46 protein-coding genes (2 of these 46 only partly in view) are annotated in these 57,671 nt (G+C 42.6%); 29 read left to right on the plus strand and 17 right to left on the minus strand.

Annotated features, from left to right (window positions below):
- The 12 genes from JFC08_RS02945 to JFC08_RS13730 form a co-directional block, all read left to right on the plus strand.
- Nucleotides 1–1,058 carry the 3' portion of a KpsE/RkpR family capsule polysaccharide export protein gene (locus JFC08_RS02945; RefSeq protein ID WP_227697616.1) on the plus strand. It extends 49 nt beyond the left edge of the window, so the window shows 1,058 of its 1,107 coding nt (coding positions 50–1,107); the start codon falls outside the window, past its left edge; it ends in the stop codon at nt 1,056–1,058.
- A 55-nt stretch (nt 1,059–1,113) separates the two neighbouring features.
- Nucleotides 1,114–2,895 (plus strand): polysaccharide biosynthesis/export family protein, encoded by a 1,782-nt coding sequence (locus JFC08_RS02950; protein WP_198329647.1) that lies wholly within the window; start codon nt 1,114–1,116, stop codon nt 2,893–2,895.
- An 80-nt stretch (nt 2,896–2,975) separates the two neighbouring features.
- Nucleotides 2,976–5,558 (plus strand): capsular polysaccharide biosynthesis protein, encoded by a 2,583-nt coding sequence (locus JFC08_RS02955; RefSeq protein WP_198329648.1) that lies wholly within the window; start codon nt 2,976–2,978, stop codon nt 5,556–5,558.
- Nucleotides 5,559–5,718: 160 nt separating this feature from the next.
- On the plus strand, nt 5,719–6,963 hold the full coding sequence (locus tag JFC08_RS02960; RefSeq protein WP_198329649.1) for a capsule biosynthesis protein: 1,245 nt from the start codon (nt 5,719–5,721) through the stop codon (nt 6,961–6,963).
- A gap of 362 nt (nt 6,964–7,325) precedes the next feature.
- A complete protein-coding gene (gene lepA / locus JFC08_RS02965; RefSeq protein ID WP_198329650.1) occupies nt 7,326–9,122 on the plus strand; it encodes a translation elongation factor 4 in 1,797 nt (598 codons plus the stop codon).
- Nucleotides 9,123–9,225: 103 nt separating this feature from the next.
- Entirely contained in the window at nt 9,226–10,128 is a 903-nt protein-coding gene (lepB, locus tag JFC08_RS02970; RefSeq protein ID WP_198329651.1) for a signal peptidase I, read from the plus strand.
- 145 nt (nt 10,129–10,273) lie between these two features.
- Nucleotides 10,274–10,666 carry a DUF4845 domain-containing protein gene (locus JFC08_RS02975; RefSeq protein WP_238034824.1) on the plus strand — a complete coding sequence of 131 codons (393 nt, stop codon included), beginning with the start codon at nt 10,274–10,276 and terminating at the stop codon, nt 10,664–10,666.
- Nucleotides 10,667–10,786: 120 nt separating this feature from the next.
- Complete coding sequence (gene rnc / locus JFC08_RS02980) at nt 10,787–11,584, plus strand: ribonuclease III (protein ID WP_109590990.1); 798 nt, start codon at nt 10,787–10,789, stop codon at nt 11,582–11,584.
- Between the two features lie 361 nt (nt 11,585–11,945).
- The gene (era, locus tag JFC08_RS02985) at nt 11,946–12,911 is read left to right on the plus strand and encodes a GTPase Era (protein WP_045443844.1); all 966 of its coding nucleotides are present in this window, start codon (nt 11,946–11,948) and stop codon (nt 12,909–12,911) included.
- A gap of 56 nt (nt 12,912–12,967) precedes the next feature.
- A complete protein-coding gene (recO, locus tag JFC08_RS02990; RefSeq protein ID WP_198329652.1) occupies nt 12,968–13,744 on the plus strand; it encodes a DNA repair protein RecO in 777 nt (258 codons plus the stop codon).
- 212 nt (nt 13,745–13,956) lie between these two features.
- Entirely contained in the window at nt 13,957–14,121 is a 165-nt protein-coding gene (locus tag JFC08_RS13725; RefSeq protein WP_227697617.1) for a hypothetical protein, read from the plus strand.
- A 21-nt stretch (nt 14,122–14,142) separates the two neighbouring features.
- Nucleotides 14,143–14,307: a pyridoxine 5'-phosphate synthase gene (locus JFC08_RS13730; protein ID WP_420825205.1), complete on the plus strand. Its 165-nt coding sequence runs from the start codon at nt 14,143–14,145 to the stop codon at nt 14,305–14,307.
- Nucleotides 14,308–14,351: 44 nt separating this feature from the next.
- Here the strand turns inward: JFC08_RS13730 and JFC08_RS03000 are convergent, their stop codons facing one another.
- Nucleotides 14,352–15,077, minus strand: coding sequence for a GspH/FimT family pseudopilin (locus JFC08_RS03000; RefSeq protein WP_227697618.1), 726 nt, complete (start codon nt 15,075–15,077; stop codon nt 14,352–14,354).
- Nucleotides 15,078–15,637: 560 nt separating this feature from the next.
- Between JFC08_RS03000 and JFC08_RS03005 the strand changes: the two genes are divergently transcribed.
- The 3 genes from JFC08_RS03005 (at nt 15,638) to mscL (ending at nt 19,884) form a co-directional block, all read left to right on the plus strand.
- Nucleotides 15,638–16,948, plus strand: coding sequence for an OmpA family protein (locus JFC08_RS03005; RefSeq protein ID WP_060490426.1), 1,311 nt, complete (start codon nt 15,638–15,640; stop codon nt 16,946–16,948).
- 356 nt (nt 16,949–17,304) lie between these two features.
- Nucleotides 17,305–19,155: a translational GTPase TypA gene (gene typA / locus JFC08_RS03010; protein WP_055125731.1), complete on the plus strand. Its 1,851-nt coding sequence runs from the start codon at nt 17,305–17,307 to the stop codon at nt 19,153–19,155.
- Nucleotides 19,156–19,440: 285 nt separating this feature from the next.
- Nucleotides 19,441–19,884: a large conductance mechanosensitive channel protein MscL gene (gene mscL / locus JFC08_RS03015; protein ID WP_193007711.1), complete on the plus strand. Its 444-nt coding sequence runs from the start codon at nt 19,441–19,443 to the stop codon at nt 19,882–19,884.
- A gap of 123 nt (nt 19,885–20,007) precedes the next feature.
- Here the strand turns inward: mscL and JFC08_RS03020 are convergent, their stop codons facing one another.
- The 6 genes from JFC08_RS03020 to cysM form a co-directional block, all read right to left on the minus strand.
- Nucleotides 20,008–20,448: a hypothetical protein gene (locus JFC08_RS03020; protein WP_198329653.1), complete on the minus strand. Its 441-nt coding sequence runs from the start codon at nt 20,446–20,448 to the stop codon at nt 20,008–20,010.
- Nucleotides 20,449–20,776: 328 nt separating this feature from the next.
- On the minus strand, nt 20,777–21,715 hold the full coding sequence (gene mutM / locus JFC08_RS03025; protein ID WP_198329654.1) for a bifunctional DNA-formamidopyrimidine glycosylase/DNA-(apurinic or apyrimidinic site) lyase: 939 nt from the start codon (nt 21,713–21,715) through the stop codon (nt 20,777–20,779).
- 53 nt (nt 21,716–21,768) lie between these two features.
- Nucleotides 21,769–24,321: a RelA/SpoT family protein gene (locus JFC08_RS03030; RefSeq protein ID WP_198329655.1), complete on the minus strand. Its 2,553-nt coding sequence runs from the start codon at nt 24,319–24,321 to the stop codon at nt 21,769–21,771.
- A gap of 383 nt (nt 24,322–24,704) precedes the next feature.
- The gene (rlmD, locus tag JFC08_RS03035) at nt 24,705–26,246 is read right to left on the minus strand and encodes a 23S rRNA (uracil(1939)-C(5))-methyltransferase RlmD (protein ID WP_198329656.1); all 1,542 of its coding nucleotides are present in this window, start codon (nt 26,244–26,246) and stop codon (nt 24,705–24,707) included.
- A gap of 88 nt (nt 26,247–26,334) precedes the next feature.
- Nucleotides 26,335–27,159 (minus strand): 3'-5' exonuclease, encoded by an 825-nt coding sequence (locus tag JFC08_RS03040; RefSeq protein ID WP_198329657.1) that lies wholly within the window; start codon nt 27,157–27,159, stop codon nt 26,335–26,337.
- Nucleotides 27,160–27,206: 47 nt separating this feature from the next.
- A complete protein-coding gene (cysM, locus tag JFC08_RS03045) occupies nt 27,207–28,190 on the minus strand; it encodes a cysteine synthase CysM (protein ID WP_198329658.1) in 984 nt (327 codons plus the stop codon).
- Between the two features lie 513 nt (nt 28,191–28,703).
- Between cysM and JFC08_RS03050 the strand changes: the two genes are divergently transcribed.
- From JFC08_RS03050 to tsf, 10 genes are all read left to right on the plus strand, one after another.
- A complete protein-coding gene (locus tag JFC08_RS03050; protein WP_198329659.1) occupies nt 28,704–32,252 on the plus strand; it encodes an ATP-binding protein in 3,549 nt (1,182 codons plus the stop codon).
- 161 nt (nt 32,253–32,413) lie between these two features.
- Nucleotides 32,414–33,226: a crotonase/enoyl-CoA hydratase family protein gene (locus JFC08_RS03055; RefSeq protein WP_198329660.1), complete on the plus strand. Its 813-nt coding sequence runs from the start codon at nt 32,414–32,416 to the stop codon at nt 33,224–33,226.
- Nucleotides 33,227–33,543: 317 nt separating this feature from the next.
- A complete protein-coding gene (locus JFC08_RS03060; RefSeq protein WP_055125721.1) occupies nt 33,544–34,803 on the plus strand; it encodes a multidrug effflux MFS transporter in 1,260 nt (419 codons plus the stop codon).
- 355 nt (nt 34,804–35,158) lie between these two features.
- Complete coding sequence (locus JFC08_RS03065) at nt 35,159–36,043, plus strand: transporter substrate-binding domain-containing protein (RefSeq protein WP_198329661.1); 885 nt, start codon at nt 35,159–35,161, stop codon at nt 36,041–36,043.
- Between the two features lie 12 nt (nt 36,044–36,055).
- The gene (locus JFC08_RS03070) at nt 36,056–38,251 is read left to right on the plus strand and encodes an ATP-binding protein (RefSeq protein ID WP_198329662.1); all 2,196 of its coding nucleotides are present in this window, start codon (nt 36,056–36,058) and stop codon (nt 38,249–38,251) included.
- A 62-nt stretch (nt 38,252–38,313) separates the two neighbouring features.
- Nucleotides 38,314–38,676 carry a response regulator gene (locus tag JFC08_RS03075; RefSeq protein ID WP_045443633.1) on the plus strand — a complete coding sequence of 121 codons (363 nt, stop codon included), beginning with the start codon at nt 38,314–38,316 and terminating at the stop codon, nt 38,674–38,676.
- Nucleotides 38,677–38,705: 29 nt separating this feature from the next.
- The gene (locus JFC08_RS03080; protein WP_045443636.1) at nt 38,706–39,155 is read left to right on the plus strand and encodes a chemotaxis protein CheX; all 450 of its coding nucleotides are present in this window, start codon (nt 38,706–38,708) and stop codon (nt 39,153–39,155) included.
- Nucleotides 39,156–39,196: 41 nt separating this feature from the next.
- Nucleotides 39,197–39,646, plus strand: a complete 450-nt coding sequence (locus tag JFC08_RS03085; RefSeq protein ID WP_055125718.1) for a chemotaxis protein CheX — start codon at nt 39,197–39,199, stop codon at nt 39,644–39,646.
- 362 nt (nt 39,647–40,008) lie between these two features.
- Nucleotides 40,009–40,806, plus strand: a complete 798-nt coding sequence (gene rpsB, locus JFC08_RS03090) for a 30S ribosomal protein S2 (RefSeq protein WP_045443642.1) — start codon at nt 40,009–40,011, stop codon at nt 40,804–40,806.
- A 332-nt stretch (nt 40,807–41,138) separates the two neighbouring features.
- The gene (tsf, locus tag JFC08_RS03095) at nt 41,139–42,023 is read left to right on the plus strand and encodes a translation elongation factor Ts (protein WP_198329663.1); all 885 of its coding nucleotides are present in this window, start codon (nt 41,139–41,141) and stop codon (nt 42,021–42,023) included.
- 211 nt (nt 42,024–42,234) lie between these two features.
- On the opposite strand, the gene JFC08_RS03100 is transcribed toward tsf, so the two are convergent.
- The 4 genes from JFC08_RS03100 to hflX form a co-directional block, all read right to left on the minus strand.
- Nucleotides 42,235–43,053, minus strand: a complete 819-nt coding sequence (locus JFC08_RS03100) for a lytic transglycosylase domain-containing protein (protein WP_198329664.1) — start codon at nt 43,051–43,053, stop codon at nt 42,235–42,237.
- Between the two features lie 406 nt (nt 43,054–43,459).
- Entirely contained in the window at nt 43,460–44,149 is a 690-nt protein-coding gene (locus JFC08_RS03105) for an LrgB family protein (protein ID WP_198329665.1), read from the minus strand.
- A gap of 22 nt (nt 44,150–44,171) precedes the next feature.
- Nucleotides 44,172–44,606 carry a CidA/LrgA family protein gene (locus JFC08_RS03110; RefSeq protein ID WP_198329666.1) on the minus strand — a complete coding sequence of 145 codons (435 nt, stop codon included), beginning with the start codon at nt 44,604–44,606 and terminating at the stop codon, nt 44,172–44,174.
- 385 nt (nt 44,607–44,991) lie between these two features.
- Entirely contained in the window at nt 44,992–46,455 is a 1,464-nt protein-coding gene (gene hflX / locus JFC08_RS03115; protein WP_198329667.1) for a ribosome rescue GTPase HflX, read from the minus strand.
- 304 nt (nt 46,456–46,759) lie between these two features.
- Here hflX and JFC08_RS03120 point away from each other — a divergent pair, with 304 nt between their 5' ends.
- Entirely contained in the window at nt 46,760–47,560 is an 801-nt protein-coding gene (locus JFC08_RS03120; protein WP_198329668.1) for a lysophospholipid acyltransferase family protein, read from the plus strand.
- 168 nt (nt 47,561–47,728) lie between these two features.
- Here the strand turns inward: JFC08_RS03120 and JFC08_RS03125 are convergent, their stop codons facing one another.
- A complete protein-coding gene (locus JFC08_RS03125) occupies nt 47,729–48,769 on the minus strand; it encodes an aldo/keto reductase (RefSeq protein ID WP_198329669.1) in 1,041 nt (346 codons plus the stop codon).
- A gap of 49 nt (nt 48,770–48,818) precedes the next feature.
- On the minus strand, nt 48,819–49,316 hold the full coding sequence (locus JFC08_RS03130) for an FKBP-type peptidyl-prolyl cis-trans isomerase (RefSeq protein ID WP_109591020.1): 498 nt from the start codon (nt 49,314–49,316) through the stop codon (nt 48,819–48,821).
- 335 nt (nt 49,317–49,651) lie between these two features.
- On the opposite strand from JFC08_RS03130, the gene JFC08_RS03135 reads away from it, so the two are divergent.
- The 3 genes from JFC08_RS03135 (at nt 49,652) to JFC08_RS03145 (ending at nt 51,621) form a co-directional block, all read left to right on the plus strand.
- Complete coding sequence (locus JFC08_RS03135) at nt 49,652–49,969, plus strand: hypothetical protein (RefSeq protein WP_198329670.1); 318 nt, start codon at nt 49,652–49,654, stop codon at nt 49,967–49,969.
- A gap of 132 nt (nt 49,970–50,101) precedes the next feature.
- Complete coding sequence (locus JFC08_RS03140; protein WP_198329671.1) at nt 50,102–50,794, plus strand: DUF1294 domain-containing protein; 693 nt, start codon at nt 50,102–50,104, stop codon at nt 50,792–50,794.
- A gap of 20 nt (nt 50,795–50,814) precedes the next feature.
- Nucleotides 50,815–51,621: a Hint domain-containing protein gene (locus JFC08_RS03145; RefSeq protein WP_227697619.1), complete on the plus strand. Its 807-nt coding sequence runs from the start codon at nt 50,815–50,817 to the stop codon at nt 51,619–51,621.
- 126 nt (nt 51,622–51,747) lie between these two features.
- On the opposite strand, the gene lspA is transcribed toward JFC08_RS03145, so the two are convergent.
- From lspA to JFC08_RS03165, 4 genes are all read right to left on the minus strand, one after another.
- Nucleotides 51,748–52,395 (minus strand): signal peptidase II, encoded by a 648-nt coding sequence (lspA, locus tag JFC08_RS03150; RefSeq protein WP_198329672.1) that lies wholly within the window; start codon nt 52,393–52,395, stop codon nt 51,748–51,750.
- Nucleotides 52,388–55,234, minus strand: coding sequence for an isoleucine--tRNA ligase (gene ileS, locus JFC08_RS03155; RefSeq protein ID WP_198329673.1), 2,847 nt, complete (start codon nt 55,232–55,234; stop codon nt 52,388–52,390). Before ileS ends, lspA begins: the two co-directional genes overlap by 8 nt.
- A 425-nt stretch (nt 55,235–55,659) precedes the next feature.
- Nucleotides 55,660–56,247: a protein disulfide oxidoreductase gene (locus JFC08_RS03160; RefSeq protein WP_198329674.1), complete on the minus strand. Its 588-nt coding sequence runs from the start codon at nt 56,245–56,247 to the stop codon at nt 55,660–55,662.
- Between the two features lie 145 nt (nt 56,248–56,392).
- Nucleotides 56,393–57,671 carry the 3' portion of a carbon-nitrogen hydrolase family protein gene (locus tag JFC08_RS03165; protein WP_045453728.1) on the minus strand. 359 nt of this gene lie beyond the right edge of the window, so 1,279 of the gene's 1,638 nt are visible here — the last part of the coding sequence; its start codon lies beyond the right edge, outside the window; it ends in the stop codon at nt 56,393–56,395.

Raw genomic sequence — 57,671 nt, forward strand, 5'->3', positions numbered from 1 at the left:
GCTTGGTGATCCTCCCTTGGGTGCTGGTGATCTTTTATGTCATGACGCTTGCCCATCCGCGGTTTATTTCGACGGCTGATGTGGTGGTCAAACAAGTCAGTGATACCAGTGTGCCTTCTGGCGGTGGACTGTCGGCCTTGTTGGGTGTGAACAGTACCAGTAAAGAAGATGCGACTTATCTGACCGAGTATATTCTATCCAATGATATGGTGAAGCGCCTTGATAATAAGTTCAAGTTCCGCGAAGCGTATCATGTCGATGGCTCAGATCCGCTCAATGAAATTAAGCCTGATGCGACACAAGAAGAATTACTTGAGTACTTCAAAAAGCGTGTACACATCAATCTGGACGAGCAAAGCTATGTGCTGTCAGTATCGACGGAAGCCTTTGATCCAAAGTATGCTTTTGAGCTGAATAAAACAATCCTCAATGAGTCTGAGCAGTTCGTCAACCGTATTTCACAAGAGGTGGCTCGTGATCAGCTGGTATTTGCTGAGACACAGTTAGATGAATCACAAGATCGCCTAAATGATGCCAAAGAGCAGCTATTAAAATATCAAAACGAAAATGAGATTTACGATCCACAATCCAATGCTCAAATTGTGAATCAGCTGATTGGTAGTTTGCAAGCGCAATTAAGTTCATTACGTACCGAAGAGCGTCAATTACTCAGCTATCTAAATCCAGATGCACCGCAAGTAGTGTCATTAAGAAGCCAGATTAAAGCAGTCGAAGAGCAAATCAACCAAGAGCAAACCAAGCTGACATCACCGAATACCACCAAGTTAAACCGTCAAGCGGTACAGTTTGAGACTATCAAGGCAGATGTTGATTTCGCTACTGAGCTCTATAAATTGTCGTTATCTTCACTTGAGAAGGCACGTTTAGAAGCTTTTAAAAAGATGAAGAATTTGATTGTTATCTCAACACCATATCAGGCTGAAGAAGCAACTTATCCACGCCGTGCTTATATTATTTGGACGTCGCTAGCATTACTTATGATGCTTTATGGATTTGTGCGCCTAGTGATGGCAGTTGTTCGTGATCATCGTAGCTAGTTTTAACACACCAGATATCAGTAATGATCGATAGATCAGCAAAGGAATACCACTCATGAATATGAAACCACGTCCTATTGTGACCGTGATAAAAGTGTTAAGTTTGGCCATGGCCGCCAGCAGTGTATCAGCACTAGCAGCAGGCAGTTATGCTGATCAAATTTCAGGATCTAGCTTTGGCACCAGCAATAACAGCATGAGTCAAGACCAAAACAGCAATAACATCAATGTCTCAACACAGGCATTTGCAGGTGGTGTATCAGGACAGGCGACCGCGCAAGAAGCGGTTAATGCCTCAAGCTTGCCAAGTCAGTCAGTCATCAATACCACGCGCCCCTATCAAGACATCAACACGCAAGACATGATGTTTGGTGAGCAGCTGTTTCGTGGAGCATTTTCGACCACCTCTGGCTCTACCTTTAATGACAGTTATGTGATTAATCCAGGTGATAACGTCCAAGTACGGATGTGGGGCGCTTATCAATATGCGGCTACCATGACCGTCGACCCACAAGGCAATATTTTCTTGCCAAATATCGGTCCAGTACGTGTCTCAGGTGTGCAAAATGGCAGTCTGCAAAATGTGGTAAAAAGTGCTGTCAGTCGTATTTATCGCTCGAACGTTGGCGTTTATGCTTCATTAGAGCAAGCACAGCCAGTGAAGGTATTTGTAACAGGTTTCGTCAAGCAACCAGGCTATTACGGCGGTTTAGCAGCAGACTCGGTATTGTCTTATTTGGATAGAGCAGGTGGCGTTGACCCAACACGTGGTAGTTATATTGATATTCAAATCAAACGTAATGGGCAAATGCTACAGCAAGTCAACCTGTATGATTTTTTACTAGCGGGTAAATTACAAGCATTCTCTTTTCGTGATGGCGATGTGATTACGGTCGCGCCGCAGAAAAAAACCTTTGAAGTAGGCGGTCAAGTCCAAAACGAATATACCTTTGAATTTGATGTGAACGATCTGACCATTGGTGATGTATTGCAAGTGGCCAATCCAGCAGCGAATGCCACCAACGTTAGTATCACTCGCAGTGCAGGACGTGCACAGACGGCGGAATATTACTCGTTGGCAGAAGCTCAAAACGTGCCTGTTTATAATGGTGATCAGATGGTAGTTACCTCCGATCGTTATGCGGGCACAATCGCGGTGCAAGTAAAAGGTGCGCATACAGGTAATGGTGCCATGGTTGTGCCATATGGTGCTCGCTTAAAGGACATCGTGCCACAGCTACAGCCAAGCCCACTCGCTAAACTGACTCATCTGACCATTTATCGTGAGTCTGTTGCTGAGCAACAAAAACGCATGATTAATGAGTCACTCGATCGTCTAGAAGAGCTGACGCTTGCCACGCAGTCGACCACTCGTGAAGAAGCAGCACTGCGTCAAGACGATGCAGCATTGGTTAAGCAGTTTGTTGCCAAAGCGCGTAATGTTAAAACGACGGGTCAAATTGTTGTCGTCCCGAATTCGTGGCAGGATATTATTCTGCAGCAAGGTGATATCATTGAGATACCTGCGCAAACGTCTGTCATTACCGTTAATGGTCAAGTACGAGCACAAGGCGCGCTGACCTTTAATCCAGATTATACCGTTGGTGATTATGTTGCCAATTCAGGCGGTTTCTCTGACAATGCTGATGTTAAAGAAATCTTGATTATCCATCAAAATGGCGCCAGTGAGGTGGTCAATACCGCTTACCGTATCCAGCAAGGCGATGAGATTATGGTATTACCAAAAGTCAAAACCAAGCGCGTAGAAATTGCTCGCGGCTTATCGCAAATTGTTTATCAGTTGGCCATTGCTGCTAAAGTAGTTCTCGATTTATAACCATTATTGAAAAGTTGTATAACAAGAGAACAAGTCATCTGCATAGATAGATGCAAAAGTAATGAATAAGGGTGTTAAAAATGGCAAAAAGTGCGGCAGATGATGTCAATGTGGCAGTGACCTCTCACTCTGATAATGCGCTGTTTTTGCCATCATACCCATACCCATTGCCACAGCACTTGGCGGTCATTGGTAAGGGTATGCGTCAAAACAATGTACTTTTGTCTCAGGTATTGCAAGCAGATATTCAGCGCTGGTATCCGTGGTCAGGTCTACCGCAACGTGTTAATGCAGGTAAAACGCTTTTACTGTCTGCATTGCCATTACCTAATGTTGTAAAAAATCAGATAACTCATTTGTCCAGTTCCTCTCTCTCTTTTCAGCAACCCGATGCCTTTATCGGTTGGGGTCGTAAAAAAAGCTATCAACGAGCTAATAAAGTGGCTAAGCGGCAAAAGCTTGAGACATTAAGTGTCGAAGATGGCTTTTTGCGCTCATTAGATTCTGGTATTAGTAGCCGTCATGGCCTGAGTGTCGTCGTTGATGACCTTGGTATTTATTTTGATACGACGCATGACTCACGCCTTGAGCGGCTGATTATTGAGCGTACTAAAAATACTGCTACGCCTAATAATTACGAAATAGATGACGCGCGTGCGCGGCAATTGATGGCACGTATTTGTAATGAGCAGCTCAGTAAATATAACGCAGTGATCGATTGTCCGTCCTTGAATGAATTGATAAGTGAAGACGGCGCTAATACAACGGCAGATTCCTTGAAATCGCATGTTTTATTGATTGACCAAGTGGTTGGTGATGCTTCTATCACCGGTGCGGGCGCGGATAAACGTCAGTTTAAGAAGATGTTAAAATCTGCGTGTCGTAATCATCCTCATGCCCATATTTGGATAAAGGCACATCCTGCGTCAAAATCAGGATACCTGACCCGTTTAAAACTACCTAAACAGGTTCGGCTATTAACGCAATCACTCAATCCTATACAGCTATTAGAGCAAGTTGACCATGTTTATACGGTCAGCTCACATATGGGCTTTGAAGGGTTGATGTTAGGTAAAGCAGTACATTGCTTCGGGGTCAACTGGTATAGTGGCTGGGGTCTAACTGATGACAGCGGCGCACCCAAAAATCTGCTTAAAGCGGTCGAAAAACGTCGTCAAAAACTTGTCAGCAAACAGCTAGAGGATCGGGAACATTCAAATCCTGCGTTGTTTCCTAAATCATTTGCTAAAAAAACATCTGCGACGTTAGAAACGTTATTTTATAGCGCCTATATAGATTATAGTCGTTATGTAGATCCGGCCACCAAGCAAGCCTGTGATATTGATACAGCGATAGAATGGCTAGTGACTAATCGATATTGGCAAGCGCGCCTTGAAGGGGATCTCACGATATATGAATTTAGTCGCTGGAAATTACCATTTGTAAAAGCTTTTACGAATCTACCGCGTACGACATTATTTATCAAACCCAAGCCACGTCTCAAGAATCTACTGCATCCTGATCATTTTCGTGTTGATTATCAGCAGCCTCTATTAGTGTGGGGTTTGGCTAAGCGGCAACAAGTAAAAAATAAATTACAGCGTAAGCTTGAGAAACAGCCGCATTTGTCCATACCGTCTATATACTGTATGGAAGATGGATTTATCCGCTCAAATGGTTTGGGCGCGACGTTGTTAGCACCGTTGTCGGTCGTCATAGACAAGCAAGGCATTTATTATGATGCGACCCAGCCCTCAGATTTAGAGACGTTGCTACGTCATTGTCAAGCACTGAACCCACAGCAAAGTGTCCGTGTAAAACAGCTGCAAGATAAATTGCTGAATCAGCGGGTGAGTAAATACAATGTTGGGGCTGAGGTCGACAGTGCTAATAACCAGCATACTTCTTGGATGGATGAGGCTAGGGTATCTGGCAAGCGTCGTCTTCTAATCATCGGTCAAGTCGAAGATGATTTATCGGTGCAGTACTGTGGCTCGACGATCAAAACCAACAGCGGCTTGATTGAGCGTGTATGCCAAGACAACCCTAATGCTTATCTTATTTATAAGCCGCATCCTGATGTTGAAGCAGGACTAAGGGCTGGTAAGGTTAGCGCAGAGTTTTTACAACAGGTCAGTGCCGTCGCCTATGATACCGCGATGCCTGATTGCTTAGAGTGTGTTGATGAAGTACATACGATTAGCTCATTGACTGGCTTTGAGGCGTTGCTGCGCGGTTTAGACGTTACTTGCTACGGCTTACCGTTTTATGCTGGTTGGGGGTTAACGGCAGATATTGATGCCCAGTTTTCACCGAAAGCTGACTATTTAGAGAGACGAAAACGCGACACTGCATTAACGCTTGAGCAATTGTTATATTGTGCGCTTATTCGCTATCCCTTATATCGTTTACCTAATGGGTACGGGCTTGCACAAGTAGAGCAAGTGATTGACTATTTATACCCTCCTAAAAGCGCTCCTTTGCTTAAAGATATTCATAATACAGAATCTCAAGCGCAAATATCTAACCCTATAAATAGCTCGATTAACCATGCGACTTCAGTTTTACCCACGCTATCTGAAAATTTTAAACGCCAAGCGACTACTCGTTTTATGCAGCAGCGTCATCAATGGCAGCAGCGCCTGCGTAAACTATCTCGTTAGTTTATTCTAAACTTGTGACGCAAATCCATTGCGACAAGTAGGGGCTTTTTCGGTATAATCAGTGATGATTGATGTGTATTCACACGGCTTAATATTCAAGTTGTTTAATAAATACTCCCGCTTTTATCCTTCATCTTCTCATTAATGGTAATTCAATACTATGGCAGCTTCGATGTCTCACTTGCTTACTCATCGACACGTCTTGCTGTTACAGGGAAAGATGGGCGGATTCTTCAACCGTTTTTCGACATTTCTGCAAACTCAAAATATTAAGGTTAGTAAGATCAACTTTAATGCAGGTGATGCATTTTTTTATCATCATGATAATACCTATGAATATACCGATACGTTAGCGCAGTTCTCTTCTTGGTTGCAGGCTTTCATTGCAGAAAATAGCATTGATGCGATTGTCTGTTTTGGTGATTGTCGTCCGCATCACACCCAAGCTGCTTGTATCAGTGAGCAGTTGGGCACCTCTTTTTTTGTATTTGAAGAAGGCTACTTGCGTCCCGATTACATTACATTGCAAGAATATGGCATTAATGGCTATTCGCGCTTAAATACGGCAGATATTAAAGCGCTCAAAAAAGCCAATGATAAACCACTGTATACTCACAATCGTTTTTATCGTTTGAGTATCGCTGCGATTGTCTACTATATTATCGTTTGGGTGTACAAAAGTCGCTATCCGCACTATTCGCATTATCGTGGTATGACGGCGTGGCAAGAAGCAATCGCTTGGCTCAAAGCACCATGGCGTAAATTGCGAGGGTATTTACCTGATAAGCGATTGCAAAATAAGCTGACAAAAGAACAAAGTAATAATTATTTTTTGATTAGTTTACAAGTGCATAATGACTCGCAGATTACCCATCATAGTGACTATCGTGATGTGGTGCAGTTTATTGATGAGTCTATTGCAAGCTTTGCAGAGTATGCTGATAAGCAGCAATTACTGGTATTCAAGCATCATCCGCTAGATCGTGGTCATCGAGATTATCGCGAGCTGGTATCTAGCTTGGCCAGACGCTATCAAGTGGCGGATCGTGTATTCTATGGTTGCGACATGCACCTGCCAACCTTGATGAAACACAGTATTGGGATGGTGACCATCAATAGCACGACAGGTTTGCAATCGGTATATCACAAAAAACCTACCAAGATCATGGGTCGCGCGATTTATGATACGCCGAAACTGATAGATCAAAAACCACTTAATGAGTTTTGGCAACAACCTCACCACCCAGATAATGAGTTTTATCTTAGATTTCGTGAATACTTGATAGAGCAAACTCAGATCAACGGGGCTTTTTACGGTAAGTCACCATGGATGTATAAATATCTGCATAGCGCAGGATGTGAACCCATAGAGAGTGATCTGTCCAAAACCAATACCCCTCAGTAGATTATTGATTGTTCATATCCAGTTAGCATGAGTCTTGTCGAAGTGAATAAGGTGCTATCAAGCCGCTCGCTTTCTATCTGTACAGTTATCCGCTCGTAACTTCACTTGTAAATCATCCCTCTGCTAATAAAATCGCCTTACTTTATGGTAGAAAACTGCTAGAATGCTCTTTCATGCCTGCGCGTAAGAGTTGACGTCCTGAGCGGTTGATTGGAGATGATAATATTGGCAAATAAGCTGATTCTAATTATTTTCTCTTGTTATTGCTCCCTTAACGATGGACAGCTATTTTAGCGGTTGCGCCTGACAGCATTTATTTCTTGATTTTATTATTCTATCACCCTTAATTTAGTAGGCGCTTTGTGACTGCATTAGCAAATATTCGTAACTTTTCAATCATTGCCCACATTGATCATGGCAAGTCGACGCTTGCTGATCGTTTTATTCAAATGTGCGGTGCCTTGCAAGATCGCGAGATGCAGGCGCAAGTACTTGACTCCATGGATATTGAGCGTGAGCGCGGTATCACCATTAAAGCGCAGTCGGTAACCTTATTCTACGATCATCCTAATGGTGAGCGCTATCAGCTCAACTTTATCGATACCCCAGGACACGTTGATTTTTCTTATGAAGTATCGCGTTCACTAGCCGCTTGTGAAGGTGCGCTATTGGTCGTTGATGCCGCGCAAGGGGTGGAAGCTCAGTCCGTGGCTAACTGCTATACTGCCGTTGATCAGGGTCTAGAAGTCATGGCGGTATTAAATAAAATTGATTTGCCACAAGTCGAGCCTGAGCGTGTCATTCAAGAGATTGAAGACATCATTGGTATTGACGCAGTTGATGCGCCACGAGTTTCTGCTAAATCGGGTTTGGGCGTCGATAAACTGCTAGAAGCATTGGTTGAATTTATCCCTGCACCGACTGGTGATCGTGAGGCGCCACTACAAGCATTGATTATTGACTCTTGGTTTGATAACTATCTAGGCGTTGTGTCATTGGTTCGGGTACGTGAAGGTACTATCCGAAAAGGTGATAAACTTTATATCAAATCAACCAAAGAATCGCATTTAGTCGGCTCGATCGGTGTCTTTACGCCTAAGCCTGTCGATACGGGTATCTTGGAGGCGGGTGAAGTCGGTTTTATTATTGCTGGTATCAAAGATATCGCTGGCGCGCCAGTGGGTGATACGATTACTCATTCTAAAACGCCAGACGTTGAGCGTATTCCAGGTTTTAAACAGATTACTCCGCAAGTCTATGCCGGTATGTTCCCTGTTGAATCGACAGATTTTGAAAAATTCCGTGAAGCGCTGCAAAAGCTGCAAATCAACGATGCCTCATTGTTCTTCGAGCCTGATACCTCCGATGCGCTAGGTTTTGGTTTCCGTTGTGGTTTCCTTGGCATGCTGCACATGGAGATTATCCAAGAGCGTTTAGAGCGCGAATATGACTTGGATTTGATTACCACTGCGCCGTCAGTTATCTATGAGATTGTAAAAAAAGATGGCAGTATTATCTACGTTGATAACCCATCAAGATTGCCTGAACCGAATAACATTGAAGAGTTCCGTGAGCCAATTGCCCGTTGTCAGATTTTAGTACCACAGGATTATCTTGGTAATGTGATGACCTTGTGTATTGAGCGTCGCGGCGTACAAGTTGATATGCGCTTTATGGGTCGTCAAGTGCAGCTGATCTTTGATATTCCAATGGGCGAAGTCGTCATGGACTTCTTTGACCGTCTAAAATCGGTATCACGTGGATTTGCCTCGCTTGATTATAATTTTGAGCGTTATCAAGTCGATAAATTGGTTAAGGTAGACGTACTGATTAATGGTGATAAAGTCGATGCGCTCGCCATGATTGTGCATGAAACCCAATCACGCTATCGTGGAAATGCGTTGGTGACTAAGATGAAAGAGTTGATTCCGCGTCAGATGTTTGATGTGGCAATTCAGGCGGCGATTGGTAGCCAAATTATTGGGCGTAGTACGGTGAAAGCCATGCGTAAAGACGTCTTAGCTAAGTGTTATGGCGGTGATGTGTCGCGTAAGAAAAAGCTATTGTCTAAGCAAAAAGCCGGCAAAAAACGTATGAAGCAAGTCGGTAATGTGGAGATTCCACAAGAAGCCTTCTTAGCGGTATTGCAGGTTGAGTAAGTCATTACTAATTGACTGGTCAACGATAGTTTTTTTGTGTAATTAGTGGCGCAGTTGATAGTATAGATAGCCAGATAAGTCGCTCGTTAATAGGCAATTGAGTATGGATTTTGATTTTAATTTAATTTTAGTACCATTAACCATTGGTTTGGGTATTATTTGGCTATTAGATAAGCTGACCCTGAAACAGCGTAAAACTCGCGGCCGTGGTCAAGAAAGTCTCTTGGTACGCTGGGCTTATGATTTTTTCCCTGTATTGGCAGTGGTGTTAATAGTACGCTCGTTTTTGATTGAGCCTTTTAATATCCCTTCATCTTCTATGGTACCGACATTATATACGGGCGATTTTATTGCGGTTAATAAGTATGCCTACGGGGTGCGCCTACCGCTGACGTATAACAAAGTGCTGGATACGGGCGAGCCTGAACATGGTGATGTGGCGGTATTCCGCTATCCTGAAAACCCAAGTATTTATTATATCAAGCGTGTCATTGGTTTGCCTGGTGATACTGTTAGTTATGATCAAGGGACACTTTCTATCAACGATGTCCCAGTTGACACTAAGCCTGTCGATTTTGCGGCAAACCCTGAGTTGACCTCACAGCTTTATTTACCAGGACAAATTGGTCCAGGGCAAGTACTGACCGAAGACAGTGCGGCAGCGATGGGTCAGCAAGAAGAAGGTAAGGCGCAATACTTTCAGGAAACACAAGGTGAAAACAGGCATCTTGTTCGTTACTTAAATGGTATGAATAGCTCTCAATATGCACCATTTTTGCAGCAGCAATCGCCAGAAGTGGTTAGCTCAGCAGGTACCAAATGGCGTATTAGCGTTCCAGAAGGTCAGTATTTTGTGATGGGCGATAACCGCGATCGTAGTGCTGATGGTCGGTTTTGGGGATTTGTTCCTGATGAGAATTTAGCGGGTAAAGCGGTTTATATCTGGATGCATAAGCCACCCGGACTTAATTTACCAACCTTTGAACGCAATGGTACTATTGATTAAGATTATGTCATTAAGATTATGAGACGCTTTATTGGTTGATTTATCGATAATAGTTTTATGCTAATATTGTTGCTATCTAATAAATGGCTACCTAGTATTTCGGTAGCTCCTAAAAATAGTTGTTTACCAGTAGAGGGATATCATAGTGCAGCAATTATCTGGAATCGCCACACAGCGTGGTGCTAGCGTAACGAGTATCGTTTTAATTATTCTTGTGTTAGGAGTTGCTGCCAAATTGATGGTTGCTATCGTACCTGCTCAGATCGGTGATTATCAATTGACCAAGACCTTAAGCGCACAGCTTAAGGAAGCAAATAATAATAATGAGACGGCCAAGCAGTTTGTCGAGCGTGTCAATAGACAGCTATCTATTAATGCTGATTATGATACTCAGGCGGAAGACGTATTTACTTTTATTGATAAAAAGACGGGACAATTGGCTATTCGTAAACAATATGCAGTCACCAAAAATTTCTTTGGTAATGTTGATATCGTTAATCGCTTCGAAGGTGATATCGATATGACAACAGCAGAGTAACTAAAAAGAGTGTTAGATCACTCTTAAATTTTTTAATATCTGAATGTCTTTATAATATTCATTAATCCATACTATTACTAACCAAATCAGTAAAACAGAAGGGATAACCACAAGCCACGCATGAAACCAACTTTGCAGCATTCCCAAGCGATTCCTACTCCTCAACAAAATAGCACGTCTGTCGACACGCTGATTGTTAGCTCAGAATTTATTCAGCAGTTAGCCGTATTAACACGCAAGTTAGGCTATGTGTTTAAGGACTTGAGTCTCCCCAAACTTGCGTTGACACACCGCTCATTTGATAGCAAAAAAAATTATGAGCGTTTAGAGTTTTTAGGAGATGCTCTGTTAGGAATGATTGTGGGTGAGGCTTTATATCATCGCTATCCTAGCCAAAATGAGGGTCGCTTGACTCGTATGCGTGCCACTTTGGTACGTCAAGAATCATTGGTCATTATTGCGCAAAACTTAGAGCTCTCTAATCATCTGATATTAGGGATAGGTGAGCGTAAAGGTGGTGGGCGCAATCGCGCTTCTATATTGGCTGATGCTGTGGAGTCTTTGATTGGTGCTATTTATTTAGACAGCCAAGATTTGGATATTACTCGCGATTGTGTTCTCTCATGGTATGGTGATTTGATTGACAACGTTAATGACCAAAAAGCGTTAAAAGATGCCAAGAGTCGATTGCAAGAGTGGCTACAATCTAAGCAGTTTGATCTGCCACATTATGAGCTGATGGAAACACGTGGTAACGCGCCGCATCAAATTTTTGTTGTACGTTGCCATGTTAATATCAATAACTGTGCTGATATTACTGAATCTGGCGAGAGCCGCCGTATCGCTGAACAAAAAGCAGCAGAACTAATGATTAACCAATTACATAAACTACCGAGCTCAGCTAAAAAGCGATCCTAACTAGGATTAACCTATGGATCGCACATACCACTTTTTTTGACAATATATGTTAAGTGACGTTTTAAGAATCGTTTATTTGAATTAGCGTAAACGTCACACATTTCAAAACCTTAAATATTTCCCAGCCGATGATGGTTTTGCTTTTTTAGTGCTGATACAGCCAATACATCATTAAGCCCCATTTGACTGGATATAAATTCTATAGGATTAACCTATGAGCAATCGTACTGACTTGCCATCCAATGATGAAGATAATGCCAAAAATATGACCGAAAACACAGAGTTGAATCAAAACAAAGATAATATCGATACTACTAACGATGGCATCAATCAAGCAGAAGATATTACTGTAGACAATGATATGGCAATTGAAGAATTCTTTGCCCCTAGTAGTCATGCAGGTATTGCTGATGATTTTAAAGCGGGTTATGTCGCGATCGTTGGACGTCCAAACGTTGGTAAATCGACTTTGATGAATCACTTATTGGGTCAAAAGCTGTCTATTACATCACGTAAGCCGCAAACGACTCGTCACCGTATCCACGGTATTTTATCAAATCATGAGATGCAGGCAGTATTCGTTGACACGCCGGGTATTCATCGCAATGAAGTACGTGCTATTAATGAGCGTATGAATAAAGCTGCGGTATCTGCATTAGTAGATGTTGATTTGGTATTATTCGTTGTTGATTCAGATCAATGGCGTGATGATGATTTGTTGGTTTTACAAAAGCTTGGCGACACCAATTTAAATGTGGTATTGGTTATTAATAAATCTGACACCTTAAAAGATAAAGGCAGCGTGTTGCCGCTGATTGAGACGTTTAATGACAGTTTTGATTTTGCCGATATCGTACCAGTATCTGCCTTAAAAAACCAAAACCTAGATCGTCTACAAGAAGTGATTGCTTCGCATCTTCCTATTGCTGCTCCTATCTATGATACCGAGCAAATTACTGACCGCTCAGAACGATTTTTGGCCAGTGAAATTATCCGCGAAAAAATCATGCGTAGCGCTGGTGACGAAGTGCCATATGACCTAACTGTACAAATTGATGGGTTCAAAGATGAGCCTGCGCACACTGATCCAAAAACAGGGCGTCCACGTAAGGCTTGTACTTTCATCGATGCGACTATTTATGTTGAACGTAGTGGTCAAAAAGCCATTGTGATTGGTGATAAAGGTCAGCGTATTAAGCAAGTTGGTATGGATGCTCGTAAAGATATGGAGCAGTTGTTTGATAAAAAAATCATGCTGACACTGTGGGTGAAAGTGAAACGTGGCTGGTCTGATGACGAACGTGCATTGACTAGCTTAGGATATTGATTAAAGAATAGCGCTTTAATCACTTTTCTATATGCTCGATGCTGAGGTAATAAGAAATGCGTAACGAAGCGTTAATCGGTTATTTATTGCATCAGCGTCCTTATCAAGAAAAGCGCGCCTTATATTATCTGTTTTCTCAGCAACATGGTGTGATCCATGGTATTGGGAAAAAAGGCGCGCCATTGTTCATGCCATTGCAGCTCTTTGCCACTGGTAAACGAGATTTAAAAACGTTTAGTCAGATCAATATTGCATCGCAACACACAACTCAAACAGGCATAGCAAAAGATGATGGCATTGTCACTGTTTTAGACCCATTGCCTTACGAAAATATCACAGGTCAGCATCAATATGCGGCATTGTATTTAAACGAAATACTATGGCGGTTGTTGTCGACTGAAGAGCCAATGCCAGTATTATGGCTACATTATCAGGACAGTCTGTCTCAGCTTAGGCGACCTTTGAGCGCCAACGAATTACGGTTGTGCTTGCGCCAATTTGAGCAGCATTTATTCAATGAGTTGGGTTTTAGCTTAATGTTGACTCACGATAGTGTTGAAAGCATCATTCAGCCTGACGATTCTTATCGCTTTTTACCTGATGTTGGTTTAGTGCCTGTCTTGCAGAATGATATACAGACTGAGCATTTAGACAACACTATGGGGCAATTTTTTTTCAAAGGTACTGATATCATTGCGATGACGCAGTTAGGTATTACTGACAAAACCTTAAATAATTGGTCAAAAATTCATCGACAGCTTATTGAGCATTTACTGGATTATCAACCATTGCAAAGCCGCTTATTATGGCAACAGCAACAGCGTTACCAGTAAATAATAGTACTATCCTCAAAGTGCTATAACCAATCTAATTGGTGCTGAGACTGTCTAAAGTTTCATATTCTTGTACCGTTGATCAGTCGATTGGGTTTCGTTATCAAAAAGATTTCTTATGACCACTGCTTCATTACCTTAATCTAACAATACTTTGCAAAAACTTTTATTAAGTGTAAACATTGATCACGTAGCAACTGTGCGTCAAGCGCGTGGGGTTATTATCCAAGTCCTTTAGCCGCTGCTCTTTGGTACGAGAATGCGGCGCTGCTGCTGAGTTACATACAGGCGCTTATGCTGAGGCAAGCTTGGTAGACGATATGAACATGCAAAATGCTGAGCTGAAACGAATTAAGCAGGCTGTTGCTACTGCTTGACGCAGTGATAATAAGCTCTTAATTAACGCAAGTCATGGTCTGACACGTGATAATGTGAATGCTATCGCACAAATTGAGGGTATTTATGAGTTGAATATTGGCCATGCACTCATTGCAGGCGCTGTACTTGTAGGACTCGAGCAGGCCGTCATTATGATGAAAGAAGCAATGTATATAGATCTATAGAGCTATCAAAAATGTGAGTGGTAATTTATGTCGTTGGTAGTTTTTTATTCGTCACATTCAGTGGGATGATCTTCATTAAGTTTTTGTTTAATAATACCTCCTTGGTTAAATGATATTAGATACATTGCTTCATTATAAGCAACGATGGGACAGTATTTTATATGGCCAAAATGTCCTCGTGGTTTGCCACTATCACCCCAAAATTTGGTGTAGTGGCGTCGACTTCCAACTCGTAAACTTAGCTTACTGTATTTAGGATTTAAAGACTGCTGAACGACTAATGAATCTACCTGAGCATCAAAGTGATTATTGTCATTTTTATCTATGAATAACAAAAGTGTCTTATCGCTGTCTCTATGGCAGCGCCCTCCAGTATCAGACAAGCAAACAATCACATTCTGTCTTCTGATGTAACTCTCAGCCTTGGCTAAGGCAAGAGAATTCTCTAACTGACTTTGAATCCGTTTGGCTTCCATACGTGCTAATTGTGTTCGTATGACTGGGGCTACGATCATCACTATAATTACTAATACACATACAGTGACGATAAGTTCAACCAGCGTAAAACCCTTGTTATTTCTATTAACAGTGCTTGGGTCTGTTCTATTGTTTGAATTAGGTGCTCTTTTATAGAGATATACTATATATCTGTGATACACATAAAGAATCAATCGGCTTTGAGCTAGCCTGTGCTTATTTGAATTAAAAACCCATAACATAAATGCTGAGAGCTTTTTATAACTTGATAATGTTTTATGCAGCAATGCCATGAGGCTTGTTACCTATAATAAGTAGTTTAGTTCAATAAAACAGTCTCGCTTCTTTAAATGTTATTCAATCCAATCATTGCGTAAAATCGAGCCAATATGCGCGCGAAATTTTGGAGTAATGATCAAATTTATGATGTATGAAATAATGTTGAGTGCTATAATATAAACAGAATATATGTCTACTGTCAAAAAATGTTTCAATTAGTGAATGACTGGTTTTAATAATAGAGAAAAAATACTAACTGTACTAAAATACGCCCAGACAATAGATACTGTTAGGTTTACTATCTATTGTGAACTGACATACAAAAGATAAAAAGCGTAAGGTGTGTTAGTTCTAGGTAACTTAAGCTGGTTATTGTGTTTTAGTTACGACATTATCGTGTAATAATGTGTAGCTCGTTAACGAAAAAAGTTGTAAACTGAATTGATAATCGCTAAGCTACTCCTTAATTGGTTTTGCTTTGTCACTTAAAATTCGTAAAAGATGTCTATTTTAGAGCATCTTGAGAAGCGGTTTTGCTTAATGCATCACTCAAATTATCCTTTGGAGGAAGTCCATGAAATTGAATAAAATTGCTCTAGCTCTGGTTGCTGTAGCAGCTGCACCTTTAGCAGCTAATGCTGGCGTAACTATTAGCCCATTGTTACTAGGTTATCATTACACTGGCGAAGCTCATGACGAGCAACGCGAAGTCCTTAAGACTGGTAAAGACCTTTATATGAATGGTCAGAATCCATCACAACCAATTGATGGTCGTAACGGAAATCTAAACGGTGGCGTAGCTAAAGAAAGCAGTCTATATACTGGTGCTGCACTAGGTATTGAGCTAACTCCTTCTACTCAGTTCCAAGTAGAGTATGGTGTATCAAATGCAAACGGCGAAGCTTCAGAAAGATCAGCAGACGCTGGTGTTAACCGTTTTGACGTAGAACAAACCATGCTTTCTGGTAACTTCTTAATCGGTACTGAAGAATTTACTGGTTATACTGATAGCGCATTCAAACCATATGTATTGGTTGGTGCTGGTCAATCTAAGATTAAAGTAGAGAACCAAGAGCAATATGTTGCGACGGGTAATGCGCAAGGTACTACAGCAGGTCAACCTGTATCAGCTGGTACTGAAGTTGCAGAGTCTAAAGATACCATTGGTAACCTAGGTCTAGGTGCTATGTATCGTATCAACGATGCTTTAAGCCTACGTGGTGAAGCTCGTGCGATTCATAACTTTGATAACAACTGGTGGGAAGGCATGGCTTTGGCCGGTCTAGAAGTTGTACTTGGTGGCCATTTAGCACCTACAGTAGCAGTACCACCAATGCAAGAGCCAGTTATCGATACTACTCCAGTAGTCGTAGTTGAATCTGATCTTGATTCTGATGGCGATGGCGTACCTGATAGCATCGATGCATGCCCAGGCACTCCTATGAATGTCGTAGTAGATGAGCGCGGTTGCCCAGTACCAGTAGATATTACTGATGAGCTGAAAATGGAACTACGTGTATTCTTTGATAACGATAAATCAACGATCAAATCTCAGTATCAACCTGAAATCGCTAAAGTAGCAGAAAAGATGCGCGAGTATCCTAACTCTACAGCACGTATCGAAGGTCATGCTTCTAAAACTGGTCCTTCAGCACGTTATAACCAACGTTTATCTGAAGCCCGTGCCGTTGCTGTTAAATCTATGTTGACTAATGAATTCGGTATTGCTCCAAACCGTATATCAACAGTTGGCTATGGTTATGACCAACCAATCGCTCCAAACGATACTGAAGAAGGTCGTGCTATGAACCGTCGTGTTTATGCCATCATCACTGGTGACAAAACAATGACTGTTGAACAAACTAAAGATATGGTTGTTCAGTAAATAGTATTGGATCAATTGTTTTACTAAATATATAGTTACAAAAAAAGTCACCTAATGGGTGGCTTTTTTTTATTTATGGATTGAGAAAAGCAAGTTATTACATAAATTTGTGAAGCAATAATGTTATACTAGCTGCCCAAACATTCTGTAAATTGACAGAATGTACATTAGCATAGCTATCTGTATGATGAATTTATCAGTGTAGATACTTGATTATATTGAAATTATTTGATTAACCGCATCTATTATGCAGTCTTCCAAAAGTAAGTACTCAATATCTATCTGGTTGATGATAAAAGTTTATCCAGCGGCGCTTATTGCTACTGCATTTTTTTAAGACGAAACGAGCATTTTATATGGCGAACGATATCAAACACCTGCGTAACATTGCAATTATTGCCCACGTTGACCACGGTAAAACAACTTTGGTTGATAAGTTATTACATCAGTCTGGTACTTTTGGCGACCGTGCAAACATTGCTGAACGTGCAATGGATTCAGGCGATATTGAGCAAGAACGTGGTATTACCATTTTGGCTAAAAATACAGCCATCCGCTGGACAGATAAGACTGATGATACTGAATATCGTATCAACATTGTTGACACCCCAGGTCACGCCGACTTTGGTGGTGAAGTTGAGCGTGTAATGTCTATGGTTGACTGCGTGCTTCTAGTCGTTGATGCGGTGGATGGCCCAATGCCACAGACCCGTTTTGTGACGCAAAAAGCGTTCGAACAAGGTCTAAAACCTATCGTTGTCATCAATAAAATTGACCGTCCTGGCTCACGCCCTGACTGGGTAATGGATCAAATCTTTGATCTTTTTGATAACTTGGGTGCAACTGATGAACAGCTTGATTTCCCAGTTGTTTATGCCTCAGCATTGAATGGTATTGCAGGTTTGGAAGCTGACGATTTAGCTGATGACATGACACCGCTTTTCAAAACAATTGTTGATGTGGTTCAGCCTCCTCAAGTTGATGCTGACGCACCGTTCCGTATGCAAATCTCAAGCCTTGATTACAACAGTTTTGTTGGCGTTATCGGCATTGGTCGTATTCAGCGTGGTAAAGTCAAAACCAATACTCAAGTAACTGTAATCGACAAAAATGGCAATACCCGTAATGGCCGTATTTTAAAAATTATGGGTTATCATGGTCTTGATCGTATTGATGTTGAAGATGCACAAGCTGGTGACATCGTTTGTATTACTGGTATTGATTCGCTTAATATCTCAGATACGATTTGTGATCCTAGTGCTGTCGAAGCATTACCAGCATTAACGGTTGATGAACCTACCGTTTCTATGAACTTCCAAGTAAATAACTCACCTTTTGCTGGTCGTGATGGCAAGTTTGTGACCTCGCGTAATATCCGTGAGCGTCTTGAGCGTGAATTGATTCATAACGTAGCATTACGTGTAGAAGATACAGAATCTCCTGATAAATTCAAAGTATCAGGTCGCGGTGAGCTGCATCTGTCTGTATTGATTGAAAACATGCGCCGTGAAGGTTTTGAGATGGGTGTTTCAGGCCCAGAAGTTATCGTCAAAGAAGTGGATGGTAAATTACAAGAGCCGTATGAAAACGTTGTTTTTGATATTGAAGATGAGCATCAAGGTTCTATCATGGAGCAGGTTGGCTTGCGTAAAGGCGAGATGACCAATATGGAGCTTGATGGTAAAGGTCGTATGCGTATCGAAGCGACGATGCCTGCCCGTGGTTTGATCGGTTTCCGTTCTGAGTTCTTAACGTTGACCTCAGGAACTGGTATCATGACGTCAAGCTTCTCACATTACGGTCCACAAAAGATCGGTGATGTTGGTGGTCGCTCGAATGGTGTCTTGGTTTCTATGGCGAAGGGTGTTTGCTTAGGTTTCGCGCTATTTAACCTGCAAAAACGCGGTAAGTTATTTGCTGAGCCACAGCTTGAAGTTTACGAAGGTATGATTGTTGGTCTTAACTCACGTAACGATGATATGGCTGTTAATCCAACGACTGCTAAGCAGTTAACCAACGTTCGTGCGAGTGGTACTGATGAAGCATTGACGTTGACTCCAGCAGTCAAGTTCACACTTGAGCAAGCGCTTGAATTCATTCAAGATGATGAATTGGTTGAAGTAACACCTAAGGCGATTCGTCTGCGTAAGCGTTATTTGACTGAAAGTGAGCGTAAGCGTCACGGCCGTGGTAAAAAAGGTGCTTAATATTGAGCCATGAATTACTGAGTAATTTATTGGATTGATGTTTTATAGAAGCATTTGATGCCATTATTATTTAAGAATAGGCATCAAGATAACTAAAAAATTAGCAGTATAGAGTGAACTGAATATGGTTCATTTTATGCTGCTTTTTTTTGTTGTAATTTCCATAGAATATAGACAGAATAACTGACAGTAGTAGTGTTTCTCACTATTACTCTTAAGGCTCAAGATTGGGTCGACTGTTGAGATACTTATTCGATTATAGATTGGTATTTTGAGGAGAAAATAATGAGTATGGTTTCTGAGTTTAAAGAATTCGCTCTAAAAGGTAATGTGATGGACTTAGCGGTCGGTGTCATTATCGGTGGGGCATTTGCTACTATCACAACGTCCTTAGTTGAAGACATTATTATGCCAATAGTGGCCTTCATAGCAGGTGGCGAAATCAATTTCAAAAACATGTTCTTAGTGTTGGGTGATGCGCCTGAAGGTGTTGCCATGACCTATGATGCCCTCAAAGCAGCTGGCGTTCCTGTATTAGCCTATGGCAGTTTCATTACTGTACTGATTAATTTCTTAATTTTAGCATTCATTATTTTTATGATGGTTAGAATGGTTAATAAAATGCGTCGTAAAGAAGAAGTGCAAGAGTTGGTAAAACAACCTTCAGAAGAGGTGCAATTGCTTCGTGAGATTAGTGCTAAGTTAAGTAACAACACTGTTTCAAAATAAAATATGGTGATTTGATTAAAAACACAAAAAAGGCTAACACGACGTTAGCCTTTTTTATGGATATTTTATAAATGCATTGTCTTTAGCGCAGTTGTATCATTTAACCAGCTGTTAATATAAAGACTATGGTGTAACTACGACATAATCGTTGGTATTAATCAAAATCTCAGATGGTTGATCAACGACAATACGGACAACATTATCATTAGTCACTTGTGATTTGTAATAGTTGTCTTCAGCCACAGTACAACCTAAACAACGTCCCATCGCATCCCAAGGTTCAACAAAAAGTTTCTGCTGCGCCTGATCCGCATTACCACCGATAAGCGAGAAGGGTAGACTAACTAGGTAGGCGGCAGTACCAGCAACGGCACTGACCAGTTGTAAAGGTTTACCCACTACAGTATCAACCACCATTGTCTCATAAGAAGGCCCAAAGTCTGTCTCATCAATTTCTATGGCTGCCAAGGCAGGATGCATAGTAGCAGCCATTAAACTTAAGCTTGCGGCTATAGTAAAGGCTTTTTGCTTAACTGTGCGTTGGTTTTTGGCTTTAACAGTCATAACGATGTCCTAAAATTCATAATTGGTATGATTATTAGCTGCTGCTATTTCCACACAGAGACAATTTCCCTATATAAACAATGCGCAACGATAAGTAAGCTAAATATATTACAGATGTATAAACATTATGCACTATTTATGTAAGTGCTCATACTATTAAAGCAAGATGTGTGTCAATAAGCAACAAAAATGGCGCGCGATATAATAATCTTAGTGCAAAATAATAAGACACTTGGTAAAGAGTATTGTGCTGCCATATTCTACGACTTGATACCTAAGTTATTCTGGTACTTAAGGCGAAACAGATAGTGATAGTTTCAGATAATATTTAAAGGATTGGCTGACAGTTGGGGCAGAATACACTGGCGCGACCATTAATTTTGATATTCTCAAGCACAGCATCACAATGCGGACAAGTTTCCCCTTGTCTACCATAAACATTTAATGTCTGCTGGAAGTAACCGGTTTGACCATCTGCTACGGTGAAGTCTCGTAGTGTCGAGCCACCAAGCGCTATCGCCTTTTGTAAAATAACTTTAATATGATCGACCAAAATAATCATCTGAGCATAGGACAGTTGGTGAGCGGGGGTGGCTGGATGAATAGCTGATAAATATAGGCTTTCAGTTGCATAGATATTACCGACACCCACGACGACCTGTTGTTCCATGATGACTGATTTTATAGCGCGAGCAATGGGCTGCTTCTTTGGTTTGGCTTTGCCAATTGCTACAGTATCAGCACTGTGATCAAGCAAGTTTGACCGTTGAATAAATTGATACAGGTAGTCTGCAGTAAATTCATCTGATAATGGTTCAGGACCTAAATGATTTAATAGCTTAGCACTATAATCTTTGTGCCATAACACTGATCCAAAACGTCTTGGGTCATAGTAATGTAGTTGGGATTTTGTATTATTAACGCCCTTAAAAACAATGATGAGATGATCATGCTTGCGCTTTTCAGTACCGTAGCTTTGCTGTTGCAGGCTGCCCGACATACCTAAATGAACCAAAAGTTGACGCGGTACTAACGTAGCAGTTTGAGCCGCAGCGCTATCATCATTGGGTAATAAAGGTAAAAAGTTAAGAATTAAATATTTTGCGCGGCGCTCAACGCTATCTAGCGTGTAATCAATCAAGCTATCTAAATCATCTGGCATCGCCCAACGCAGCTTTGGCTGAAAAACTTTTATATCGATAATGCGTTGCCCTAATAACGGTGCAAGGCTGGTTTTGGTTGTTTCTACTTCAGGCAATTCAGGCATGATGTTTTTATAATAACCTTATGATTCAGTGGACATACTTTATGAGTTTATATCTAAGCGACGGCGCGGCGAGCATGCAAGATACCATGCTGCTGCTCTAGTTTCGCTAAAAGCTTAGATAGGTGTGCCAATCCTGAAACCTCAATATGAAATTTTAAAAAGGCAATGTTATCATCATTACTAAGCGTCTCAACTTGACGAATATTGACATTTTCTTTATCAATAATTTGCGTCAAGTCACGCAACAGTCCGCGTCTATCATAGGCTTCTACGTGAATATCAACGGGTTGATAACGACCAGCTTGTACCCGCCACGAAGCCTCTATTTCGCGCTCAGGATCGCGTTCAATCAAGCGTGAATATTCAGGGCAACCACGATTATGGACACTGACACCTCGTGATAAGGTAATGTAACCAGCAATTGGCTCACCATGCACAGGGTGGCAACAGCCTGCTAGATTGATTTCTATATTATCCAGCCCATCGATACGAATTTTATAAGCATCAATTTTGCCTGCCTCTCTAGCATCTATACTTGGCGCAAAATTTTCTGGCGGTCTTTCAGGTTCTAGGTGCAGCTGGCGGGAGATGTGGCTGGTGAGTTGGTTGAGACCAATGTCGCCTGTGACCAAGCCAACGATAATATCATCAGTCGTATTGACATGGAAATGCTGAATATAGTCGTTTAAATCGATGCTATTGGGATGTACCGATAGTCTTTCAAGCTCTTTACTGAGCATTTGACGACCAATTTCAATGTTCTTATCACGGTCTTGCTTATTGAACCATTGACGCAATTTTGAACGTGCACGGTTGGTATGAATGTATCCAAGTGAAGCAACTAGCCAATCACGGTTGGGCTCACGTGATGCTTTGGTGATAATTTCAACTTGTTCACCCGTTTTGAGTTGATAGGTTAATGGTACATAGCGCTGATTGACTCGCGCAGCTTGGGCACGATTACCGACTTGTGTATGTACATAATAAGCAAAATCAAGAACGGTTGCCCCTTTTGGCAGTTCAGTAATGTCACCATCACGGCTAAAGATATAGATGCGTTCGAGCTCGTCAAAGTCAACGAGTTGCTCTTCTTCGTCAAACTCCATACCCTCTATTTCTTCACCAGTTAGTAAAGATGAGCGAGGTTGGTTACGGGTTTCATTATTGATCGATAACAGTTGGCGCAGCGAGCTGATTCTTTGATTAAGATAATTATCTTTTTTATTCTTTAGACCTTCTTTGTAGTTAACATGAGCACACATACCAAGCTCAGCTTCGAAATGCATTTCATGAGTACGAATTTGTACTTCCAGTGACTTGTTTTCAGCAATGACTGCCGTATGTAGTGAGCGATAACCATTGGACTTGGGGTTGGTAATATAGTCATCGAATTGTTCAGGAATATATCGCCACAAGCCATGTACCAATCCAAGCACGTGGTAACAGTCTGATGGGTTGGTGACCAATACTCGCAGCGCGCGAATGTCATAAAGCTGATCAAACGATAAGCCTTTGAGCTTCATTTTTCGGTAGATAGAGTAGATATGCTTGACTCGTCCAGAGACCTCACCTTCGATATTAGCCTCTGCTAGTGCTTCATTAAGCTTATCTTGTACACGCTGAATATAGGACTCGCGTTCGCTGCGTTTTTCGGAGAGCAGTTTGGCAATCTCTTTATAGCGTTCAGGCGCAAGGTAGCGAAAGGCTAAGTCTTCTAGCTCCCATTTAAGTTGCGCGATGCCCAAGCGGTGAGCTAGTGGAGCATAAATAGTCATGACTTCACGCGCCACCCGATTCTGTCGCTCTTCATTAGAAAAGGTCAATTCGCGCATGGCAAAAGTACGCTCAGCCAATTTGATAAGCACGACGCGTACATCATTGGTGACGGAAATTAGCATGCTATAAATATTAGATAGCTGGTCGCGCTGATTGTTTACGAAGTGATCTTCTAGACGCTTATTGCTTTCAATAATCTCAGACAGCTTACCCATTGCCAAGGTGTCTTTGACTAGGGTCGATATGTCTGCACCGAATTTTTTCTCGATATCAGCGAGGCTTATGATTGATTTTCGCGCACTACGATAGAGCATTGCAGCCACAAGAGCGTCTTCGTCTTGGTAGAGATAGGTCAATATGTCTGTCATGCCAATACCAGTGACATAAGCGCCTGAACGCTCAGACTCTCTAGTATTCATATGACTGCGAATAAATTCACAAGCAGCACTCAAGTGAGGTACAGACTCTTGTCCGATACGTTTGGCGACGTTGTCTAACCAAGTGGGAACATCAATATTGACTTGATCTAAATCAATCGCTTCGAGCTCTTTATCTGACAGAGCATTATTTTTATCTAAAAGCGGGTTATCAGAATATTCGTTTTCAAGCTTTGGATCATGACTATGAAAGGCATGTAGTGCTGAGCGATCAAAAGTGGTGTGTAGCTTATGAGTGGACAGCTGGTATTTGATATCGAGGGGGATTTGGGCATAGCTATTGGCAGACTGGTGCGAGCGTTGGCTCGCGACCAGTTGAGCGGCAAGTGCTGCACTATCGGCTTGGGTGGTCTGTCCATCCACCAGCGGTAATCCTTCACGAATTTTTACCATAGCCGACTCCTCTTAGCTATTTTGAATTGATTATAACCTCATCTACTATGCACACACGTTGAACTTACGATTCATAAAGTATCAGCTATAAACCAATATAACTGCTAAAAAATCTGTTTTTTAGCAGTCATAAAATGCGCGTAAAATATATAAAGCTATGAGTGCAAACGTTCACAAGAATGGAAAAAACCAGCCTAGGAATACTGTTTACTATTATCTCACTTTAAAGAGACAAATCAAGCGAGGCTATGTAATGTCTGCGGTTAATCAGGATAAATAACCATCATTTTTTGCCACCGCTTGACTCAAATTTTGAATCAAGCTCAGTGACATGCAGTATGGCTATTTAACGCTCTGAACCGCTCACTTAACCGTAAATTGAATTACACCGCTACTTTTTCAAAACGAGCGATGGACTCAACATGACCGGTATGACAGAACATGTCCATTACGCCAGCATGAGTCAGACGATAGCCTTGCTCTAACAATGCTTTTGTATCACGGGCGAGGGTTGCAGGGTTGCAAGAGACATAAACGATTCGCTCAGCGTTAAATTTCGGCAAGTACTGCATAATTTCCCAAGCACCAGAACGCGGCGGGTCGATCAATAGCGCATCAAAGCCCTGATTTGCCCAAGGTTTATCAGTACAGTCTTGCGTCAAATCTTGGCTATAAAATTCTGTATTATTGATGCCATTACGACGTGCGTTATCGGCTGCACGTGCGGTCATCGCTTCGCTGCCTTCAACACCAACCACAGAACCTGTCTCACCAACGAGGCGCGCAAGTGGCAAGCTAAAGTTGCCTAGACCACTGAATAAATCAAGTACGCGTTCACCTGCTTTTAAGTCTAACAAATCGCAAGCAAGCTTGGTCATTTGACGATTAACGGACAGGTTCACTTGGGTAAAATCTGTCGGGATAAACTCGAAAGTCAAATCGTATTCTGGCAATTGGTAATATAAACGACCAAATTGCTGGCTCATGTCATCATCTGCAGTCAATGCAATACGCTGGATACTGTCCGCACCCTTAGACTGCAAATATAGCTGCCAGTTGCGTGCGGCAAAAAATACTTTTAGCTTTTCTATATCAGCGTCTGATAACGGCTCCAAGTTGCGTACGATAAGGGCAACGGGCTGATTGCCATCTGGCAGCTCAGGCATTTCCTCACCCATGGCCAACTCAAGCTGAGCAATCTTATTACGACTCTCTAGCGTACTAATCAGTGTTTTTAAGTTTTCAATCTCAAAACCAATTCTTGGATCTAAAATATGACACTCATTTAATTCTGCCAAAAAGTTACTTGAGCGCTCACGAAAACCGACAAGCGCGGTTTCTTTTTTGGTGACATAACGCACACCCAATCGTGCTTTGGTACGATAACCAAGACGATCACCAACCACTGGAGCGAGCCAGTTATCAGGCGTGACATTGGCTTGGTGTATCAGCATTTCAGCCAGTACAGATTGCTTAAAGTTGATTTGACCGTCTGGCTGCCAGTGTTGCAAATTACAGCCACCACACACCCCAAAATGTGGGCAGGGCGGTACGGCACGTTCAGAATTTGGATTGGCAGTAATACTGACAGCCTCGCCTTCTTCAAAGCTGGCACGGCTATTGGTTATTTTGACCAAGGCACTTTCACCTGGCAATGCAAAGCTTACAAAGATTTTTTTGCCATGTTTGTCTTCGATATGGCCATCGTCTATACCAAAACCATTACCATAAACGGCAACGCCGCGACCATCATGCGACAAACCATCAATGGTGAAGGGCAGAGGTTCTGCATCCTTTAGACGGCGGCGTGTCTTTGATGAGGGTTTAGATTTTTTCTTATTAGGCGGAATAGTAATCGTTTGGGTCTCGCTCGTTGCTGGCGTAACATCAGAGGTTGTAGACGTTTTTGAATCGGTGGGTTGCATAAACCTGCCTTAATAATAAATGATAAATAACTAAAGAAGTGAGGATAAACGCGATGTCTTATAACGCGCCTTCATATAACTTCATTTGTTATGATGTGGGCGCAGATGACCAATCAGCGATGAAGTCTTGATGGCGAGCATGACCATCCGCTTGGGTATATTTTACTAAATAGTCATAGCTCTGCTGCTGCCAAGCGTCAAAATCTTGTGAGGATAATTGTCCAGTTAAACGCAACCAGCGCAAATAGATTAGCCATGTATTCATGACGTCAGACTCGCAATAAATAGACAGCGTTTGCCAGTCATCGTTATTGACAAGCTCACCAACCATACTACCGTCGACAGCTGTTTTACCCGGTAGACCATATAAACTTGCGACAATATCCATGGCTTCGCGGCGGCTGGCACCATACTGGCTAAATCTGTCCATCAAATCAAGGTGACGGGTGTGGAAGCGATTGACATAATTATCAAAGCGCATGTTTTTGATGCGCTCGCCTTCTTCAAATAACCATGGCGCTGATAAATCGTATTGCATAGCCCGATATATCAGTACAGGAATATCGAAACCTGAGCCATTCCAACTAATAAGCTGTGGCAGTTTTTCGATGTCACTAAATGCCCGAAAAAATTTGGCAAGAATATCTTTTTCACTGAATTTATCAGCGGTCAATGAGAACAACGAAAACTTGCCATCTTTGATATATAACGCTGAGATACAGACAATACGCTGCAGTGGCAAGCGCATAAAGTCATGCCCAGCTTCTTGTATTCGAAGCGCTGTGAGTGCGCTCAATGCATCTGCATCATTCAACTCTGCCAATTGCGGATAGATACGGCGCGCCGCATCGGTATCAGCGACAGTTTCGATATCAAAGACCAATATAGGGTCGGATGGTAGAGCTTGTGACATAAGAAATCCTGATTGAATCAACTAAACTTAGCAGCGTTGTCTGTGCGTTAATTAACTTCTATATTGTTATCGACATTGCTGGCGTCAATATTGTCGTCGTGAATATTGTATAAACCCGTCGACAAATAACGATCGCCGCGATCACAGACAATAAAGGCGATGACAGCATCAGGGTTTTCTTTAGCGACTTGTACGGCAGCCCATGCTGCAGCACCTGATGAAACGCCCGCGAAAATACCTTCGGTTTTGGCCAGTTTGCGCATATAAACTTCTGCGATACGCTGATCCACATCCATGATTTCATCAACCAAATCTGCGTTAAAGATACCCGGCATGTAAGCTGCAGGCCAGCGGCGAATACCAGCAATCGAAGCTTCTTCATCAGGCTGTAGTCCAATGATTTTGATATCTGGATTTTGTTCTTTGAGGTATTGCGATACACCAGTAATGGTACCAGTGGTGCCCATTGAGCTAATAAAATGAGTGATTTTTCCTGCCGTTTGCGCCCACAGTTCAGGCCCTGTGGTCAGGTAATGGGCATGACTGTTATCAGGGTTATTAAACTGATCTAATACGATGCCTTTGCCATCTGCTTGCATTTGCAGCGCCAAATCGCGTGCGGCTTCCATGCCTTCATCCACCTCGATTAACGTCGCACCATACGCAATCATGGCGTCTTTGCGCTCTTGAGTTGAATTGGTTGGCATCAGTAGCGTTATCGGATAGCCACGCATCGCCGCGACCATGGCTAACGCGATACCAGTGTTGCCACTCGTGGCTTCAATCAGCATGTCGCCCGCTTTGATGTCACCGCGCTGTTCTGCTTGATAAATCATATTAAAAGCAGGACGATCTTTAACAGAGCCCGCTGGATTGTTACCTTCAAGCTTGGCCAGTAACGCAGCACCATTGGTCAGCTGCTCTTGCTCAGGTAAGCGCTGTAATTTAACCAATGGCGTCTGACCGACGCAATCAGCAAGTTTGATGACTTGAGTAATGAAATTAGAGTTGGAGATAGCCGTTGCGGACATAAAGTATCCTTGTTAATTTTTAAAATTGATTTTTAATTACCGTTTATTTTTTAATTGTCATTTTGATTTTTGAATAAATATCTTGATACGGCTGCTATTGAGTGAAGTGAGTGATTTGATCGTTAATGACATTTCTGTCGCTTTAACGAAATAGCAATAAATGAAAAGTTGCGTCATTATATCATTTTGTTTTTGGCTACGCTGAAGGCATCAAGAGATTTTGGTAAATGAGTGGTGTTTAAAAAGGGCTGGACAGTTAAAATGCCTTTGCGTCATAGCCACTCACCATGATCGATGAAATGCGTTATAGTTATGGCAATATATAGGTACGGCAATAACAAGAACCATTAAATTTTATCATGGGTAGGCAGTTATTATTTTTAAAATGACGATAGCTTTGAAATGAGAATAGCTTTGAAATGAGCACAGCCCCTAAAAAAATTATGATTGGCTAACACCGCTTACCGCCGCTATTGATTCATAGTGCAATTTTCTGTAGAGAGTAAAGCTAGCATGGCATACAAAAAACGTTTTGATACTAGCAGTGCGTATGGCCAGTTGATTATATTGGTGTTTCTACCCATTTGTATCTTGGCAGCGGTGGGCGGTATTTTGGTCTTTTATGAGACCATGCGTGCCAGCAATTCCGAACAAGAAGTATTGGCGGAGGCGGTGCTGATTCGTTATACCCCAGCGATTGCAGAGCTAATCCCTGAGCTGTTAGCGCAAGAGCGCCAGCAAGCAGACGGCGAACCCAATGCTGATGGCGAAGTCAGAGCAAATGATGCCACTCAAACGACCATCACGAAGCTTGAGGAAATTCAAGATAAGCTGGGTCGTATGCAGTCCGAGCAACATGTACAGCGAATTGCGATCATCAATGAAAGTAATCAGGTGCTCGCCGCAGTCGGTTATGGACTGAACGAAGCATGGCCTGCAATAGACACAACAAAGAATTTTTTATCGCAGCAACCAACGCCTATTGGAACCGCTTATGGCAGTGTATTAGGAGAGTTTGAAGGACAAAAACTGTGGCTGCTCGTCGATATGGACAATGAACCACTCTATATCGCCCGCTACCGTATCGCCATGGCATTAGTGATTACCGGCTTGTTCACCATTTTGATTTTATTGCTGAGTTTAAACATTTATTCAAAGCGCTGGATAGCACCAATTTATGAGCTGCGTTTGCAGTTGCAGCGTACCCATGTCGACAATTTGTATCAGCCTATTCCCGTTGAGTCAGATGGTGAGCTAAACTTATTGCAGCAAGACTTGGTCAAAACGTTACGCCGCTTGCATAGGAGTTTTCAGGAATTAAAAGACCATGCCGAGCAAACCGAGGATGATTTGCGCCTTGCGTTTGATGAGATGGAAATGCAAAACATCTCTATTCGTAATGCACGTGATGCGGCAATTTCAACCAGCCAAGCCAAATCGGCGTTTTTGGCGAATATTAGCCACGAGCTGCGCACGCCATTAAACAGTATCGATGGCTTTATCAATTTGCTAGCAAGGCATGGCGAATTGAATCCTGAACAAGATTTGTACGTGCAAACCATACGTAAGTCATCAGCACACTTGCTTGCCTTGGTTAACGATGTTTTGGATTTCTCTAAGATTGAAGCAGGCAAGCTGGTACTTGACCGTCATGAGTTTGACCTTTATGACACCATTTATGACGTGGTCGATATGCTTTCGCCTGTATCCGCAGAAAAAGGTCTGCGCATGGCGGTGCTGTTTTATAATGATGTGCCGATGCGTATCAATGGCGATGCCCTGCGCCTCAAGCAAGTATTGACCAATATCGTCGGCAATGCGATTAAATTTACCGACAGTGGCGATGTGGTGGTGCGTGTCAGCTTGGATGATCATCGTGATAATTATCTCATGATCAGTGTGCAAGACAGCGGTAAGGGCATCTCTTTAGCTGATCAAAAGATGCTGTTCCAAAGCTTTAGCCAAGGTGACCCTTCAATCACTCGTCAGTATGGCGGCACAGGGTTGGGGCTCGTTATCTCCAAGCAATTAACGCGGCTGATGGGCGGTGATATTGGCTTTCATGATAACGCTCAAGAGAATATTGCCAATCAGGGCGCGACGTTTTGGTTTCGGATGCCAGCACATGTCGATGTGTTGGAAGCCGCTACTGGTCAGACAATTGAGCTACCGGTCTTGGCTCCATTGGCGAGTGAGACCGATGAGTTTAATGTATTGGTATGGATCAATCATACCGCCTCTATCCAAGTGCTCAAAGCCAGCTTGCAATATTTGCCGATTAAATTGACCCAAGCCAACTCCTTACCGGGCGTACTTGAGTCATTAAAAGAGCATGGTAATTATTGGGATTGGGTCATCGTCGATGATGATACCCAAGACGATATGATGGCGTTACTCAAACAAATTCGTCTGCATTACCAAGGCAAGCTTGCGGTATTTGGTTATCAAGTTGCTGCCGATCAAGCATTACTAAATCGTTATCATGCCAATATTTTGTATGAACCTTTAGACAAAAGACAGCTCTATGCCATGCTCGACACCCAAAATCGCAGTACCAAAAAAAGCGTGCAAGAACCGCGCTGGACAGGGGTGACGGTACTGGCAGTCGACGATCATCTGCCCAATTTGTTGGTGCTCGATGCATTACTTAGTGAGCTTGGTATTCAGGTCATCACAGCGAGTAGTGGTTTTGACGCCATAGAAATTATCAGCAAACAACAAACCAAAAATCTTAAAACCACAAAGAATGATAAGCAAAGTCTGTCGAATAAAACGCAAATCTCTAAAGCTGAAACGCGCGATGAGGTGAATAAAAAATCAAATAGTACGCTTTATGAAGAGATGAATACCGATGATAAAGTCGCTATTCAGGATAAAGGACATATTGATCTAATATTCATGGACATCCAAATGCCGCGTATGTCAGGGCATGAAGCCGCAAGACAAATTCGTAATATTGAAAATGATGATAACCGTATCCCGATTATTGCGTTGACTGCACATGGTTTGGCTGATGAGCGAGACAAACTGATCGCCAGTGGCATTAATGACTATGTAGGTAAACCCATTAGCCAGCCTCAGTTGTTACAAGTGCTGCAAAAATGGCTTGGACGCACAACGACAATGCCGCAGTTAACAGCGTTGCCTGCTACCAATCTGCACAGTACGGATGTGCACAATACTGATGTGCAGGTTATCGATTTATCAAAAGAGAATTCACACTCTACCGACTCACAAAATAGGGAGGCTGAAACGTATTCAACGTGGCCATCAGACTCTACAACCATTGCTTATCCTATGGTGAAAGGGGATGAAAATAACCGTCATAGCGGTTCTAATACAATCAATCAGCCAAAAATAACGCGTCCTTTATCATTGAAGAAAATTCGTGATAATTACTTGCGAGATAGCCAACCTCGTGAGGATTATAGACGCGAAACACCGCGCGACACCCAGCCACGCTATGAAAACTTACGCTTATATAAACAAGGACAGTCGCCACTATTAAAGCCATCGGAAACACCGATAAATAGTGCTCACGATGGAGTGGCAATGCCTACAGACTCCCACACATATGCGCAAGAAACAAAGGGTTGGGACAGCAGTCACCACCATTTAAGCCATCACTCTTTGGGGGCTAATGAAGGTGATGGGTTTGCTATTTTAGATTGGCAAGACGCGTTGACCCGCTCAGCGAATAAGCCCGACTTGGCAGCCAAGCTTATCATTATGATGCTCGATACTATTAATGATGAAAAGCAGGCGCTGACGCAAGCGTGGGACGCCCGTGATCGCAGTATGCTAGCGCAAATTGCCCATCGCATCTTAGGCGGCAGTCGTTATACTGGTGTGCCGCAATTACGTCAGGCCAGTCAAGACCTAGAAGATAAATGCTTGCTGAATGTCCAACACACCACCCCTGCGCAGTTTGCCATGCTTGAGCCATATTATGCCGCATTAATAACAGCGTTAAATAATTTGCAGGCGCTGGATTTATCAGCCTATCCTCAGCTCAATTATCATCGTTTGAGTGAAAATGATATGACGTGGAAAATGATTTAGAAGTGATGGTTTTATGACATAAATGGTGAATCGAATCGTTGCAGTCAGTTATTGATGAGGTAGCGTCGTAACAAGGCTGTTAATATTGTTGCCATCAGCTTTAGACGTATCGGCATCGTATTTAGATGCCATTTCTATTTTATTCATGAATAAGGATTGTTATGAACGCGATTGCCACTTACCAATATGAAACCTTACAAGTTAGTATGACCGACAATATACTCACGGTAACCTTAAATCGCCCACACAAAAAAAATGCCATGAGCTTTAAAGTGGTGAAAGAGTTGATTGCTGTCGCAGAACGCATTGGTAAAGATAAAACGATACGTGCGGTGATTTTAAATGGTGCTGAAGGCACGTTTTGTGCGGGCATAGACTTGGGTGATTTGAATCATCCAAAAAATCAAGCGTTCGCCGTTTGGGAGCTGGTCAAACCGTGGCAGAGCTCATTCCAGCGTGTTTGTCTGGTATGGCGCGATGTGCCTGTACCAGTCATTGCCGTACTAGAAGGCTATTGTATCGGTGCAGGGCTTCAGCTAGCGCTGGCTTGCGATGTGCGTATCAGTCATCCAGATTGCAAACTGTCTATTATGGAAGCTAAGTGGGGGCTGGTACCAGACATGGGTTTGACGCAATCGGCGTTTGGCGTGGTACGTGAAGATGTGCTAAAAGAGCTTGCCATGAGTGCACGTATCGTGACTGCCAGTGAGGGCAAAGCATTGGGTCTTGTCAGCCATTGCAATGAAGCGCCACTTGAGCAGGCGCAAGAGCTCGCTGCCGAATTTGCAGAGCGCTCTCCTGATGCGGTGTTGGCGAGTAAGCGTGTGGTCAACGCTATGTTCCAGCAGCCAGCCACTACTTTATATAAAGAAAAAGTATGGCAGCTTAAAATGATGCTCGGTCGTAATCGCAAGCTTGCGTTAAGAAAAGCCAAGCAAGCCAGTACGGCATTTGGTAAGCGCCAGTTCCGCTAAATATCTTTTACTAATTATGCCGCTATGCTGACGCTCAGACCTATTTTGACAAATTATTGTGATTGTTTTTAGTTGTTATTGTTTGTTTTATTCACGTCATACCTCTATTGAAATGTGAGCGGATAGTACGATATAACACTGTCCACTTGCGCCGCTGTATGCAAATGTGCACTAATGGTGGCAATGACCCTTGTTTTCAGTATTGAGTAAAGACCAAATATTAAAGACAATGGAAGCCTGAATACTACAATAACAATCACTAGAGTGTATTGAACCTTTATAACGATTTAATACACTCTATATAAAATGGTCTGAATATGTCTGCTCCAAAATCCTCTCTACCCAATCGACCCATTGCTTCTGAGCGCGTACGCTCTGCTGATTTGCCTGTTGCATGGATTATGATGCTTGGACTTATCGTGGCAGTGGGGCCATTGTCTATTGATATGTATCTGCCTGCATTACCATCGATGGCAGATGACTTTGGTGTCTCCACAGCCTTTATGGCCAACTCTGTTCCTGCTTATTTTTTAGGCTTGGTATTTGGCCAGCTATTTTATGGTCCATTTAGTGATCGTGTTGGTCGCGTTAAGCCTTTATATATCGGCATGACGCTATATGTCATCGCCTCCATTGTTTGTGCGACTACTAATAACGAGTATGTATTATTCGTTGGGCGGACGATGCAAGCGCTTGGTGCGTGTGTCGGCGCGGTGGTCACTCGTGCTGCGATTCGCGATCGATTGACTGCCAAACAAACCGCAAAAGCCTTTTCTATTATGATTTTGGTGATGGGTTTAGCGCCGATATTAGCCCCATCGCTTGGTGCGCTATTTCTACAGTTTTTTAGCTGGCACTCTATTTTTTGGTTTTTGGCTGCTTTTGGCACGTTGAATTTATTACTCACAAAGTTTTTCTTCTTTGAAACGTTGACGGAAGAAAATCGTAATGTACGTCCTGCAAGAGAAGTACTGAGTCAGTACTGGGACTTATTAAAAGACCCGACGTTCAATTATCCAGCGATTGGTGGTGGCCTGCTAATGGGGGCGATGTTTGTTTATATCAGTTCAGCCTCTGAGTTGATTATGGATACCTATGGGGTATCCGCAACCCACTTTGCTTGGTTATTTGGGATGAATGCTGCTGGTTTTGTGGGTTTGACTCAGCTGAATCAGTGGCTCACCAATCGCTTTCGTATTTTGAGTATTTTGCGCTTTGGTGCGATGATGCAGGTTATTTCTGCAGGCGTACTATTTGTAATAGGTCTATTTTTGGGTACTGATGCTTGGCTTCCACTGGTGCTGGCTTGTATTTTCTTCTGTATCGCAGGCTTAGGTCTGACTCAGCCCAATGCCTCTGCTATTGCGCTGGCCTTTCAAAAACGCCGAGCGGGCATGGCAAGTGCGCTACAAGGCTCGCTCATGTTTTCAGTCGGTATCTTTGGTGGATTATTATTAAACCTATTTCCAGTTAATCCCGTACTCAAAATTGGTATTGCGATGTTCGCTTTGATGAGTCTTGGCTGTTTTTTAATTTGGCAGATAGATCGTAATTTAAATCTGGACGATGCGGAGTAAGCCAGAGACTTTATAATTCTTGCACTAGCATCTTAAAAGGCATTCTTACATTGATTATGTAAGGATGCTTTTTTTGTGCTTTTTATTTTATTTTTTGCCTAAAAATGCTCATAAAACAAGACCATATTACAAGTTTTCAGTCGTAAAGGTAGACTTATGTACGCCCTTAATATCCTTTATTTGCCATATATAACAAATTGTACGTAATAACTAAACATAATTATTGCAATCATAAAGTTAGGCAAGTATTATCAAACGTAACTTTCTGTAAGTAAGTATTGTGAAGATATTGCCTAACCTTGCTAGATTGTCATTAATTAATATGTACAACCACGTGAAGCTTTAAGGGTAAATTATGATGCAGTTATATCGAGTGTTACCAATTGTATTGAGTGTTGGCCTGTTTGGCTGCGGTAACTCTTCCACTCAAGAAAATGCCAATTCGACTGGTACGCCAGTAACAGAAAATAAAGATAATTTTGTCAGTAATTTGCCTGATACGGCACCAACATTAAAGGTCGCTATGACGGGTGATTTACCACCTTTCTCATTTCAAGATGACTATGGCAATATGCAGGGCACGGACGTTGATTCCATTAGAGCTATCGGCGAGGAGCAAGGCTTTAAAGTCGAGTTTTATAAAGAAACTTGGCAAGATATGTTCGATAGTGTGGAGTCAGGAAAACGTGATTTAGCTATTTCTGGTATCTCTTATAAAGATGATCGTGCGGTAAGATATGGTCTATCAACGCCTTACTTTTTTAACCCAGCTACCATCATGTACTTGGAAGGTAAGTTTGATATCAAAGGCTTAAACGATATAAAGGGTCTAAAAACTGGTACGTTGGCAGGTTCTAAAGAAGAAGATACTCTAAAACAGATGGGTAGCTCGGTTGAGTTGGTTTCAAGATCTACTGCATTTTTGGCTTATCAGGACTTAGTACAAGGTAAGACTGATGTTTTCTTATACGACATGCCAGTGCTGCAGTACATCATAAAAGGTTATCCAGAACATAAAGTGAAGATTGTACCTTATGAAGCGGCAGACGCACCTTCAGCGCAACAAGTCGTATTAATGGCAAAAGAAAATACTCAGTTGATTAATACGGTTAATGAGGGTATTGCTAAACTGAAAGCAAAAGGGACATTTAAGGAAATTGAAGCGCGCTGGTTAGGTGAGGCTGTACCTGCATCTGCTGATAAGAGCAATTCTGATACTAATACTACGCAATTGAACTAAGGAATTCTGAAGATGGCAACCACTCCCAATGTTGACAATAAGCGCTATCAAGGTCTGATCATTTCAATTGCACTATTTTTATCGCTCATCGGTGCTTTGTTAGCCTTTACGTTCTATACCTCAAACTTATTAGAAAGAAATACCGCTTTAATTGACCAAACCAACCAAGTCGCTAATAGCGCGCAGGCGGTAATTAAAGATTTATTTGACTTAGATAATAGCTATGGCGAAGATACGAACTCTCCGCATATTCAGCGCGTTTTGGAGCGTTTGGAGGAAAATACGGCGTTGATTACCAGCTCTATTGCTGCTATTGAGCAAGGTGCAACGATCACTGACGTTGATGGCAAAACTTATGATCTGCCAAAGATTGACAGTAACGCACAAGTAAACATTACCGCGGCTAATGAGCAGTGGAAAGCGTTAGAGCCTAAGATTCAAGCATATCTCAAAGATGCTGATAATATTATGGTTTCCTCTGAAGATGATCTGACCCAAGCCGTTGAACAAGCCAAGACGTCAAGTCTATTGATTAACGATTCGTTAGATAATTTGACCAAAGATGTTTTTAATAGTGCCGAACGCCAAGCGACGACCATTCGTCTTATTCAGGTACTTGGTGTTGCCGCCATCTTTACCTACTTTCTAATTTTTGTATTCTTCTTTGTACGCCGTTTACGTGAAACCGATGCTGAAGCGTTCGCTGCTCGTCGCGAGACACAAGAGATTATGGAAACGGTAAATACGGGTCTATTCTTACTTGATAAAGACTTGAATATTGGTCAGCAGCATTCTCGCGCACTGAATGATATTATCGGTGAGGACAGATTGTCAGGAGAGAACTTTACTAACGTTTTACGTGGGCGTATTTCTGATAAAGATCTGAAAACCACACAGCAATTTATTGAGCAGCTTTACAATCCACGCGTTAAAGAAAAATTGGTAGATTCTCTCAATCCACTGCACAAAGTCATGCTACACAACAATGCTGGTGATAAAGCACAGAATAATCGCTTCTTAGACTTCAAGTTCTCACGTGTTTATGACAACAAAGACATTGCCCGTATTTTGGTCAACGTTAACGATGTATCGGATGCCGTATATTTAGAGCAGCGTCTAGAAAAAGAGCGCTCGCAAAACGACATGCAGATTGAGATGCTCACCACTATCTTGAATGTAAATCCAAAAATCATTAATGAGTTTATTGATAATACTCAGATGCATATTGAGAAGATGAACAATATCTTGAAAAATCCTGGTAGCTCACAATACGAGCTTGAGGGCAAACTAAAAGCCATTTACCGCGAAATGCATAGCTTAAAAGGTGAAGCTTCTGCGCTAAAACTGCACAGCTTTACTAAAATTGCCTCAGATGCGGAAGACAAACTGCACGCATTGCAAAACCAAGGTCAATTATCTGGTAACGATTTCTTGCCATTGGCCGTACATTTGGATGACTTGTTAAGCTTATCAAATACCATTGCAACGTTAGGTGAGCGTATCAACCGCTCAGCACCAGCAGCCGCAAAATCTAGCGTATCAGCAGCAATTTCTGAAAGTCAGTCAATTGCCAGATCGGCTACCAGCTCAAGTAATGGCATGGCCACTGATGGTGGTTTGGACATCAATTTGGGTAGTGATGCAGACGATGCAAATAATGATCACTTGGTTTTTTATAAAGACTTTGCCGATGATATCGCAACTAGGCAAGGCAAACAGGTCACGCTCAAAAGCCTGACATTAACCCAAGCCAATATACCAGAGCATCTGGTAAAGCCGATTAAAGAGATTAGCATTCAGCTACTACGTAATGCTGTGGTACATGGTATTGAAGCGCCAAGTGTTCGTCAGACGACGGGTAAAGCAGTCGTCGGTACGATTGATTTAGAGGTGCAAGACAGTGGCGCAGATGTGACGCTGATTGTGCAAGATGATGGTCAAGGTATTGATTATGACAGCATTCGTGCCAAGTTAAGCAGTGATGGTCGTTTTAGTACGGAAGAAGCTAGCCAGCTCAGTCAGGGCGATTTGCTCAAGCAACTATTTGTATCGGGTTTCTCTACCCGAGACGACGCGGATGAAGATGGCGGACGCGGCGTTGGTCTCGATATTATCAAAGCAAAAGTAAAAGAGTATGGTGGCAAGCTGAATGTAAACAGCGAATTTGGTCAGATGACACGGTTTGTGGTTACTTTACCCAAAGCTTAATTAACAACAGTAGGTATATTGTCAAGGACGACAAACACTTCATTAAAGGTAATAGATCAGTTATGCATAAGTTAATGATTGTTGATGATTCAAATATTATTAGAAATCGTATTCAACGCGCGTACGATTCAGGGCAGTTTATGCTGGTTGCGACGGCAACCAGTGGTGTTCAAGCCATTGAAAAGTTCAATGTCCATCGTCCTGATGTAATCACCATGGACTTGACCATGCCACAAATGGACGGACTTGAATGCATTGAGAAAATCATTGCGATTGACCCTGAAGTACGCATTTTAGTGGTGTCAGCACTGTCTGATAAAGCCACTGGCATTGAAGCATTGTCGTTGGGTGCCAGCGGATTTTTGTGCAAGCCTTTTTCAGAAGAAGAGCTTGTAGAGTCTTTGTATGAGCTAATGCAAGACTAAACCATTCAACGACTTAAGTAGATGTCATTATGAAAGAACAAAAGCTACAGATTTTTTTAAGTATTATTAGTAATTATTTTAATCAGTTTGGGGGCGAGGAGCTTGTCGCTGATACCCCATATCTGTTAGAGAACAAACAGCCAAAAGTTCATGATTATACGGGTGTGATCGGTATATCGGGTGGACAAAAAGGCGTGGTGTATTTTTCCGCAACCCGTCAGTTATTGTCCGCTATACTGGATAGCATGGGTGAAACGGATAAAAGCGATGAGAATTATATCGATTTGGCTGGTGAAGTGGCCAATACAATCGCTGGTAACGCGCGTAAAGAGTTTGGCTCAGAGTTTCATATTTCTGTGCCGTTTGTATTTAAAGGCTCTCCACAAAGTATTGTGTTGCCGAATGATGAGCGTTCTTTTATCATTCCCATCACTTGGAACTCGCAGATAGGCGAGATTGTGGTCTGTTTGCAGGATTAACGTTGCTGCCACCGCGTCATAAAGATGGATATTAATATATTATGGTTAAAGTAGAAAAATTGGGTGTGTTTCTGAGCTCAATCAATGCATTTTTTGCACAAATTGATGGCTCGGAAGTGTCCATTGATACCCCTTATTTAAATCATAACAAGAGTGCTGTTGGTTATGATTATAGCGGCGTTATCGAGATATCAGGGCCTATTGAAGGCTGTGTGTATGTGAGTGCGCCAAGCGTGATGTTGCGAGAGGTCATAAAAGTGATGGGCGAGCCTGACTCATCGATCACGATGATGAAAGATCTGCTCGGTGAGATGGCCAACACTATCTCTGGTAATGCTCGTACTGAGTTTGGCTCAGAGTTTATTATCTCGCCGCCGCATATTGTTGAGAGCGCACCAAGCGTGTCTTATTTGCCAAAAGATCGCCAAAGTTACGTCACGCCATTTACGTGGCGTGGGTATAAAGCGGTCATTGGTATCTGTATAGCTTAATCTACAGCTGCTCATTTATTCAGTATAAAGAACGACGTTAATGCGTCGTTTTTTTATGCGTTATCATCTACTTAAACAGCATAATAGCGCTAGCAGTCGCTAAGCATTATGTGATAAAATACAGCCCAGCTATTTTTTATCACATCGTATTTTTACGTTCAAACGATAGCTAAATTTTTTAAACCAACCCATCAACCAATGACACACACATCATGGCAAAAAATTGCTGGGTGTTTGGCGACTTGATTAATTTGCAAAAAAGTTAGTGCTGCCACAATGAGCATTAACCGTTAGCAGATGCGTGTCGCTAGATAGGCAGTTTTTGTGATGTGGAGGCATAACCCAACCAATAGGAATTTCACATGTCTACAAAGAATCCAACCAAAATCGAAATGCGCGACTTACTACAAGCCGGCGCTCACTTTGGTCACCAAACACGTTTTTGGAATCCAAAAATGGGACCATACATCTTTGGTGCCCGTAACAAGATTCACATCATTAACCTTGAGCACACAGTAAAAGCGTTTAACGAAGCATTGACTTACGTTAACGGCTTAGCTGCCAAGAAAAACAAAGTATTGTTCGTAGGTACTAAACGCGCAGCAAGCGGTATCATCGCTGAGCAAGCAGCACGCGCTGGCATGCCATACGTTGACCATCGCTGGTTAGGTGGTATGTTGACTAACTGGAAAACACTTCGCCAGTCAATCAACCGTCTAAAAGAGCTAGAAAAGCAAGCAGAAGACGGTACTTTCGCCAAGCTTACTAAGCGTGAAGCGTTAGAGCGTACTCGCGATATGGAAAAACTTGAGCGTTCACTAGGCGGTATTAAAGATATGGGCGGCCTACCTGACGCAATCTTCGTTGTAGACGTAGATCATGAAGCGATTGCTATCAAAGAAGCTAAAAATCTAGGTATCCCAGTTATCGGTATCGTTGATACTAACTCTAGCCCAGATAACGTTGATTACATCATCCCAGCAAACGATGATGCTATCCGTGCTGTGACATTGTATGTGACTTCTATGGCTGATGCGATTATCGCTGGTAAAGAATACGCACAGACTCAAGCGGGCGGCAAAGCTGAGCAAGAAGCACCTGCTACTGAAGAAGCACCAGTTGAAGCCAAAGCAGAAGAAGCGGCGACTCCAGCAGAATAATTGGCTGACCCAAAAGGTTTAACTTTGTAAGGATAGCTTGATAGTCACACTATCTGCATCCATATAACGTTATTAACAGCGTATAAGCTCACAATAGGCATGATGTAGTTTTACTCGTCATGCCTTATTGTTGATGGAACACTCGTCAATAAGCGAGTATTATCGCTTATATATGCCCTCGTGATGCACAATATCTGTCATTACAATGATGTCTGTTATCACGATCAACCATGAGTGCTTCCATTACTATAAGAGCGATATAGTACCAATAGATAGCAAAGATATATCTCATAGAAATTAAGCACTCCCATACATAATAAAAGGTAACTCTTATGTCAGAAGTAAAAGTATCTGCCAAAATGGTAAAAGAATTGCGTGACCGTACTGGTCTTGGCATGATGGAATGTAAAAAAGCGTTAGAAGAATCAAACGGCGATGTAGAAACTGCCATTGATAACCTACGTAAATCTGGTCAAGCCAAAGCAGCTAAAAAAGCTGGTAACATTGCAGCTGATGGCGCTATCATCATCGCTCAAGGCGACAACAAAGCATTCTTGTTAGAAGTGAACTGCCAAACTGACTTCGTTGCAAAAGACGAAAACTTTACGGCATTTGCAGAAGCAGTAGCGAACATTGCATTAGAAAACAATGTGACTGACGTAGCTGCTATTGCTGAATTGCCATATGGCAATGGTCAGACTGTTGAAGAAGCTCGTGTATCTTTGGTACAAAAAATCGGCGAAAACATCCAAGTACGCCGCGTTGAAGTATTAGAAGGTAGCAACCTTGCTTCATACCGTCATGGTCTACGTATCGGTGTTGTGGTATCTTTTGAAGGCGGCAATGCAGAGACTGGCAAAAACCTTGCCATGCATATCGCTGCGTTTAATCCAGTTGCGGTTGATGACGAAAGTGTCGATGCTGATTTATTAGCACGCGAAAAAGACATCATCGAAGCAAAAGCTCGTGAGTCTGGCAAGCCTGATAACATCGTTGAAAAAATGATCGAAGGTGGCCTACGTAAGTACCTAGAAGAAGTGACTTTACTACGTCAGCCATATGTTATGGACAACGAGAAGAAAGTTGGTGATGTACTAAAAGCTGAAGGCGTAAAAGTACTTGCTTTCAAACGTCTAGAAGTTGGTGAAGGCATTGAGAAAAAGCAAGAAGATTTCGCTGCTGAAGTTGCTGCAACACAAGCACTGGCTAACAAGTAATTTTTAAATTTTGCTAAGAAGAATGGTGAGTGCTAAACTTTTTGGTTTGGTACTCACCGATCAGCTTTATTGTTAATCTTGTATCGAACTCAAAAAATATGACAAGATAGATTATGAATTACTAGATAAAGCCTCTTAGCACAAAAAAGCCCGTTAATATAATTAACGGGCTTTTTTACGTTTGGATTCAACGGTTCATGTAGTCTTCATTTTAGCGTAGCGCATCATATGCTGAGTTGGCATAGCTGGCACTATTGCTATTACTGCTGGTACCATAGCTGACGTTTTGTAAGCCACTACTGAGACTAGGATTGGCGATTTGATTGCTAGCGTTCATGGTACTGCCTGATAGCCCTGAGTCGTTTTTATACAAGCTATGGTAACGGCTCATGACATTTTTGACATAGTTACGGGTTTCCTTAAAAGGCGGGATGCCGTTATATTTATCAACGTTACCTTCACCCGCATTGTAGCCCGCAACCGCAAATTCTACGTTGTTATTAAAACGCTTCATCAGCCATGCAATATATTTAGCAGAGCCTTCGATATTATCTGCAGGGTTCCAAGGATTGCTGACTTTAAAGCGTCGCGCAGTCGCTGGCATTAGCTGCATGAGACCTTGCGCACCGACAGGTGAGCGTGCATTCGGGTTAAAGGCGGATTCGCTATGCATCATTGCTTTTATAAGCCCAGGATCTACTCCATGACGCTGAGCTGAGGCGCGAATATAACTGTCGTATGAGTTGCGGCTTCCGCTACTGCTGGCAGAGCTACTACCGTAATTACTGCTGCTATTGTCACTACTACCGTCATACATTTTAGAATCTTTGTAGTAAGTGACTTTTACCTTTTTGGTGAATTTGTCAAAATTACCACTTGGATTGACGTTAGTGAGTAAGACTTGTCCGCCTTTGTCTTTGTAAATATACATATTACCTGCTTGAGCAGCAACAGATAGGCTGGATAAGGCGACAGCGGTCAATAAAACAGGAGACAAGCAGCGAGTCACTAAGGTTGTAACATTTATCATAGGGTTATCACTTTTCATCGAGTAATAGCAAATTGCTTTGCCTATAGGCGCGTCGTTCTGCGCATTTAAGCGGTTATCGTGCTGGTAGGATTTTATCGCTATAAACGATAGAGCACCCTAGCAAAAACCACGTCTAACTAGAAACCACTCGCATTGGATACAAAAAATAATAGTTGCTTACTATAACATATAATAACTTTTCGACGCATACGATTATCAGTACAAAGCATAAAAGTCATTTTTAATTTGTAAAAAAATCAACACACTACCGTTTTTGAGTACGTTGATTGAGTATCGGCTTTATTGTTTTTAGGCGTATGTGGTACGTGAATATTCTGGCTGTGGCAATGAATGAATCATGAGAAATAAAAGCTGTTTGGAGCACTGGGAAGTGCTTTGAACAGGGTTATATAAAAAGTGCACTGATAAAAATAGGCACCCAAACGGCGGTGACCAGCCCGTTTACTGCCAATCCAAATGCCGCATAACGCCCAGCAGTGTGGCTAATTTGCCATGCTTCGACGGTACCAAAAGCATGCGCTGCCAATCCAAGTGCTAAGCCCTTGGCGCGGTCATCATCGATACCGCGAAATAAAAAGCGCGCCAAAGTACCACCGATAAGCCCTGAGACAATAATAATTAAGTTCGCCATGGCTAGTGGTGCTTTAATTAGATCTGCGACACTCAGACCGATTGGGGTGGTCACTGAACGCGTTGCGAAAGCGAGTATGGTGTCGTGACTTAATGAAAATAAATAAGCCAATGACATCGGTAGCAATGCACCAACCACACTTGCAAGGATAACTATGAGAGTAAGCTTTTTGACTGGCAGACCTTTAAAGTTCATTGCTGCTAATGGTACTGCCAACAGTACGGTGACATATCCCAATAAGTGATCAAATACAGGCTTGGCAACATCGTAATAATCGTTGTAATCCCATTGTAGGATAAACAAAAATAAGAGAACAAGCGCCAACGCCGTAATCACCATCGGCAGCCATGAGAGCTTACGTGCCAATACACGAGCAGTCACATGGGCGATTAGCGTTAATAATATCGCCGCAAAGGTTGCCACAAACACGTTATCAAAAGTCATTGCATTTCCTTGTTCATGCAGCTCATAGCTGTTCTTTGTGCTCTTCAACGGTGGTGCTATCGATGCTAACATCGTGATTGAGCGAACGGTTGGCAAGTATGGCAAGTCCCCAAAGCGGTATGAGTGTGCTAATAATCATCGTCAGCATAACGCCCCAAAGCTCATCACCTAAAGCGAATAGCAGTAAACCTGCACCTGCAGACACGGGCAAAAAAGCAAAACCGCTATCCACCAATAAAGTATTACTGGCTTGGGTGAGCCAACTGGGCAACCCTTTAAGTAATCGCCATGTCATCAAAATAAAGAACATGGCGACCAATCCAACGATGTTGGCAGCCTTTTCTATTCCTGCTAATTGACAGATGATAACGGCTGATTCACGAACCACGATGACCATCGTGAGTGTCAGGATTAATGCAAGCCATAGCGGCAAATGGGCGGAGTGAGTAGATTTCATAAGAAATACTGGCCGATTTAGAAAGAGATAGGATAGGAGCAACAAAATAGGTAACCACATTCTAATGAGTGTGTTCTATCTATCAATGATATGAATATTGGTTGAACCTATAGCCGATGATTATATAGAGAGTAGGCAAACTAATAAAGCTTATAGCATATCGTCAGTGCGATTATAAATAGCAACAGCGTTAAGCTCGCTTAATATAATGAATGTATCATTTGCGCCAGGCTACCTTGTGCTCACTTTAAACGACGTCAACTATGGTAGCGCGTTTTCGTGATCGGGTAACCTATAAAATTTAATGCTATGTGCCAAAAAAAGGATGATATCAATGGATATCATCCTTTTGTCTTTTATAAAGCTATTTTACAGATTCAGTCATTTATATCTTTGAGTCAGGAGTTTCCGCTTCTACTGCTAATTCCTCTGACTTAGCGGCTTCAGAATTCAGCGCATCAAACTCATCAAACGCTTTTTCTTCTGCTTCGGTCATCGTCGGCTCTTCAACCTCGTCAGGCTTTTCGAAGTCTTCAAGTACTGGCATCAATAATGTGGCTTGTGCTAATGGCAGTACATCTAAAGGCTCTAAATTGGCCTGACCCAATAGTTGTCTTAGCGTATCGCTTGGCAAGCGAATCGTTAAACACTCATGCCCGCTGTCATCGTAGCTCTCTTCCTGAATAACACCCAGCTCATATAAGGCGTTTTTTAACTGACCTGCATGATAAGGTAAGGTCAACTCAAAGGTGGTGAGTGTACCAGTAAGTAACTGCTGGACGGCTAACGACAACTCTTCCATACCTAGATTTTCTCTAGAAGAAACATAGACGCGATTGGGTTGTCCTTCGCTAGCATAACCAATATGTGCAGGCTCATCTGTCAAATCAATCTTGTTGTAGACATTGAGCACTGGTACATCATTATCAATCTCTGCTAATACGTCTTTGACCGCTTGAATTTGCTCATGCATATCTTCACTAGAAGAATCGATAACGTGTAGCAATAAATCTGCTTCCAAGGTTTCTTCTAATGTCGCATGAAAGGATTCGACCAACTCATGCGGCAGATGACGGACAAAACCTACCGTATCGACTAAAACAACACGACCAACACCCTGCCAGTCTAAACGGCGTAAAGTAGGATCAAGCGTGGCAAATAGTTTATCCGCTGCGTAGATATTCTCGTCGACCAAGCGGTTAAATAGTGTCGATTTACCAGCGTTGGTATAACCGACAAGCGAAATCGTCGGCACATCTGATTTTTGGCGGCGGGCTCGACCTTGCGCACGTGTCTGTCTGACTTTCTCGATTCTGCTTTTAAGCTGATTCACGCGCACTTGTAGCAAGCGACGATCGGTCTCAAGCTGGGTTTCACCGGGTCCACGTAGACCAATACCGCCTTTTTGACGCTCCAAATGCGTCCAACCTCGTACCAAACGCGTCGATAAATGGTTGAGCTGCGCCAGCTCTACTTGTAGCTTACCTTCATAAGTACGGGCACGCTGCGCGAAAATATCCAATATCAAACCCGTACGATCCAGTACGCGACATTTTACCAAGGCTTCAATATTACGCTCTTGTGATGGCGATAAGCTATGGTTAAATAAGACGATGTCCGCATCATGTTCGCGTACCAATTCTGCTATTTCTTCTGCTTTACCGCTACCAACGAAGTATCTGGCGTCGGGTCTTTGGCGTGAGCCTGTGACTAAAGCCAAACGATCAGCCCCTGCTGAGTCTGCTAACAGCTCAAATTCACCTAAATCATCAGGATCTTGAATTTGACGGATGTCTAAATGTACTATAATGGCGCGCTCGCCACCTTCGTGTCTTTCAAAATAATCCAAAGAGTATCACCTATTTAATAAAGTAAATATATCGCTATTATCCATTCAGTAAACGTCGATATAGCGTTCATATGACCATATATATGTGGTCTTATCAGTTAATATTAAAGCGTTCTAGCACAATTAACGATGGTTTTATGTTACAGCGTAAATGAAAGCCATAGGCAAATCAGTGAACGCAGTAGAACTGGTTGAATAAACAGCAACTCAGTGAACAAATCGTCACTGACTGAATAAATTTTGTTATACTCATGGCGCTTGTTTACGATATATAATCATAAGTTTTTAACCACGAGGGACACAGATGAGCCAATCTAAGTCAGGCTTCTCACTCAGACAACAGTTGGGGCGCGGCAAACAAATTGCTGGCATGACCACCACTATCGCTGGTGGATTGCGCGCCGCCCAACGTATTGGAGCATTTAAGCAGCCACCACGCGAAAAATTGCCGCGCTATATTCAAGCCTTTTGCCGCAAAATGGCAGGCTCTTTTGGCGTCAAGGTTGTGGCAGTCGAGCGGGTAGAGCAGCACCACGGATTATGGGTATCCAATCATGTGTCATGGATGGATATCCCTGTGGTGGGTACACTGAGTCCTGCTTTTTTCTTATCCAAAGCCGAAATCGGTGAATGGCCTGTATTTGGCAAGCTGGCTCATGCAGCAGGCACGGTATTTATCGAGCGTGGTTCCGGTGATGCAGGGTCGGTCGCCGCCCAAATTGCCAGTTTTTTGACCAAAGGTTTCTCAGTCATATTCTTCCCTGAGGCGACCACCACCGATGGCAAAAAAATCAAGCGTATTCATGGCACGTTGCTACAAGCTGCCATAGATGCTGACGTGCCCGTACGCCCGATGGTAATTGCTTATGTCAATAAAGACGGCACGTTAAGTGAAGAGTTGCCTTACTATGGCAAGCTTACGATGAAAGAGAGCCTAAAAAAGGTACTCGATACGAAAGATGTGACCGCCTATGTATTGCCACTTGAGCCAATAGATCCCAAAGGGTTGAGCAAAAGTGAATTGACGGACTTGTTACAAGCCCGTATGCAAGAAGGTTTGGCCGAACTACATTCGCGAGTCTTAACGAAAGTCGCTAAAGTTTAAGCGGTGACAGCATAATAGTTGCGAATATTTAACACGCTCTAATAAAAAGGCGCAAATCGCTCAGTTCATAACTGCGATTTGCGCCTTTTTTTGTCGATTATAAATGCTACAGCCTCAATGCGCTAAAGTCGGGTTTGCATCAGACCATGGTGTTACATCAAGCTAAAATTAGGGTGATGGATTGGGATGCTGGGTATGCACCGCTTCAATCGCTTCCAATACTTCTGAGCTTAAGGTTAAATGGATACTATCGATGTTAGATTTTAGCTGCTCGATCGTAGTAGAGCCAATAATGTTACTGGTGACAAATGAGCGTGAGTTAACGAAAGCCAATGCCATCTGTGCCATATCTAAACCTGCATCCGCTGCAATTTTGGCGTATTGAGCAGTGGCTGATAGCGCTTGTTCATTGGTATAGCGCGCAAAGCGATCATACATCGTCAGACGCGCACCAGTTGGGCGTTTGCCATCGAGATATTTACCAGATAAGACACCAAAGCCAAGCGGTGAATAAGCCAATAGACCCACATTCTCACGGTGCGTAATCTCGGCCATAGCGACTTCATATAAGCGATTTAGCAAACTATACGGATTTTGCACCGTGATAGGGGCGATCAAACCATTTTTATCAGCCTCCCATAGATAGCGCATCAGTCCCCAAGCCGTGTCGTTCGATAGCCCATAAGCACGAATACGACCTTTTTTAATCTCATCATTTAGCGCTTGAATGGTCTCTAAAAAAGGCGTCAAATCATCTAATGGTTGCGATGCCATCTCTTCGGTATAACCAAGTTGACTAAAAAAATTCGCCTGACGTTCAGGCCAATGCAGCTGGTAAATATCAATATAATCGGTTTGTAAACGCTGAAGATTGCCATCGATGGCGCTGCTAATATGTTCGGCATTAAGACGCGTTTGCCCATCACGCAAAAAATCCATCGGCGATATTTTGCTAGCAAGAATGACTTTATCGCGCTGTTTGGTTTTATTAAACCATGTACCCATAAATCGTTCAGTATCGCCTTGCTTGTCTTTATCTGGCGGCGATGGATACATCTCCGCCGTATCCCAAAAATTCACCCCTTCGCTTAGCGCCATGTCCATTTGTTCATGTGCTTGGGTCTCGGTATTTTGCTGTCCCCATGTCATCGTGCCTAAACAAATCTTAGAAACTTTTTCATTGAGTTGTGGCAACATTTGATATTGCATATGAATGTCCTTTGTAAATGTATTTTTATAGCTGACAGTTTTTAAGCGATTACATGAGCTTTATGCCAGTGACACCAGGCGGGGTAACTTTAAAGATTTTTACTTTAAATAACAGGGATTGTCCGGCAAGGGGATGGTTAAAATCCACTTCGACTTGATCGTCATCGAGTGCACTAATCGTACCCGGCAGCGTGTTTTTGCCTTTGTCTTCGAACTCTACCATCATGCCGATTTCTGGATTATCAGCGATTAACGCAAACTGAGTACGGCTGAAATGTTGGATATTGTCAGGATTCCAATCGCCAAATGCCTGCTCCGGCTCAAGGTGGGCAGAGCGCGTATCACCAGCACGTAGGTTCATTAACACCTGCTCAAAGCCAGGTAACAAACTTTCATCACCAATGGTGAGCGTCACAGGCGCATCACGGCTAAAGGTAGAATCAATCATCGTACCGTTCTCTAGTGATACTTCAAAGTGCAGCTTTACAAGGCTGCCAAAAGTGATACGGGTGTCTTCATTGGGAGTGATAAATTGTGAGTCGGTCATAGTAATGTGTCTTTTATAGAATAGGATCAAGAGGGTTCATTATAATAGAGAGTTTAGCATAGCTCATAGGCTAAACGTCTTGATGTGACAGATATGTATTAGGCCACTTTTATAAGCTGTTACTGATATTTTTACCAACCTACTTTATATATCTTTTTAAAAAATTAATAAATACAATGCGTTAATAGCTCAACTAAAAATTATCAATAATTAAAGTTATTCAATAATGAAATTAAGTTGACATTATCTTTCTTAATGTATATAAATGTAAACTTAATTTAAGCAACGTAACTTATCTATTAATAATTGTAAGTTAAACAACTTCTGAGATGACTATGAAAAAAGCGGTTTTGGTAATTGGAATGTTCGCATTATTGGCTCAAGGGTGTGCTACGCCACATGTTGTACAAACTAAAAAGATAAGTGATGTTAACTTATCTTGTCAGCAAATTCTTAGCGAAATAGCTGAAGCTGATGACTTTGAGCAAAAAGCACGTGCTGAGCGTAAAGCGACTGGTAAAAATGTGGCTGCCGCAATTTTATTTTGGCCAGCTTTGATTGGTACCTATTCTAATACTGAAGAAGCTATCAATGCAGCAAAAGATCGTCGCAATAATTTGACCAATTTGTATGAGCAGAAAAAATGCCGTTAATATCTTAATATCTTAATATCTTGTTAAGGTGTTTTTATGGTCACTAAAAAGCTAAGAGCTTTACTCTTAGCTTTTTTTATGAGTGCAGAAAAGTTATATAATAGTTGTAAAAATAATCGATGATAAAAAACTATGGATATTAAAACGAAAAACCTAAGCACTAAACAACAAGGTCACATTAAAAAGTGGCAAGACGACAAAGGCTTTGGTTTTATCGAAACACAGAATGGTGATTCAATATTCTTTCATATCAATGAGTTTAAAGCGCGTCGTCGCCCTGAGGTCGGTGAGCCCGTTGTTTTTACGTTTGGGCAAGACAATCAAGGGCGTATGCAAGCAAAAGATGTACAAGAGCTGAGCTTTGTACAGCAAAAAATGGCGCAAAAAAATCAGAAAATCCGTCAGCGTAATCACAAACGTAGCATGCAAGCAGACTTTGAAGCGGGACAAAAGAAACGTTTGTTCCTTGGTGTGGGCTTTTATGGCGTATTAATCTTGTTGGCTGCCATGAACAAGCTCAGCTGGCTGGTTGTGGGTTGGTATGTGGCCTTGGGTCTCATTACTTATATGATGTATGCCAAGGACAAAGCCGCTGCTCAGAATAATGATTGGCGCACACCTGAATCAACCTTGCATCTGCTAAGTGCGCTGGGCGGTTGGGTCGGTGCTATGGTTGCGCAAACGTATCTACGCCACAAGTCGCAAAAGCCTGAATTTCGAGTGACTTATTATTTGACCGTCGTTGTGAACATGGCAGGCTTGCTATTTTTATTAGCAGGTGGTGGCTTAGAGACGTTGACCGATTTACTATCAGAGTTGCTATAAATGAGAACTAAGACACAAATATGGATGACGTGATTATGAATAAGTCAGGCTTCGTCGGTGGCACATTAGTACATACTGAAATAGGTTTAGTACCAATAGAACAACTAAAGGTTGGAGATAAAGTATTATCCAAACCTGCTGATGGCTCAGGTGAACTGATATATAAAGCAATAACTAATACTATGAGTACTGAGAATATATCGGTATGGTTACTTGAGCTTTCTATCGCTGTAGACTCTTTTTTACCAATTAAAGAGAGAATTAGATTAAGAGAGTTATCTGATAGCCAACCTTTGACTCGATTATTGATAACAGAGAATCATCCATTATGGGTATATGACAAGCAATGGATAAATGCTAAAGAGGTAAAATCTCAAGATGTTTTAATTAACAAAGACTTGATTAAGTATTCGGCTGAGTCTGGTAATAATCCCTATGACACTACATCACTAAGAAAAATTTATAGAACGGATAGATCTAATATTGGTTTTGTACCAAAGTTTGACGAAGACAGTCCTGCTCAATATGGCAGCCTGATTGATTTAACCACAGGTGCAGAGATCGAAAATGGCGTCACTTATCAAGCAGTGACAGACAAATTATATGAGTACGATAAGGAGTGGGAGCAACGCCTATTAGAACAAACACCTGAAGACGAACGTGAACATGCTGAGTTCTTTGGTTTCCGTCAAGGTGAATGGAAAGATCCTGATGCCATAGATTGGGTAGAGGGCGAAGGTCCTCTTACTATGACGGTATATAACATCGAGGTCGAAGACACACACACTTACTTTGTCGGTGAGGCTGGTATTTGGGTGCATGAATAGAGACTGTACCAATGGGGCAAATTGATATACATATTCAATCGTCAAAAATAGAATAAAAAGGTGGGTTACGACTGCGTAACCCACCTTTCTTATTTGTGAATCTAACTGTATTAATGCGATTTAAAATTATGACCGCGGCATTTCACGCTTTTTTTCCAAAAACAGCATATCAATGACAATCAACGCCACACCGATACTAATGCCCATATCCGCAATATTAAAGATAGGGTAATGCCAGACATCAGCGTTGTGTACATGAATGAAGTCGATGACGTGACCATGTAGCAAGCGGTCAATGAGATTGCCAACCGCACCGCCAAGCACTAGCGCTAGACCTGTCGATAGTAGCTTGGCTTGGCGCGGGGCTTTTATCAGGTAGCCAATTAAGAACAATGACATCAATAATGCCAATCCCGAAAAAAACCACTTCTGCCAACCACCAGCATCTGCCAAAAAGCTAAATGCCGCGCCATAGTTGTATGCCAATGTCCAATTCAGAAAAGGCTCAATCACAGGCACTGGCTCATGAAAAGTCAGCTTAGTTTCAGCCAGCCACTTCGTCCATTGATCGATGATTAGCACGACCAACGATAGGAGATACCACGTAAACGCACGACGGCCATTCGCAATCATTTTTGGCGTCTTATTCAGACGACTTTTCGGTGTCGTTGAGCTGCCTGTGGTTGCATGAGCTGGCTCAGGTGATTTATCGACTTCACCATATGGCGGCTTGTTGTCTGATGATTCTGTTGAGTTAGGCGTATGGTTAGGCATAGTGGCGCACCTCACCATCACCGCTGACGTTAGTCACGCAGCGTGCGCATAATTCTGGATGTGCACTATCGGTACCGATATCATCACGGATATGCCAGCAGCGTACGCACTTGGTGCCAGCTGCGGCGCTCACATTGACCACTAAGTCTACTGATTCATCCGTGCTGGCGTCAGTTTGCTCATCTGTGCTTGTTTTATCGGCAGGAGCGTCGCTCATAGGTTTCAAAGTTGCGCTACTAGTGATTAGTACAAAGCGCAGTTCTTCACCCAGCTTGGCCAAGCTTTCATGCATTGCCCCGTCAGCATACAGATTGACATCGGCAGACAAGTTAGCGTTGATGATTTTTTCACCACGTGCGGTCTCGATATGTTTATTGACCATATCCTTTGCCAGCATGATACGTTGCCAGTCATCGTTGCTGATCGCGCTTAGCTCAAATTCTGGAAATTTATACCATTCTTCAGTAAACACATAACTGTCAGCGCCATGCAATACTTCCCACGCTTCTTGTGCGGTGAATGACAAAATCGGCGTAATCCAGCGAATGAGTGCCTGAACGATATGGTAAATCGCCGTTTGCGCAGAGCGACGCGGCTGTCCATCAGTCTGAGTCGTATACTGACGATCTTTGATAATATCTAAATAGAAGCTACCCAAGTCTTGCGAACAGAACGCAGTAATATGCTGGGTGACTTGGTGAAAATCCATTGCATCATAAGCACTGATGATTTGTGCTTGCACGGTTTGCGCGCGCTCAATGATGAATTTATCAAGGCTGACCAGCTCATTGATATCGACGCTGTTGGTCGCAGGATCAAAGTCATCGGTATTGGCAAGTAAGAAACGCAGGGTGTTACGAATACGGCGATACATATCGATCGCACCTTTAAAGACCGTTTTGCCCGCGCTCATCTCATAACGATAGTCGCTTGAGGCAATCCACAAACGCAGCATGTCCGCACCTGTTTTATTGATCTCTTCCTGCGGCGTGATGATATTGCCAAGTGACTTACTCATCTTGCGACCGTTTTCATCAACCACAAAACCATGCGTCAGTACTTGCTTAAATGGTGGGCGACCGTACATGGCTTCTGAGGTCAATAATGAAGTCTGGAACCAACCGCGATGTTGGTCAGAGCCTTCCAAGTAGATATCTGCTGGGTTGGTCAATTCATCGCGTTGTTCAAGTACGGCAAAATGCGTCGTGCCAGAGTCAAACCAAACGTCTAAGGTGTCGGTTGCTTTGTCATAGTCCGCGGCTTCCGCCCCTAAGAAATCTTCACAGCTGGCATCAAACCAAGCTTCCACACCGCCCGCATCGATTTTTTGTGCAGCGACTTCCATCAGCTCAAGCGTGTTTGGATGCAGCTCGCCTGTTTCTTTATGGGTAAAGAAAGTAATCGGCACGCCCCATGTACGCTGACGTGAGATACACCAGTCTGGGCGACCCGTCATCATGGCTTCAATACGGTTTTGTCCCCATGCTGGTGTCCAGCTTACTGCTGGAATATCAGCAAGGGCACGCTCACGCAGACCTTTGGTTTCCATATTAATAAACCACTGCGGCGTTGCGCGGAAAATAATCGGCGACTTATGACGCCAGCAATGTGGATAGCTATGCTCAATCTTGGTATGACTGATTAGATGTCCATTGTCGTGCAGTGCGGCGATGATTTTTGGATTGGCCTTATAAATGTGCTCGCCCGCAAATACCGCTGCGCTGTCTAGGTAGACGCCCGTACCACTGACTGGGTTTTCAACGGGTAAGTTATATTTAAGACCGACGATATAATCGTCAAGACCGTGACCGGGTGCTGTATGGACGAGGCCAGTACCACTATCTGTGGTTACGTGATCGCCTAGGATTAATGGCACTTGACGGTCTTCAATTAGTGGATGCTGAGCACGCAAGCCTTCAAGCTCGCGCCCTGATACAGTTGCTAGCACGCCTTGATTGCTAAGTTTGAGTTCAGTTAATGCCGTTTCAACAAGGTCAGTCGCTAATAGGAAGTTACCTTTTTCAGTCGCAACTACGCTATAGTCATGCTCAGGATGTACGGCGATGGCTTGGTTAGCAGGTAAAGTCCAAGGGGTCGTCGTCCAAATAACAGCGGCGATGTTGCCCGCTATTTCAGCCAATGGGGCAACCTTATCGGTGTCCAAAACATCGAAGCTCACATAGATAGCGTCTGAGACTTTGTCTTGGTATTCAACTTCGGCTTCAGCCAGCGCAGAACTACAGTCCAAGCACCAGTTGACTGGCTTCATACCGCGAGTCACATGACCATTGTCATAAATTTTGGCCAGTGCGCGCACGATGTTGGCTTCTTGATGGAAGTTCATCGTTAGATAGGGATTGTCCCAATCGCCAAATACGCCTAGACGTTTAAAGTCTGCCTTTTGCAATTCAATCTGGGTACTCGCATACTCGCGGCACAGGCCACGGAATTCGGTAGCAGAGACTTTTTGACCAACCTTGCCGACTTTGGCTTCGACCTTTTGCTCGATAGGCAGACCATGACAGTCCCAACCAGGGACATAAGGCGCATCAAAGCCTGATAGCGTTTTTGACTTGACGATAATGTCTTTTAGTACTTTATTAACCGCGTGACCCAAGTGAATCTGACCGTTGGCGTAGGGAGGGCCATCGTGCAAAATATATTTGGTCGCGCCAGCACGAGCCTGACGAATTTTGCCATACACGTCATCCGCTTCCCAAGCCGCCAGCCAATCAGGCTCGCGCTTGGCAAGGTTGGCACGCATTGCAAAGGGCGTATCGGCAAGGTTTAGCGTGTCTTTATAATCCTGGCTTGGCGTATCAGTACTTTTATCAGTCATAGAAGGTGTCTTTTTAGAAGATGGATTAAAAATCGATGTAAAGTCAGATGTGACATTTAGGGTAATGCTTAGCTGGCTGCTTAACCGTTGATGATCGCTTTCTCGCTTATAATATATCGCTGTGCATCAACGTCATAAATATGCTCACGTCAATAATAAATGCTATCGAGACGAATGCAACATAAAATATGCTTATGGATAATAAAATACCGTGATAGCAATAAACTAAAAAGAGGCAATGAGATTGGCAGCTATTATATGACAAAAAGGCTAGGGTAAAAAGAGCTGGTCAGTATTGTCCTTATTTTAGCTAAAACCAATCATTTATATGAGTGATGAATCACCTATTGAATCATACGGATGGCAAGCGCCATTGTCTACCGACTGGAGTCTAAATAATTGGACTCTAAGCAGCAGGCTAAGCGTTAAAAAACTGATGATAACCATAAGCGCAATTTCAGCGACCATAAGGGTTGAATGCCCGTCAAACCTTGAGTCATCTCGCCATTCTTTAAGATGACATACGAAGGCGTCACTTGTCCTTGCCAATCAGCGAAGATGCTGCCTTCTTGATCATTTATCGTCGTAAAGCGATAGGTGTTTTCATTAAGGTAGCGGTGCAGCTCTTGGTCAGTGCCTGATTTAATGGCAATCGTAACGACTGGATAATCATTTGCGGCGGCAAGTTTGTCTATCGTCGGCGAGGTGATACTACAAATGGGACACCACGTGCCCCAAAAATACACCAGCGTTGGTTGTTCATTGCTCAGCGCCGCTAAGTCAACGACTTGCCCTTGATAATCGGTCAGTTGCAATTGCGGGTTGGCTGGCATGATAGGCTGTCGCCACCAATTAACAGCGGTATAAATGACAGCAAATACCAAGCCATATATGAGTAGGTTTTTAGCGATAGACAACCCCTTTTGCTTGGGTGTTTTCTTTGGCTTTTTAATAGATTTTTCAGTATCAGTATCAGTATCAGTATCAGTATCAGTATCAGTATCAGTCGTCATAATGGCTGCTTTTTTGCTATAGGTATTGTATAAATGGCTTTAATAAGTGGTTGTTGATAGATAAAAATAAACGGCTGAAATGTCAGCCGTATTACTCATAAATTTTATTAAACCGTGTTCAGTGTTGGTATTTTAAAGTGACTGATTAAGGTTTTTGCGCACGGTTTTGTAATGGGTCACCGAGCAGGACACTACCAGAGTTTTCAAGGCGCTCATCATCGCTTAGCTTACTGGCTGATACTTTAGATTTTCTCTTCCATTTCAAACTATACAAGTCATCACGGCGATCAAGCAGATTATGTACCGAGCCTTCGTTACGGACATGAATAAGCTTGTCTAAGTTCACATCTGAAAAGAATACCATCTCAGTGTTGGCGGTGGTTTCTGCCATAATCGCATCATGCGGGAAAGCAAAATCTGATGGCGAGAAGATAGAGGACTGCGCATATTGAATATCGAGACTTTCAACCTGTGGTAAGTTACCAACCGAACCACAAATCATCACATAACATTCGTTTTCAATCGCACGTGCTTGGGCGCAGTGGCGCACGCGTAGATAGCCGTTTTGCGTGTCTGTCCAAAATGGCACGAACAAGATGTCCATGTCATCAAGTGCCATGAGGCGGGCAAGCTCAGGGAATTCAACGTCATAACAGACCAAAATACCAATACGACCGGCATCGGTATCAAACACCTTAACCTCGTCACCGCCTTCGATGACCCAAGCGCTACGCTCATGCGGGGTAATATGGATTTTGCGCTGCTCTTCGACCGTACCATCGCGGCGGCACAAGTAACTGACATTATATAACGTATCGTCCTCGTCCAAGTACGGCATAGAGCCTGTAATGACGTTGACGTTGTAGCTGACCGCTAAATGCGATATCTCATTTTTAAACCATTCGGTATAACCGGCTAAAAATCGAATAGCGACGTTTTGATCCGTCGATTCACACAGACCCATCAAAGGTGCGTTAAAGAACTCTGGTAAACAAGCAAAGTCAGAATTGTAATCAGCCATAATATCGACAAAGAACTCGACTTGCTGCAGCAGCTCTTCAGGTGACTCGACTTCACGCATTTGCCATTGGATACCACCAATACGCACCTCAGACTTACGAGTGTTTGGCTTATAATCTTGCGGCTCATAATAAATATTTGCCCACTCAAGTAGAGTAGCAAAACCTTTAGATTGTTTATCGTCAGGCAAATAAGCCGTTAAGATACGCTTGACGATAAAGCCATTTGAGAGTTGGAAAGACAATGCAGAATCATGAATTTCACGAGCCGCGACGGCTTCAATATATTCGCCAGGTGTGAGATCTTGATGGTTATGATAGTTCGGGATACGACCACCAGCCAAAATAGCTCGGAAGTTTAACTGGCGACACAGCTCTTTACGGGCATCATACAATCGACGTCCT

It is taken from the genome of Psychrobacter cibarius, assembly GCF_016107535.1.
Classification (GTDB): domain Bacteria; phylum Pseudomonadota; class Gammaproteobacteria; order Pseudomonadales; family Moraxellaceae; genus Psychrobacter; species Psychrobacter cibarius.

Excerpts from the sequence above, each read along its gene's own strand:
- JFC08_RS02950 (WP_198329647.1), top strand. The coding sequence starts at position 1,114 with ATGAATATGAAACCACGTCCTATTGTGACCGTGATAAAAGTGTTAAGT.
- JFC08_RS02955 (WP_198329648.1), top strand. The coding sequence starts at position 2,976 with ATGGCAAAAAGTGCGGCAGATGATGTCAATGTGGCAGTGACCTCTCAC.
- JFC08_RS02960 (WP_198329649.1), top strand. The coding sequence starts at position 5,719 with ATGGCAGCTTCGATGTCTCACTTGCTTACTCATCGACACGTCTTGCTG.
- lepB (WP_198329651.1), top strand. The coding sequence starts at position 9,226 with ATGGATTTTGATTTTAATTTAATTTTAGTACCATTAACCATTGGTTTG.
- rnc (WP_109590990.1), top strand. The coding sequence starts at position 10,787 with ATGAAACCAACTTTGCAGCATTCCCAAGCGATTCCTACTCCTCAACAA.
- era (WP_045443844.1), top strand. The coding sequence starts at position 11,946 with ATGGCAATTGAAGAATTCTTTGCCCCTAGTAGTCATGCAGGTATTGCT.
- recO (WP_198329652.1), top strand. The coding sequence starts at position 12,968 with ATGCGTAACGAAGCGTTAATCGGTTATTTATTGCATCAGCGTCCTTAT.
- JFC08_RS03000 (WP_227697618.1), bottom strand. The coding sequence starts at position 15,077 with ATGGCATTGCTGCATAAAACATTATCAAGTTATAAAAAGCTCTCAGCA.
- JFC08_RS03005 (WP_060490426.1), top strand. The coding sequence starts at position 15,638 with ATGAAATTGAATAAAATTGCTCTAGCTCTGGTTGCTGTAGCAGCTGCA.
- typA (WP_055125731.1), top strand. The coding sequence starts at position 17,305 with ATGGCGAACGATATCAAACACCTGCGTAACATTGCAATTATTGCCCAC.
- mscL (WP_193007711.1), top strand. The coding sequence starts at position 19,441 with ATGAGTATGGTTTCTGAGTTTAAAGAATTCGCTCTAAAAGGTAATGTG.
- JFC08_RS03020 (WP_198329653.1), bottom strand. The coding sequence starts at position 20,448 with ATGACTGTTAAAGCCAAAAACCAACGCACAGTTAAGCAAAAAGCCTTT.
- mutM (WP_198329654.1), bottom strand. The coding sequence starts at position 21,715 with ATGCCTGAATTGCCTGAAGTAGAAACAACCAAAACCAGCCTTGCACCG.
- JFC08_RS03030 (WP_198329655.1), bottom strand. The coding sequence starts at position 24,321 with ATGGTAAAAATTCGTGAAGGATTACCGCTGGTGGATGGACAGACCACC.
- rlmD (WP_198329656.1), bottom strand. The coding sequence starts at position 26,246 with ATGCAACCCACCGATTCAAAAACGTCTACAACCTCTGATGTTACGCCA.
- JFC08_RS03040 (WP_198329657.1), bottom strand. The coding sequence starts at position 27,159 with ATGTCACAAGCTCTACCATCCGACCCTATATTGGTCTTTGATATCGAA.
- cysM (WP_198329658.1), bottom strand. The coding sequence starts at position 28,190 with ATGTCCGCAACGGCTATCTCCAACTCTAATTTCATTACTCAAGTCATC.
- JFC08_RS03050 (WP_198329659.1), top strand. The coding sequence starts at position 28,704 with ATGGCATACAAAAAACGTTTTGATACTAGCAGTGCGTATGGCCAGTTG.
- JFC08_RS03055 (WP_198329660.1), top strand. The coding sequence starts at position 32,414 with ATGAACGCGATTGCCACTTACCAATATGAAACCTTACAAGTTAGTATG.
- JFC08_RS03060 (WP_055125721.1), top strand. The coding sequence starts at position 33,544 with ATGTCTGCTCCAAAATCCTCTCTACCCAATCGACCCATTGCTTCTGAG.
- JFC08_RS03065 (WP_198329661.1), top strand. The coding sequence starts at position 35,159 with ATGATGCAGTTATATCGAGTGTTACCAATTGTATTGAGTGTTGGCCTG.
- JFC08_RS03070 (WP_198329662.1), top strand. The coding sequence starts at position 36,056 with ATGGCAACCACTCCCAATGTTGACAATAAGCGCTATCAAGGTCTGATC.
- JFC08_RS03075 (WP_045443633.1), top strand. The coding sequence starts at position 38,314 with ATGCATAAGTTAATGATTGTTGATGATTCAAATATTATTAGAAATCGT.
- JFC08_RS03080 (WP_045443636.1), top strand. The coding sequence starts at position 38,706 with ATGAAAGAACAAAAGCTACAGATTTTTTTAAGTATTATTAGTAATTAT.
- JFC08_RS03085 (WP_055125718.1), top strand. The coding sequence starts at position 39,197 with ATGGTTAAAGTAGAAAAATTGGGTGTGTTTCTGAGCTCAATCAATGCA.
- rpsB (WP_045443642.1), top strand. The coding sequence starts at position 40,009 with ATGTCTACAAAGAATCCAACCAAAATCGAAATGCGCGACTTACTACAA.
- tsf (WP_198329663.1), top strand. The coding sequence starts at position 41,139 with ATGTCAGAAGTAAAAGTATCTGCCAAAATGGTAAAAGAATTGCGTGAC.
- JFC08_RS03100 (WP_198329664.1), bottom strand. The coding sequence starts at position 43,053 with ATGATAAATGTTACAACCTTAGTGACTCGCTGCTTGTCTCCTGTTTTA.
- JFC08_RS03105 (WP_198329665.1), bottom strand. The coding sequence starts at position 44,149 with ATGACTTTTGATAACGTGTTTGTGGCAACCTTTGCGGCGATATTATTA.
- JFC08_RS03110 (WP_198329666.1), bottom strand. The coding sequence starts at position 44,606 with ATGAAATCTACTCACTCCGCCCATTTGCCGCTATGGCTTGCATTAATC.
- JFC08_RS03120 (WP_198329668.1), top strand. The coding sequence starts at position 46,760 with ATGAGCCAATCTAAGTCAGGCTTCTCACTCAGACAACAGTTGGGGCGC.
- JFC08_RS03125 (WP_198329669.1), bottom strand. The coding sequence starts at position 48,769 with ATGCAATATCAAATGTTGCCACAACTCAATGAAAAAGTTTCTAAGATT.
- JFC08_RS03130 (WP_109591020.1), bottom strand. The coding sequence starts at position 49,316 with ATGACCGACTCACAATTTATCACTCCCAATGAAGACACCCGTATCACT.
- JFC08_RS03135 (WP_198329670.1), top strand. The coding sequence starts at position 49,652 with ATGAAAAAAGCGGTTTTGGTAATTGGAATGTTCGCATTATTGGCTCAA.
- JFC08_RS03140 (WP_198329671.1), top strand. The coding sequence starts at position 50,102 with ATGGATATTAAAACGAAAAACCTAAGCACTAAACAACAAGGTCACATT.
- JFC08_RS03145 (WP_227697619.1), top strand. The coding sequence starts at position 50,815 with ATGGATGACGTGATTATGAATAAGTCAGGCTTCGTCGGTGGCACATTA.
- lspA (WP_198329672.1), bottom strand. The coding sequence starts at position 52,395 with ATGCCTAACCATACGCCTAACTCAACAGAATCATCAGACAACAAGCCG.
- ileS (WP_198329673.1), bottom strand. The coding sequence starts at position 55,234 with ATGACTGATAAAAGTACTGATACGCCAAGCCAGGATTATAAAGACACG.
- JFC08_RS03160 (WP_198329674.1), bottom strand. The coding sequence starts at position 56,247 with ATGACGACTGATACTGATACTGATACTGATACTGATACTGATACTGAT.